Below are 55,108 nucleotides of genomic sequence, written 5' to 3' on the forward strand. Positions count from 1 at the left end.
TGAGGGGCAGTCCGTTCGCGTCCGACAGGACGTGCATCTTGGAGCCCGGCTTGCCCCGGTCCACGGGGCTCGGACCTGTGAGTTCGCCCCTTTTTAGCCCGTACGTGGGCGGAGTCGAGGACCGCTCGGGAGAGGTCGAGCAGGCCAGCGTCGTCGAGTCGATGGAGGATCTCCTCGTGGAGTCGGCCCCACACGCCGGCCCGCGACCAGATCAGGAACCGGCGGTGAGCGGTCGACTTGGAGATCCCGAAACACGGTGGCAGAGCCCGCCAGGCACAACCGGACACCAGCACGTAGATGATCGCGGCGAACAACGTCTCATCAGGCGTGTCCTGCGTCCCACCGCCCTGCCGCCGCACCCGAGACAGCGGGATCAACGGCTTCGCGATCTCCCACAACCCATCCGGAACAATCCAACTCCACGTACCCCGCCCCATAGGCAGCTCAACGACCACCTCACCACGTAGGACACGGTATAAGCCCGCCTCATCCCGATCGCGGACAGCTGCGCGACCCGCTCCGGTGCCAGCGCCGATCTGCGTCCCGGTTCAGGGCCGGTGTCCAGCGCTGGTCGGCCCAGCCAACGGCCCGCGCTCCTGCTCCCGTTCCAGCACCCGGTCCGGCCTCGACCCGAAGGATGTCGCCCTCCAGCTGGACTATCCCTCCGGCACCCACGCGCGATTGCGTTCGTCGAGCGGGAGCGCCGCGTCCGCACAGCCCTACCTGCCCCATTCGTGTTCCCCGTAGCCGTCGCACTGTGAGGCGTACCAGCTCCCCAACCAGCCAAAGGCGTTGCGCGCGCCAGAGCTGCGCCGGACCGGCCGGCCGGGCATCGTGGCGGCCCTCGCCGCCCTCCCACCCCCTGGAAGGACCGGACGAGCGGGGATCCGAGAGGGCTGACCGCGACGGCATCCCGCTCTACGATCATGCTCATGTCGACCTCCATCTCCTCCCTCCCGGTGCTCCGAGGCCGGGGCGGGGCCGTCCTGTCCGCTGAGGACATCGGACTGGTCCTCGACCTCCCGCGCGAGCAGGTCACCTTCACTCCCGACGGGCTGGGCCGGATACGCGCCGAGGGTCGTTCGGTCCTTATCGAACTACGGGCGAGGGCCGGGGCGACGCCGCGCGTCCACCGCATCGACGACGTGGACGAGGAAGCGGCCACCGCCTTCGCCGACGGGGTCAACGCGATCCTGGCGAACCGGACGGACAGCGACGACGTCGACGGGGCCCCGTTCGCCGTGGTCCGCTCGCTCGCCCCCACCTGGAGGGCGAGGTTCCACCGACGGATCCTGCGGGGCACGCTGGGGCACCTGCTGGCGCTCGTCGTCCTCTGCGTGCTGGCCGGCTCGCTGGGCAGGTGGGACCTGGTGATCCTCACGGTTGGGGTCGGCGGCTTCGCCTGGCTGGGCCTGTGGCTGGGCCTGTACGGAGTGATCCGCGCGCGGCGGGAACGCTGGCTGTACCGGTACGGCGTCATGGTGACCGCCACCCGGGCCACGATGACCCGCGGGGGGTACGTCTACCCGGACGCGACCGGGGCGTACCGCGGCTTCCTGCACGGCGAGGCCGGCCACACGATCACTGTGGCCCACCCCCCGGAGGACCCGGCGGATGTGCTGGTGCCGGTGTCGCCGTTCACGCACCTGGTGAACACCTACGCGGGCGCCGTCCTGGTCCTCGGCTGCAGCGCCATGATCGTCCTCCACGCCGTGATGGCGGTGGACTTCCTCCTCGACGGCTGACGAACTCGTGCATGGTTGTCGAGGCTCGACTCGTGCTGTCGTAGGGGCGGACAGCTGCTCGTCCTCTGCCGTACCACTACGGGCGGCGAAACGGTCGGCCCCGGGAGAGACCGGCGGGGCGATCGCCAAGGACCTGCGGGTCAGCGTCCGGACGGCGCACCGATGGCGGACGGCCATCCCGCGCCGACCACGGAGGAGGTTGAAGCACTTGTGCATGGGTTCCGGCGGCAGTTGGTGATCAGCTCACCCTGGATTGTTGATGAGAAATGGGTTCTGGCACAGATCTTGGGGAGCCGTCGCGGAGCGTCATCCAGCGTTCGAACGGAAGGCGGCCGGGTCCGATAGTGATCGATCTTGACGAGCCCGACCTGTGTGATGTCGAGTTGACGGTGAGAAGTGGTATCAGCGCATAGGGGATCGACATGTTCATAGCGGAAGAGGGCGTTTTCGATCCTGTAGAGGTGCTGAAGCTCTACCACTCGGTCGGCTGGGAGGGCTACACCAGCGACGTCGATAAGCTCTGTCGCGGTCTCGTGAACTCTCACCTCGTCATCACGGCACGAGACGGATCGGGATCCCTCCTGGGACTTGCCCGGACCATCTCCGACGACGAGCACATCTGTTACGTCCAGGACGTCGTGGTCAATCCGGCGAACCACAGGCAAGGGGTTGGCCGGGCGCTGGTCGAGCACTTGATGCGGCGCTACTCCCACTGCCGATTCTTCCTCCTGTCCACAGACCACGAGGCGTCACCAGAGGGCAGCCGAAACCACGCGTTCTACCGGAGCCTGGGCTTCCTGTCCTACGAGGAAAAGAAGATGGCAGGCTTCGGACTGCCAAGGAACCGCCCTGACCTGCACGATACGGCTCCATAGGCAAAAGATCTTGAGGAGTTCCAGAATGCTGCTGGAGCAGGATCAACTTGCGGAGTAGATCGAATCCGGCTCGGCCGTAGAGTTGCCGCTTGATCTTCTTGATGCGGTTGACGGCGCCCTCGATGCTGCCGGAGCTCCAGTCGAGAGTGAGGCCGGCGGTCACGGCGTCGAGGTCTCGGTGCAGGTGGAGTGCGAAGCCGGTGAGGCCGGGCAGCTGGCTGTCGTCGACGGCGTCGATCCAGGTGGGAAGTGTGGAGCCGAGGCGGTCGGTGAGCATCTCGCCGAGATTGCGGACGTGTCCGGCTGCCGTGTCCAGTTCGGGGCAGCGGGTCAGGACGTCTTTCAGGCCGGCCCGGTCTTCCTCGGTCAGGGTCGTGGGATGTCGGGTGAGTCAGCCGGTCACCTGCCGTACCGTCGGGGGCCGTAGCGGTGCGGCGGGCGGACGGAGCGTCGCGCAAGGCGGCGATGTGGGCTCGGACCATGCAGTAGGTGACGGGAGCTTGCTCGGCGACCAGCTCGCCGTGCAGTTGGGTGACGCTGGTGCATCCCTCGACGAAGCGTCGTTCCAGATAGGGCTTGTAGGGGTCCAGCCTGCTGGGCCTGGGCCGGTTCTCGCGGATGGTCTCCTGCCAGCGTGAGGCGTTCGCGTACCGGAGCACGGTGTTGAAGGCCCCAGCCCAGGTGCCGGGCGATCGCCCGGCGTGAGTGACCCTGGGCGAGCATCTCGTGGACCAGGGCATGTGCGGCCTTCTTCCGCTCGGCCCGCCGGCCGACGGGCTCCGCGTCGCCCTGAGGCTGACCGGAAGCCCGTCCGGTGGTCTCCTGCTGCATGCCGCTGGGCGACGGGGTGCGCAGGCAGTCGCGGTGGGCGGCGACGCAGGTCTCCACGGCCCGGCTGAGGCCCTGCCACAGATGAAACCGGTCGGCGACCTGCAGAGCATCGGGGGCGCCGCGCCGGGCGCCCTCAGCCCGGCCGCGCGGCCTCTCGCCACCATCTCGACCGTGCCGAACGCGGCCGTAACCGCCTCGACCTTCACACCAGCGAGTCCCAGAACGGTGCATCGGTCTGCATGCCCCGCACCATCACCGTCCACAACCGACCAGAGCAGCGAACGGAATGCACCTGAGGGAGCGTCGTTTCCGGCTGTCAGACACCAAGGCGTACGCCGTCTCGCACGAGCCGGTCCCTCGCAATCGAACATCGAGGTAACGCTCGGCGACGGCTCCCCAAGACTGTGCCAGAACCGAGAAATGACGGCACGGCAGGTTGCCTCGCGCGCCGCGTCGAGCATGCGTGGTGACTGGATGAGGGCCTTCGTAGGGTTCGTGCATGGCCAAGGTGAGCGAGCCGGCCATTCGGGGTGTGACGCCTCACCCGTGCTGACGACGGGAGGACTCACCGACCAAGTCCGGTGAGTCCGTCGCCCAGGAGGCTGGCGCCCAGAAGGAGAAGCACGATCGCGGTGATCACGGTGCTGTTGGTGATCATGAATTGTCTGACACTGTCCAGGAACGACGCCGCGCGCTGTCCGCCGAAGAGATGGATGATGACGGCGCCGAGGACGGTGCAGGATCCGATGAGAACGAAGACAGTGACGGCCGCAGTGAGATCGCCATGGTGAGCCCCAGCTTCGACGATCGACGTGGTGGCCGAGGCCGTCAGGACGAAGTTCTTCGGGTTGGCGCCCGACAGCAGCGCACCGAGGAGCAGCGCCCGCAGGGCCGAGATGTCATCGAGTGACGCCATCCAGCGTGGCGTCTCGGTCTCGTTGCCGGCACCTGGACGCTGCCACCATTTGCGCGCCCCCAGCACGATGAGCGCCACTCCGGCGAGTACCCGTCCCCAGTCTGCGATCGCTGACGAAGGGCTTTCGGGGTCGTCGGCTCCACCGAGCACGACCACGACGAGCGTTGCCACGATACTGAGACCGGCGATCCACCCGGCCGTGAAGAGCAGGCCGTTGCGCCGGCCCTGTCGGCCGGCCAGGATCAGCACGATCCCGATCAGAGGGAAAGGGCTGAGGGCGACCGCGAGCGCCGCCGGCAGCACGGCTCCAATTGCCTGGATCAGCACCGGTTCCCCTTCCAAACTCCATGGCCAGGACGCTGGGCAGTGCCCTCCCGGGACCGTACCGAGCGCACCGTCTGCCGCATGACCAGCACCTTTCGCCAGGAGCATCCCCATGCTGCCCTGGCAAGAGCCACCCTGCCTCCCGAACTCGTCACCATCACCCGACCGTGGATCGGGGCGCCTCCCGAGCCCATCGACAAGTGACGTCACCACTGCTCGACGAAGCCAGCCGGCCCCGCCCGCATGAGCGGGACCAGCGTCGAGCTGCCTGGTCGTCGGAGCGCCCCTGTGTCCCCTTGCACCTCAGTGTGGGGGCGTGCGGAGTCCCGTCGTCCTGGACTGCTGACGGCGGTTCTTTGCCCCGCCGGGTTGTCGCGGCGTTCGCGGCGTCCGCGGACTTCGTGGCTATCCCAGAGGCGCGAGCGGTAGATGCTGGCGCCGGGCGCCAGCCCCCGATACGTGTGCCCGCGTTCTCCTCGGCACACCCAACGGCGCCCCCGACTGGCGACCTGATGGCGCAGAGCGCCCCTCCGGAGGGAGGGGCGCTCTGGTTGTGCTCACCGGTTCGGGCAGGTGCGTCAGCTGCGCTGCACCAGGTGGTCGACCGAGAAGAGGAGGTGGTCCTCGCCGTAGTGGAAACGTCCGGCGAGGGCCTCGTAACGGGTGTACTGCTCCTCGGAGACCGGAAGCCGGAGGACCTCCACGGTGCGCAGGAACAGACGGAACCCGAGGTCGGGATCGACCTGGGTGGCGACCTGTTCGAGGGCTTCCACGACCGTGGTGCCTTGAACGGGGTGGAAGCCGGGGCTGACCGACGTCCTCGCGGCGAGGGGGGACATGCCCCGGATCTCGCGCAGGACCTCGTCAACCTCGACCTCGACCTCGGCCTCGTCGCCGTCGCCGGTGGCCGGCGGCGGGGCCGCCGGGACGTAGGCGGGTGCGACCTCGGCCAGGTGCTCCTCGCATACTTCGGCGACCTGCTCCAGCCACTCCCGGCCGCCGACACCGAACCGGTCGATGCTGTAGCCACGGTCCGTCGCGGCCAGCCACAACACGGTGATCGCGTCATCGGACAGGCCGGCGTCGAGCACCCGACGGGTGTCCTCCAGGAGTACCGCCGCCTCCGAGCCCGGAGGACGCTCGTAGCCGTCACCCCTCGCCGCCGCCGCGACTGCCTCGCGAGGTACGCGGTAGTGCCAGCCCGCCGTGAACTGCCTGGTGAGTCGGGAGAGCCCGAAGTCTCCGTCGATGCCCTGCCGGGAGGCGGCGCTGAACGGCGGCCACGTGATCGCGAGGCCGTCGTGAACAGCGCCCGGTGGGAAGCCGAACTGCCGGCCGAGGGCTACCAGCCGGCGGTACTGCCCGTACGGGACGGGGACGGAGTGCGCCTTGAGCGCACGGAGCAGCAGGCGCATGCCGAGATCGGCGTCGGCGCCGGTCACCACCTGCTCCAGGCAGTCGACAAGCGTCGGCAGCGGAGAAGCGTCCGCCAGGGCCGGGGCCATGACGCGGAGTTCCGCCTGGACGGCCTGGGACAGTCGTGAGTCCCGCACCGGCCGCACCGGCGGCGGGCTGAAGGGTCCTCCCTTGTTCTGCCGGATCCGCGCCGTGGACACCTCTGAGATCCGCTCCAGCCAGGTACGGCAGGTCATGCCGTGGCCGGTCGGGTCGAAGGCGTTCCCGGTGGAGGCCAGCCACACCGTGCGCAGAACTCGATCCGGGAGCTCGGACGCCAGCAGGCGGCGGGCGTCCTCCCCCAGCTCGACGGCCTCTTCGCCGTCCGACCGGTCGGCCAGTTCCTCCGCGAACCCGAGCGCGGTTGCCGGGCCGGTGGCGGAGCCGGGACGGCTGAGGCGTTCGGCCAGGGCGGTCAGACCGAAGTCCTCGCCATAGCCCAGTTCGTCGTACGCAGGACGTTGCCCGGTCACGGAGCCACCCCTGTGGGGAAAGCGGTCATGATGGCGTAGCCGCCACGACCGTTGCCGCTGTGACCTGTGACCTTCATCAGTTTCAGCGTGACCTGGTTACCGGCGTTGGTCACCGTTACACCGTCCGGGTGATACGTCTTCCCCAAGGACTCAAGGGCGGGATAGGGCCGTGAGATCTCCAGGACCACTTCTCCATCCCTCGCTTTGGTGACCCTCTCCTTGAACTTCTTCATCTTCTCCGTGTCCCGGACCCTCTTGCCCTCCTTCATGACGGTGAAGTAGTCCTCAAAGACATGCTCGATGGCCTTCTGGGCGATGTCCTGGCTGGTCCACACCGTCTTCGGCACGCCCTGCTCCCGCGCCAACCTGAAGGCTTCGGCCGGACTCGGCAGCACGTGCTCCCTGAGGGCGTGCATCTCGCCCGAGTCCTTGTACTTCTTGAGGGCCGGCAGGAGTTCGTCGCTGAGCTTGAGGCAGTTGTGCACCAGCACGTCCGACGCCCGTGCGCCTTCGGTGCCGACGTAGAAGGTGTGCGTGCCGCCGACCGTGAGGTCGTAGACCTGCTGGGACGCCGCGTCGGTGGCGTCACGTACCCCTGCCACCGCGATCCGCTGCCCGTCAGGGCGGAGCAGCCGGTCTCCCGGGCGCAGTTCTGCGGCCAGGATCCATCCGCGCTTCTCGGCGAAGATCTTGTGGCCAGGGGTGGTGTCCAGGCTGGTGCCGTCGTCGAGGCGGATGGTGACCAGGCCGTCGGCAGCGTGCTGGTAGGTGTCGGTGACCGGCTCGGGGCGGACCGTTCCGGTGGCCGGGTCGCCGGCCAGTACCGCGTCACCCACCCGGAGGGAGTTGATCGGGCGGTGTGATCCGTCTGCCATGAGCACGGGTGTGGTGGCCGGGAAGCTGTTCGTCTCGCACTTGGTGAAGATCGATTCAGCCAGGCCGGCCTCGTACTCGATGGCTGCCAGGGCCTGCGGGTTGAGCCTCAGTGAACGCAGGGCACGCAGTGCGTCGGCGATGCCGATTCCGGTGCGCATGGCGGCGTCGACGGCCATGATGCCTTCGGCGATGGGCCTGAGGATCTTCCCCGAGAACAGCAGGGCGACGTCCAGGGCCGCCCAGGCGCATCCGCCCCAACTGCCGCCCTCACCACCGGGCCACAGCTGTGCGCACCTGATCCAGTGCCCGAAGAGGATGTCCACCGGGTCGATGCCCGACTGGTACTCGCCGATCGAGATGGTGTGCGTGATCTCGTGGGACAGCTCGTCCGTCGGGTACTCGCCCAGGTACTTGGTCTCGCTGGCGGGGCATCTGCCCGTCGACGGGTCCGGGGCTTCGGCAGAGCACAGGTACAGGTCGAGGAAGGCCTTGTACCGGATCCTGACGGTCATCGTGCAGTCGCCCTTGTAGAAGAGCGCGTCGATCCAGCCTTCGCAGCCGGCCGTCTTCTTCAGGGTCTGCGGAGCACCGATCTGCTCGGTGCGGCTGACCAGATAGAACATGCGGCCGATGGACCCCCCGACGCCGTCGGGGACGGTTCCGGTGTCGATCTGCTTGGCCTGGGCGGCCTTCTCGGCCCTGTCGGCGGCTTCCTGGGCCTCCTTGGCGTACCTGTCGGCGTCCTTGGCAGCCTGCTCGGCCTCGGTCGCGGCGACGGCGGCGCGGTCGGCTGCCTCGCGGGCGGCCTTGGCGTCCTGTTCGGCCCGGGTCGCCGCGGCGCGGGCGGCGGACGCGTCGAGGGCCGCCTGGTCGGCGGAGTCGCGTGCCGCCTTGGCATAGCCCTCGGAGCGGCCCGCGGCCTGGTCCGCGGCCAGGGCGTCCGCCGCGGCCTGACCGGCGAACTCGATACTGCGGGCGAGCGAAGCAGAGGCCATGGAAGCCGACTTCGCGGCGTCGGCCGAGTAGCCGAGGGCCTCGTTGGCGTAGGTACGGGCGTCCGAGGCGTGCTTGGCGGCGTTCGCCGCGTGCTGGTACGCGGCCTTCACGTCGCCTTGTGCCTGATCGGCGATGACCTTGGCCGAGGCCGCCTCCTCCTGCGCGTTCCTGGCGTGCGCGTCGGCGATGGCCTTCTGCTGTTCCGCGATGCTCTTCGACGCCTGCCCGGTCAGCACGACCAGGCCGGCCGCCGAGTCGGTGGTGACGTAAGGCGATCCGAGCTGTATCGCGTCGTTCGCGGGCTTGGCGACCTGCGCGGCCGCCCTTCCCGCGTCCACCGCGGCCTGGGCGGTCACGTAGGCGTAACCCGTCGCCTTCGCCGCAGCGGCCCGGGCCTTGGCGGCGTCCACGTTCGCCTTGTCCGCCAAGGTCTTGGCGGCCTTGGCCTGCGTGTCCGCCTCGTTGGCCTGGGAGACGGCCGCCCGCGCGTCGAACGCGGCGCGTTCGGAAGCGTCGATCGCCTCTGCGGCCGCGCTCGTCGCGGTGCGCACGGCGGCGTCCGCCTTGAGCTTCTCGGCCTGGGCGGCGTCGGCGTCCGAGCGCGAGCGCTTGGCCGCCGCCTCGGCGCGGGTCGCGGCCGCGTCGGCCTCGGAGGCGGCCTTCGTCGCCGCGTCGGCTTCGCCGCGCGCCCTGCCGGCCGCCGTCTCCGCGTCCGTCGCGTGCTTGTCCGCCTGATCGGCGGCCGCACGTGCGGCGGTGGCCTCCGGGGCGGCATCGAGGGAGGCGGCGTAGGCGGCCTTGGCGTCGGCCTTGGCGCGTGCGGCGTCGGCCTTCTGTTCCGCCTGCCAGGCGTCGTCGCGCTTGGCCTTGGCTGTGTCGCGTGCCTTGAAGGCGCCGTTCCTGTGCTCGGTCGCGGTCGCCTCGGCGGCTTCGGCCCTGGTCCTGGCGTTGCCGGCCTTGGTCGCCTCCGCTTCCGCGTTCCTCTTGTGCTGGGCGGCTTCGGTCTGCTTGACGGCCGCCGTTTCCTTCTCCTTCTTCGCCGTGGCCTCCTCGGCCTCGGCCGCGAGCCGCTTGGCGTGGGCGTTGGCGGCCGCCGCCTTCGCGTCGGCCTCCGCCTTCAACGCCTCACCGAGCTTCGCCTTCGCGGTGTCCGCTTCCGCCTTGGCGTTGTCCCGGTGCGTCTTGGCCGAATCCGCGGCGGCCTTCGCCTGGAGCTCGGCCGTGCGTGCGGCCTCCCGGCGGAACTCCGTCTTCGACTGCGCGGCCTGGGCCAGTGCGCGCTGCGCGATGGTGTTGCTGTCCGCGCCAGAGGCACGCGTGGCCGCCTCCGCGGTCTCACCCGCCTTCACCATCGCGTCCAGCGCCGCCACCGAACCCCTGGTGACCTGGGCTTTCTGCAGACCGGCCAACAGACCGCGGCCACGCGGCGCACCGCGTTCGTCCGCGATGGCGTAGGCCGCCTGCATGGCGGCGTCGGAGGCGGTGGCGGCCGCCTTCGCGGCGGTGGCCTGCTGCTTGAGCAGGGCGAGCTGCTTCTTCGCGTTGGCCTGGGCGTCCGCGATGCCCTTGGTCGCCTGGTCGAAGTGCGCCTTGGGCTGAACCTCGCCGGTGTGGCCGGAGGGCTTGATGTTGACCTGCTGCGAGCCTCCGCCGGTGCACGTGGCGAGCAGCGCGTCCCTACTGAGGTCGTACGTAGGGAAGTTCAGGCACTTGCCCGAGTTGACGTGCTTGAGCGCGGTGGTCGCACGGGGCGTGTACGCCCAGACCTGCGCGGGGCCGCTGTTGCACGTGGCGATCTGGAGCTTCGTACCGTCCGCCTTGCCGTTCCCGGCGACTTCGAGGCACTTGAAGGACTTGACGTTACGCAGGTACAGGCCGTGGTCGTCACCCCACACCCGCCACCCCTGCTGGGCGCCGCCGTTGCAGGTGTAGACCTGGACGGGGGTGCCGTCGGCCGTCCCCGCGCCCTGGACGTCCAGGCACTTGCCCTTCGCACCCTGCAGCTCGATGATTCCGTCGGCCTCGCCGATCCAGCCGACGCCGCCCGCGGACCAGTGGTCCTGCCAGCGGGTGAGGTGGTCGGCGACCCATGAGTGGCCGAGCATCTGGCCCAGGGCCTCGGCTCCGGTGGCGAGGGCCTTGGTGGCGTCCTTGCCGGCGTTCACGACCTGGTTGCGCTGGGCTGCCTGGGAGCTGATCTCCTGCTGCCACTCGGTGGCCGCCGTCGCGGAGACATCGCCGAGGACCTTGTTCGGGTCGAGCGCATCGCGCCAGGCGCAGGTCGAGAAGCGGGTCTTCATGTCCTCGACCGCGACCCGGTACTCCGCTGTGCCCGGCGCGGGGCCGGTGCGGGGGAAGCCGCCTGAGGCGAGGAAGAGCCGGGCGTTGTCCGCGCCCGTGGGCTCGAAGGTGGCTTCCTTCAGCCACTCGAATCCGGCGTGCTCGGCGCGGTCACGATCCAGGTTCGTGCTGGTCGCCGAGTCAGGGTCCTTGCCGTAGAGCGGAGTACCCAGGTCGGAGACGGCCTTGATGGTCTTCTGGTCCGCCCTGGGGGTGGGGTCCGCGTAGAAGTCGCTCTCGGTCTTCCAGTACTGGTCCGCGATCCACGAGGTCAGCCCGGTCTGGGTGTGGAAGTCCACGCCCTCGCTGATGCCCGGCGGCCAGTGGAACGTCGTGTTGTTGATGCCGGCCGGAGTCGTCAGCCCGGCGAGGGGCTTCTTCCAGCTGTCCCGGAGGGCGTTGATGTCCGCCAGCTTCTTGCTGGCGGCGGTCCGGTCCTGCGCGTACGCCTGGGAGAGCGGCGTGCCCTGCCAGTGCTGGCGGTTCGCCAGCACGCGCAGCTTGTCCGCGGGCTGGTTGAGGCCGTCCTGAGCGGTGCCGGCCATGGCCGGGCCACCCAGCCGCAGCACGTCGGCCATCAGGCACTGGTCCTGCCGCAGTTGCTCCGCTGCGGTGTCGTCGAACCAGTCGTACGAGTTGCCCGCGAGTTCGGTCCGGCCGAGAGGTCCGGACGGTGGCTGCGGGCTGGCGACGGCGATCACGGCGACGGCGACCGCGGCCGAGATCGCGGGAGTGAGGAAGGCGGGCCTGCGCGATCTGCGGAGGCTCCGGCCTGGTCGTGTGTACAAAGTGGTGTCTTCCCCCTTGTTGCAGGCGAAGGCAGACGGGGATGGCTCGCTTCGAGGTGTTGCGCAGGGGCAAGTTGGCAGCACGAACGTGCAGCCGGTAGCCCTGTTGATGCGGTTCCGTAAACCGGCCCGCGGCGTCCCCCGTAGCGGCGCTGGTCCCCCCGGCCGCCGTGAACGCGTGCAGACAGCGACCAGGTCAGCGGACGCCGTCTCACGCGATGATCACCGTACCCGGCGGTAACAGCATGCGCCATAGGGTGCTCGATCACCTATGCGAAGAATCGGCCCTGTGTGACGACAAGCCGGGTGTCGGCCTCGATGACGACCTGGTGGTTCGTCGAGCACCGGTAGGCCTTGGACTGCTCGGCCACCGTGTGGTCGAGGGCGGGACCGGAGTGGCGTCCACGATGAGCACGACGTCCCGGCGAAACCGCCTACGGGGCCGGAGTGCGAGAAGAGGCCCGAGGCGATCGACGTTGCGGTTGGCTGCGGACTTCGAGAGGCCGAAGAGCGGGGTGAACTGGCGCGGCGTCAGGTCGGTGCGCCAGTTCGTGTCCACCAGGAGCAGCCGGTCTTCCAGCGGAAGCCCCACGGCCGGCCCCGCCGAAAGACGTCGACGCCGTCGCGTCTCAGGACAGGCACCACTCGGTTGGACTGGCGCGGCGCCATGCCAGTGAACGGGACTGTCCAGGACGGCTCTGCGGTCGTGATCACACCCCAGGCATGGCAGAAGTCGACATCTACGCCCGGCACCAGCCGGGCGTGATCTCAGCCGAGGAAGTCCATCCGGAACGGCACGGACGCCTGCGGAGCCCAAGGCGCGTCCTCGTCGACCTCGCGGTCGATGTAGTCGGTCAGATCGTGGCCGTAGCAGATGATGTCGGTTCCCCACACCGACAGGACTGGATGGCCCACGGTGTCGCGACCTGCGGGTATGAAGCGGTAGAGCCTGTGTGACTGCCGAACTGTCGACTTCCGACAGCCTGTCTCGAAATACCCCGGGGCGATGGGGGCTTGACGCCCGACGCGTGGCGCAGTGCCATGGGTACGGATGGAGGGGGTGCGCGGTGAGCGACGAAGACGGGGATGCTGAGAGTGGGGGCGACGATCGCCCACGGGGCTGGGGTCGTCCAGGCTTCGAGGACCGCTTCTGGCTGGTGCTGCTCGCGTTGATCGTGGTGATTCTCTTTGTGGTCGGACTGCTGGGCGGGGATACCGGAGGAGCGCACCCGGACGGATACACCGGCTGGCACTAGAGTCGAAGGCTCTTGCCGCATGGACCGCCGGACACCGCGGGCACATGGCCACGGTTCCCCCCGAGATCACGGCCTTCGTCGCCGTGGCGTCCCGCCTGCCTGAGCGGACGCTCGATGCGAGCAGGCAGGCCACCGCGACGGCGCTGCCCTCGGGTGCGTACGATCCTTCCGGTGCTCCAGCCGCTCTCCGCCGCACAGTTCAGCACACTGAACAGGCGGGTCCGGGATGCTTGTGGCTTTCCTCACGAGAGGCGACAGCCCCCTACGGGGATTCGGGAGGCACCCAGGTCCTGGGCGAGGGCCAGAATGATCAGGAGTTTCGTCCCCGGCCCGACTTCCGAGGCGTGAATCCGGTCAGTTGACGTCCGCTGTGTGCCTTCCCGAAGGAGCCGGCTTCGTTCGATACGCGCTCGGTCGAGGCGGCCGGGGGTGTCGCGCGGTGTGCCATCCGAGGCACCCGGACCGAGTGGATCTAGATTGCTGGCTCATGGGAGAAATCGGGAGAATTCGCCGTCGATCGGTACTCAAGGCCATCTCCGGCGTCGGCCTCGCGGCGGCGCCTGGCAGGCTTCTCGACGGACGCCGTGCGACACCGTCGCCCGCGCCGTTTCCGCAGCCGGCCTTAGCGGTCTCGCGGCCCGGACCCGGCTCGGCCTCGCCGGTTCTCGCCCAGACCCTCGACGTCCGCTTCGCAGACATTTCCCATCCCCGGCTACGGCTCTGTCACCACGCGTGCCTACAACGGGGCGATTCCAGGGCCGACGCTGCGCCTGCGCGGTGGTGACACGCTACGGCTGACGCAGGTCAACGGCCTGCCGCCGAACCCGCCTCACCAGGGTGGACACAACACGCTGCACCACGCCAACAGCTTCAACCTGCACACCCACGGGATGCACGTGTCCCCGTCGGGGCCGCCCGGCAACGTCTGGCGCGAGTTCGCACCCCGCACGGCCGAGGAGGCTGCGGCCGGCGTCGCGGAACCGCAGTACACGACGACCATCCTCCTCCCGGCCGACCACCCCGCCGGCACCTACTGGTACCACCCGCACCTGCACGGAGCCACCACCGAGCAACTCGTCGGCGGCATGACGGGTGTGATCGTCGTCGAAGGCGACGTCGACGAGGTCCCGGAGATCAAGGTGGCTGCCGATGTCGTCGTCTGCATCAACGAACTCAAGCTCAAGGACGGCACGGTCCCCGCGTTCACCTCGGGCAGCTGGGTGAAGGGCATCCCGTCCACCTTCGCCGTGGACGGATCGGTCAACCCCACCATCACCCTGCGCCCGGGCGAGGTCCAGCGGTGGCGGCTGGTGGCCGCGACCGCCTTCACCGGCTTGCGGCTCACGGTCACCGGGAGCGGCGGCACCATGACGGTGCACCAGATCGCACAGGACGGTGTCACCTTCGGCGCACCGGTCGCTCGGCAACTGGTGGACATGGCCATGGGCAACCGCGTCGACCTCCTGATCCGGGGCACGTTGCGCGGCAGGTACGAACTTCGGGCAGAGACAGTCTCCGGACCGCTGATGACGATCGAGGTGACGGGCCCGCCCGTCGAGCCGCCGATGGGGCTTCCCACCCGCCTGCCGGCGGGCAGGCCCTTCCTCGACGAGCGGGTGGCAGCGGCCGTCCGCGCTCAGGTGAAGCCTGGTGGTGAATCCGCCGCGTGAGCGGCCCAGGCCTTCGCCTCCCGCACCACCTCCACCAGGCGGACGTGCAGGCTCTGCCACGCGGTTTCGTCCCGGTGTTCTGGGACTTCGGCCCCTCTTGGGGGGTGCCGACGGCGGGTCGGTTCGGACCCGGTGCAGAATCCCGTCGGTCACCTGCCGATGGTTCCGCCACCGGCCACAACGCCTGTTGCTCACCGCAGGAACGGCCGTAGCCGTTCCCGCTCGGCGTCACTCAGGTCACCCCGCCCCATGCCTGCGTCAACGCCCCGGACACGACGTAGTGAGTGCTGCCTCCAACTCCGCCTCGATCAGATCGCCGACGAGTTCCTGAGCCCAATCGGGGTCACGGAATGCGAGCGATCGAGTTCGGAAGGGGTCAGGCGGGCGTACTCTCCGATCATGCTCATGGCCGGATGCTAGAGGAAGGCACCGACAAGCAGGTGTAGTTGTTCGCCCGACGGGGACTAGTGTGTGCTCGCCCAGTGGACGCTGACCCGATCGGCGTACGCCCTTCGCCGATGCTCTTCCGCACGTGCGCGACGTTGTTCGTCGAGCGTGGCCTGGGCGGTCGATATGAAGTGGGCAGCCACTTCTCCCCGGCTTTCATTACCGTCGGAAGGCAACGATGATGTCGAATTTCTCGGACTGGCAGGACCGGATGCTGCGAGCGGTCTGGCGGCACGGGGAGCAACTCCCCGAGGAGGTGCTGACGTGGATGGCCGAGCTGTACGGCGAGCGTGGAGAGATTCCGGAATCGGAGTTCTGTGAATCCTGGACCGCGCGAACCTTCTCCATGGCGAGATCAGCGTTCGAGACAGTCACCAAGTCGGCGGAGCAGTGCACCGGAAAAGCGACCACCGGCGACGACTTCACCTACATCACATACGTTCGCGACCCGGAACTGGGACCGGTCGGCGTGGTCCACATCAAGTCGGCGGAGGTCTCCACACCCGATTCGGAAGAGGTTCTGTGCGCTGTGGCAGAAGGAGTGCAGGAATTCGTCATGAGCCACCATCGCGTGACCTGGCCCGTCTGCGGCGAGCACGGCCGCGGTCTGCATGTAGGTTACGTCCATGAGGCCCCGGTCTGGACATGCACGGGCGGGACCACGGATGGTCACGTGGTGAGAGCGATTGATCCCGCAGTTCAGCTGTAGATCATCGCGCGACCTTTCTCGGGGTCAGCCACCATCTCACCATGAATTCCCACTGTTCTCCGCGCGATCCGGTGCGCTTGTGGTACTCCCGGCCATGACCGGAGGTCATCCCTGAGCGGCCCCGTCCGCGTACCGTTTCAGGGCCGGTGCCGCAAGCGGTGGCAGCGCCGTCACAACGCCACCCACGCCAAGATCCGCTGTCTCGGTGAGCAGGCCATGGCCTCCCTCAAAGGGTGGCGCCTTCTGCGGAAGCTCCGCTGCAGCACCAACCGAATCACCGAGGTCGTGAATGCCGTCCTCATCCTTCACCTCGCATCGACGTGAGGTTGGAAACGGCTCGGTGTGTCTGCCTGCGCCTGTCCCGCGGCTTCTGCGGCGGCGGCCTGCCGGTGGCCGGCGTTCCTCGTGAACCCACCTGTTGCGATGCTGCCCGCGATGGCCGAAACGGCGGCGATCAGGGCGATCCCCACTCACTCATACTGGGGATCCTGCCACGAAACCACCGAAACGCCCCCGGCCGAACCCTAGGCTTGGGCCATGGAGACCCCTTCCCTCGAAGACCTCGCTGACGACGTCTGGATCGAAGCCGGCCAGACCGTGAACAGCCCTGACGAGCTCCGCGATCGTTGAACCTCTCATGCGCCTTGTCCTCCTGACCCTCACCGTGGCCCTCATCCTCGGAGGACTCGTCCTCCTGGCGACCAGCAGCTCCACGGCAGCGGCGATCTGCGCGGTCTACATCGCGATCGTGACCCCGCTCGCCGTGCTCGTCGGCCGGGCCATCAAACGATCCGACCCTCCATCCTCAGACTGAAGGAGTACCTCGTGCGCACCCCACTGTTCCGCGGCCGGGAACAGGCCGCCCAGGGCGTGCCCGATGGATCGCGTGACGCTTCCGCTTGGCACCCGTTCCGTGGGACATGGGGCGGGAGATGTTTCGGATGAAGAGGGGGCTCGACCGGAGCCGCACGTGCCAGCGAATCGCGGGCGGGGTGGACGCCGGCAATCCCACCGCCGCGTGATCAACGGATTCCGTTCCGGCAGCGGACCGGCCTCCCCTGGCGGGACCTGCCTGTCTGCTTCGATAGCTGGAAGACGGTTCACGATCGTCATCGCAGGTGGTCGGCGGACGGCACGTGGGAGAGGATCCTGCGGGCCGTCCAGGCCGACGCCGATGCCGAGGGCCGGATCGACTGGAGCACGGTCAGCGTCGATTCCACGACGTGCCTGGGCCCAGTAGGCGGCCTCGCCGAAGGACAGCTCGTGCGTGCGCTCATCAGCACGCGGCTGGTGCCTCCGCCCGTGCCCCGAAGATCCCGGCTCGTATCTCTCGACTTCCGATACGGGTGGAGCCCCAAGTCTGTGCGCTCCAGAATGACGAACCGAAACCCAGGTTCATTCCTCTGGCGCGGCAGCCCTGTCGGCTGCCGACGCAGGACACGCCGTAGCTGACAGCGCCTTCGGCAGCACCGCCTGCGACACCCTGCGCCGCGCCCCGGGCGATCCTGCCGCCCACGCCAACAAGCGAGACGCAGGCAGATCGACAGGAATCGGCAGATTGTGCTTCCTCCCTGTCTCAGTTGCCGGCCTTTCAACAGGAGTTCATCGAAAGAGCAGCGAGTTGCACCAGAGTCCCTACGGTCGGCCTTGCGTAGCCAGGCCCCAGGTCGCTGTGCCCCCGGCCCGTGAGAGCGCAGGGGAGGGCTGCCCCAGGCAACCCGACTCGCCACCGAAGCCTGGGGTGCGCCACCAGGGCGCCTCGCCAGCCTGTCATGGACACCCCTTGTGGTGCGTCCGGCGGTCGAACCTGCCATTGAGAAAGGTCAGTCACTGTGTCTCAGACCAGCGGGACATCCGGTCCATCGCCGACCTGCCGCGGCGGAGATCCCGTACTTCCCGATTCCCTGAAACGCGGTCGAGCGGCTACGCGAAGCCTTGCCAGGGCCATGAGCCCGGTAGGGGCGGACACAGCACCCATGCCGACCAGACCCCGCTAGCCATGACTCAGAACACTCCCCGGAGCACAGCACTGCGGGGAGGACGCCCGCCTTGTTGTCAAAGGAAACCGCATGTCGCAGTCGCACGATCCCTGGTACAAGCACCGCCCGCCGCCTTGGCCTGTGCCGGACAATCCGTATGCCCCCGAGGGATACGGCCCGCCACCGCCTCGGCCACCCCGCCGCCGTTGGCCGCTGGTTGCCGCGGTCCTCGCACTGTTGTTGCTCGTGGGCGGCGGCACGTACGTCCTGGGCGAGCGTTCCGGAGCGGACCGCGCTCAGGCGGACCACCCCGGAGGCGAGAGCGGCACGCCGTCGGCCACGGCGGTGCCGAAGAAGACCGCGAGCCCCACCCCGTCACCCTCCCGCATCCCCACCACCGCGGAGATCGCCCGGCAGCGCAGGGCCGGTGAGGCCGCCGCCTGGATCGTCGACGACCGCACCGACCTGCCCCGCCGGAACATCCCGACCGAGGACCTGTGGATCGTCGGCGGCACCGCCGTCCAGGCGATCTACAAGCGGGTCGTCGCCCACCGGCTCAGCGACGGAGCCCAGTTGTGGAGCGTCGACCTCCCCACCCCTGTCTGCGAGACCCCGGTCAACGCGACCCCCGACGGCAAGGTCGTCATCGTCCTGCAGAACGTCGAGGCCTGGACCGGCGCCCGGTGCAACCAGCTCCGAATGATCGACCTGCGCACCGGAAAGGCGGGCTGGCACAAGGAGCTCACCGAAACCGGCGCGGGGGACGGCACGATCATCGTGGACAGCGCGATCAGCGGCGGCACCGTCGCGATCGTCCAGAGCATGAAAGCCGCCGCGTACAAGGTCGCCGACGGGAAGAAGCTGTACGACATCCCCATGGAGAACCCCGGGAAGTGCTACCCCGGCAGAGTGGCCGGCGGCAGCCGGCTCCTGGTGCTCGCCGACTGCGTGATCACCTCGATGGAGAAGGCGTACGACCAGATCCGGGAGATCGACCCGGCCACGGGCAAGGTCCGCTGGCGCCACCGGACGGAGCCGGGCCGGAGAATCGGCCAGGTGCTCTCCGTCTCACCGGCCGTGATCACCACCGCGCACCGGGAGACCCATGCCGACGACTGGCGGGTCGTCGCCCTCGGTCCCGACGGCAAGGTCCGCAGGACCATCGACCCCCGGCCGAAGGGGTTCAAGCACTGCGGAGACACCATCGACACCAGCGACAACGCCCAGGCCTGCCGGGAGGCCGTCGTCGGCGGAGGCCTCGTGCTGCTCGGTGGCACCGACCGCGTCGGCGCCTACGACCTCGGTACCGGGAAGCTGGTCTGGGGTGTGAAGGCCGAGGAGACCTCGCACGGCTACTACCCCTTGCGCGTCGGACCGGGCAGGACCGGGACCGTCTACCAGGTGGGCACACTCCAGGGGCCCGGGCGGGTCTTCCGGATCGGTCCCGGCGGTGTGGACACCATCAAGGACGTGCTGAAGCTCCCCGCCTCCACCGCGAGGGCCGAGTTCGGGATGGGGGCCGTCGGCGAGAACGCCTACGTGGGCGACCGGCTCGTGATCACGCCCGCCGGTCTGAGCGGCAACGACGCCCAGCACGAGCCCCGCATCCTCTCCTTCGCGCCCTGACGAGGACGCGGTCGACTTCGACGTGCGCGCCGACGTCGTTGGCGACCCGCCGGATGCGGTGGATCTCTCCTGGGGTCACTACCCGCGCCGTGCTGGAAGAGGGGAGCCGCCACGTAGGTGGCCTGATTCGCGCCGAGCCATGCAGTCGTGCCCCCTCTGTGCCTGCCGAAGGGTCCAGAGGGCTGGCCGACGACCGATCACGGCTCGCGTTGCGCTTGCTCGTCTCTTGGGACGGTCAGGTCAGCAGTCCGGCCGGTCGGGGCGCGGGACGGTACCGGTGGCTTCCAGTCCCTCACGTGCCATCCCGTACTCGCGGGCATGCTCGCGAGCTCCGGGCAGGGCCAGAGCGGCTCGGAACTCCTGCTGCGCATCGGTGTGACGGCCCATTGCCGCAAAGGTGCTGCCGAGCCGGATACGAACACCCATCTCCAGCCATGTGCTCGTGTGCGGGGTGAGCGCCGACAGCGCCTCGTGGTGGAGATCGACAGCCGAGCGCAGGTCGCCTTGCGTGTGCTCCGCGGCAGCCAGCCGTGACAGGGTCGCCGCACGCAGCGGAAGGTTCTCGACCTCGCCGGCCAGTCCCGCGGCCCGCCTCAGCAGGTTCGTGGCCACCTCGTACCGGCCGAGGGCCAGCTCGATCTCAGCAACGAAGCACAGGGTGCTGCTGATCGTCCTGGGGCGGCCGCTCTTCTCCGCGAGTGTCAGGGCAGTGTTGTAATGCCAGAGCGCCTCTTCGTGCCGTCCCAGCCGGTGATGCATGGAGCCGATGTTGCAGTGGGACACCCCCATCAGCCAGTCGTCGGCAAGGTCGGATGCCAGCCCCACTGCCTCGTCCAGATCACAGAGTGCCTTCTCGATGTCTCCCAGCTGCCCCAGTACGACGCCCGTCCCGGCGATGGCGCGGGCCTCTTCTCGTACATCGCCCTCCGCCCGGCTGTACCGCAGCGCCTCGGCGAACCATGCTCCTGCCTGCCGGAACCGCCCCTGGTAGACATCGAGGAGGCCCATGCAGTTGCGCAGTGCCGCGGGCATCCGCCGATCAGTGGCGGCATCTACGCACGCCAGGGCGAGTTCCAGGGCGGTTCGGCACTCGTGGTGCTGACCGTGTCCCGCCAGGTGGTCTACGAGGGCTTCCGCCAGCAGACATGCGTGGTCGGCGTGGCCGCCGGCGGCTGCGAAAGCCACGACGTCGACGAGCTCGCCACCCATGGAGCCCAGCCACGCAGATGCCTCCCGCCACCCGGCGAAGGGCGAACAGGCAGTGGTCGAGCTCGGGCCGACAGAACCGGTCGTGAGTGCGGGAAAGCTGCCGGGCCCCCAGTCGCTGGCCATGCGGCCCGCCGCCGTGTAGAGGTGCAGAACGGCGTCGAGGTCTGCGGCAGCTTCCTCAGGGGCCTCGCCGGCCAGGCTCCGCGCATGCGCCTTGACGAGATCGTGCAGCCGGTATCGGCCAGGATGCGGCTGCTGCAGCAAGCTGGCATCGACCAGATCCTCCAGGACGTTCTCCGCCTCCTCGTGGGCGCCGCCCAGCATGGCGGCGAGCGTGAGCCGGTCGAAGCGGGCGGTGGGATTCGTACCCAACGCGCGAAAGCCACGCTGCAGTTCCGGTCCGAGCTGGTCGTACGAGACCCGGAAGGCGGCCTCCACACTGCGATCCTCGGCCCGCAGCTCCGAAAGGCCGTGCGCGTCGTCGGACATCCGGCGGGCGAGAAAGGCCAGGGTCCAGGACGGGCGGCTCTGCAGCCGGGCACTCGCGATCCGCAGCGCCAGGGGCAGGCCGCCACACCGACGGGCCAGTTCACGCGCCGCCCCAGGTTCCCCGTCGGCCCGCAACTCCCCGACGAGCTCGCGGAGCAGTCCGACGGCGGCGCTCGTACCCAGCGGCTCCAGCGTGAGCCGCAGGTCGGCGTCGAGGCCGGTCAGACGCTGACGGCCGACGACCAGGACCCGACTGCCCGGCCCGGCCGGCAACAGCGGACGCACCTGCTCGGCGCTGCGTGCGTTGTCCACGACCAGCAGCAGCCGCAGGCCACTGGTGGCGGCGCGCCAGGCTGTGACGAGATCTGACAGGCCGTCCGTGGCATCTCCGGCGTCGCTGGGTCCCTGGAGCCCGTTCGCAAGGTCCGGGAGTGCGTCGTCCTCGCCGCGAACCGCACGCAGCATCCGGCGCAGGGCCCGCTGCGGGGTGACGTCCCCGTGGGCGGCGCCGGGTGCGTGCAGGTCGACGAAGAGACACCCGTCGGGGTGGGCGTCGCCGAGCGTCCAGGCGGCCCGCACCACCAGGGCGGTCTTGCCCACGCCCGCCGTTCCATCGACCGTCATCACGGAGACCGCGTCCGGCGACACGGGGGCGGCGAGGAGGGCGAGTTCCTCGTCGCGCCCGACCAGGCAGGCGATGTCGCCGGGAAGTTCGTTGCGACGGCGCCTTGGACGGGCCTGGCCGGGGAGGCCGGTGCGATCGGACCCGACGGGATCGTGAGGGTGGTCGGTCCCGATGGGGAGGCCGTCTCGGACATCGGGGGCCGAGCGCCCGGGCGCGAGAGCCTGCGGCCCGGTTCGCTCGCGGCCGGAGGCTGCGGCTGGGCGCGGGCGGACGGCCTGGCCGAGCAACGGCAGATCGTCCCGGCGCAGGACGGCCTGGTGCACGCGGCGCAGCTCCTCGCCGGGTTCCACGCCCAGCTCGTCGATGAGCCGGCGGCGCGTCTCGTTGTAGACGGAGAGCGCCTCGGCCTGGCGGCCGCTGCCGTACAGGGCGCGCATCCGCAGGGCAGCGAGCGGCTCATCGTGAGGCTGTGCGAGGGGTGCCGACAGGAGGGTGTCCAAGGCACCCGGGTAGTCACCGAGCAACACCCGCCACTCCGCCCGGTCCTGGAGCAGCGCGCGCCGTTGCCGCACCAGACGCTGCCGTTCGGCACCAGCGAGCGGACCCGGCAGACCGGACAGAGGCTCCCCACGGAACAGGTCGAGTGCACTGCTGCCATGACCGAGTGCGGCATCCAGGTCGCCGGCGGCCTTCGCCCGCTGGGCCCTCCCAGCCTCCCTGGAGAGCTCGGCAGTGTCGGTCCGGACCCCGCTGGGCACGAGGCGATAGCCGCCGCGCTGCCCGCGGATCACTGACCGGCCCCCGTCAGTGCCAGGCTCGTCCAGAGTCTTGCGCAGCGCGTAGACATAGCTCGGCAGGACCCGGTGCCCGGTGCCCGGGGGAGTGGCCCCCCAGACGTCCTCCAGGAGCTGTTGGTAGGTCACGAAGTCGGGTGAGCGCAGGACCAGTGCGGCGAGCACCGCCTGCCGTCGTGCCGGGCCCAGCACCAGCGTCGCGCCGTCGCGCCGGGCCCGGACCGGCCCGAGCAGATCGATCTGCAGATCACCCCCGGTATCGCCGCTACCCGTACCCGATGAATTCACGCTCACGCCGAATCCCCATGCCCCGTGCGTCCATTGCCTGCCTGCCGAAGGAGTCCCATTGCTTCAACAGGACTTCATCAGAAAAGCAGCGTGCCACGACAGAGTCTGTCAGGCCCGTGAGAGCCGGTGCAGACAGGAGCCGCACCTCCGTCGCCCGGCGCGCACGAGAAGCGACCGACCTGACAGATCCGGCGCCAGCGCCGCGCCGAACCGGTGGAGAGACGAGGGGCCTTGGGGCATGGATGAAGACAACCAGGACCAGTGGCGCCGTGCGGGAGCAGGGCCGAACACCCGTGGTCCAGGTGCCCGAGGGGACACACCGGTCGATCCTCTGACGCCCCCTGTGTGCGACGTCATAGCAGGCATCGTCGATGCCGTGCGCGCCGGTGACGATGCCCACACCGACTGCCTTCTGGACCAATTCGTTCAAGTCGCAACCCCTGACTCCCTGTACGAACTGCGTCAACAGCTCGACCACGGTGTGGGATCGCCGTAAGAAGGCGCTTGGCGTGGGCGGAATTTTCGCTCATGTCCGCGTAGACGCCTCGCCGGGTTGGTGCGGTCTCGTCGGATGATGCGGCGACTCTCGAGGCGAGGTGATTCATGTCATCTCGCTCTCTATTGCATTCAAGCAAGCCCCTTTACGAGAGCCGCTTCACAGCGGACCAAGGAGATTCCCATGGCTTTCTCGTTACTCACTCGCAGGGCAGGAGCGGCCCTTGCCGTGGCGGTCGCGCTCACGGTCACGGCTGCCGGGCCGGTTCACGGTGCGCCGACCCGGACTGCCGACCAGGTGATGCAGGAGGGACTCGACGCGGCAGTCGCTGCCGGGTACCCGGGTGCCACGGCACTGCTCCGCAAGGACGGAGCGAGCCGGTACCTGACAGCGGGTGTCGGCGACCGGGCCACCCGGACGCCGACGGATCCGAAGGCGCAGGTGCGCATCGGGAGCAACACCAAGCCGTTCATCGGCGCCGTCACCATGATGTTGGCCGATCAGGGCGCGCTGTCGCTCGATGACACCGTGGACCGCTGGCTGCCGGGCGTGGTGACCGGGAACGGCAACGACGGTAGGAAGATCAAGATCCGCCAGCTGCTGAACCACACCTCAGGCGTGCCCGAATACCTCGACAGGGTCACCGCGGACGCGTACAACAACCCGAACAAGCCCTTTCCGTCTGCACAGTTGGTGCAGCTGGCGATGCAGCGCGCACCGCTGTTCACGCCGGGCTCGAGCGTCAAGTACAGCAACACCAACTTCATCCTGCTCGGAATGATCATCAAGTCGGTGACGGGAAACGAGCCGGCCGTCGAGGTGCAGACCCGACTCATCGACCGGCTGGGCCTCACCGGCACGAGCTACCCCACGTCGGATCCGAAGCTGTACGGCAACCACGTCCGGGGGTACGCCGTTCCCCTCTACTACTGGGGCGAGCGCCCCTACGTCGACGTCACCACCCTGAACGTCCAGTTCTCCGGTGCGGCGGGCGCGATGGTGTCCACCCTGGACGACCTGGCGGCCCTCCACCAAGCGCTGCTCGACGGCACCCTTCTCTCGCCGGCGATGATGGACCAGCTCAAGACCCTCGTCCCCTACCCCGACCAGCCCAACCTGTCCTTCGGGCTCGCCCACGAGGTGCTGAACGGCCCGGGCGACTGCGGCAAGGTCTGGACGAAGGGCGGCGCCATCTACGGCTACTACACCGCCATCCTTACCCGCGAGGACGGCACCCAGGCCGCCGTCGCCACCAACCAGTACAACATGGCCGGCCCAGCGGGAGCCGGAGTGGCGAACCTGACCAACGCTGCCCTCGACGCACTCTGCGCCCTCTGACGATCTGCCGCACGCCTGACCACGCAGGGGTCTCGGTCCCATCGAAACGGCCCGTCGAATGCGCCTCGTTCGACGGGCCGTCTCGCGTCATACGACGGCCACCCGAAACGCCTGGGCGAGTGAGCGCTGCGGACAGGCGGGGTGAGTTCGCGAAGACTGCATCGCCATCATCGTCCTGGCCTGAGACGAGACCGTCCAGTCGGTGAAGGAGGCGACGCCGGCCACGGCCGTGAGGCACGTGGAGGCCGCTGCCACGACGTCGTACCGCCCGCTGCCACGCTGGACGCCTCGGCCCACGCCGTCCGCCAGGCGCTCGACGCCGAGGGCCACCGCGACGCCGGCGTGCACCTCACCTCCCCCGAGCCTGTCGACCATCACGTCGGGTCCCCCGATGGTCGACAGGAGGGGGGCGGCCAGATGCGGGCAGTCCCGCACGTCCTTTAGGTGACCACTGGCAACGCCTCGCCCAATCGAAGGCATTGCCGCGCCCTTGCGTCTTGAGATCGAAGGTAGACGGGGAGTTCCGTCGCGAAATTCCAGGCAGCGATCCTGGTCCCGTTCCCGCTGGGGGAGGCGACGGCGGTCGTGGGGAGTCAGGGGGTGGGGAGACAGCACGCCCACGACGACATGGTCGACGGTTCGGGCGGATCAGGCTGACAGGGAGGTGCGAGAAACCGCCAAGGGTGCTGTCACGCTGACAGCGTCGCTCACCCCTGCCCTCGACCCACCGGGTTCGGCCGGTGGCACCAGGGACTGTGTCGAGCGGGCGGCTTCGACGAACGCCGTACGCAGGGAAGCGAACCGTTCCATGAGTGGATCGCGGACAAGGCCGCCGATCATCCGAGACCAGGCAGCAGGCACACGGTCGACGACTGCAAGAACACCGGCCATCTCGCTCTCGGCCATGCACCGGCTCTCCTGGAGGCAGTGTTCCAGCAGGCCCCGGTCTCTCACCGTGAGCGGCGATCTGGAGTGCCCCGAGGCGGTAGGCCGCGTATGAATCCTGCGAAGGTGGGCGGGTGGCCAGGGGCCCCACCTCTGGAAGCCGCCCACCCGTGTTTCTCGCGGACGCCGCGAGCTGTGCGTTCCCCTGCACTGATTGTCTAAGTCTGGATAGCGAATCTAATGTGGAAGCTCGGTGTCTGCCGGGCCGCGAGACCCGGCGACACGACAGCACGTCGAGCGAAGAGAAGCCGGGACCGCCCATGAACGCCGAACAGCACTCAACCGTCACCGCCCCCTACCTCTACGACCGGTCCGGAAGGCGCTACCGCCTGGACGACCCTCGCTGGCGGGGCGTGGACGGCAGCCCCCTCGCCGTCAGTGCACTGCCGGGCCTGCGTCCCGAGCAGATCGACACAGCCGAACGGTCCCTGTGGCGCTACCACGCAGCCCTGCCTGTCCCAGCCACCGGGCGGGTGAGCCTCGGCGAAGGGTGTACGCCGATGGTTCTGATGGAATGGGGCGGCCGACGCGTCCACTTCAAGCTGGAGTGGTTCAACCCGACCTCCAGCTTCAAGGACCGGGGCGTATCGGTGATGGTGTCCCACCTCGCGGCGCACGGCGTCGACCACGTACTTGAGGACAGTTCGGGCAACGGCGGTTCCGCGGTGGCCGCTTACGCTGCCGCTGCCGCCATCCGCGCCAAGATCATCGTTCCCGCCGCCACCTCGGCGGCCAAGATTCTCCAGGCCCGCGCCTACGGAGCCGAGATCGAGCTTGTGGATGGCACCCGCGAAGAGGTCTCCGACGAGGCGATCCGGCAGTCCGAGCAGATCCCCTACGCCAGCCACAACTGGCACCCCATGTTCATCCAGGGCACCAAGACCATCGCCTACGAGATGTGGGAGTCCCTCAACTTCACCGCGCCCGACAACGTGGTCCTCGTTGCCGGAGCCGGCAGCAACATCATCGGGTGTGACCTCGCGTTCGGCGAACTGCTCGAAGCCGGCCAGATCGACAGGCGCCCGCGCCTGTTCGTCGGGCAGCCCGAGCACTGGGCGACCATCGCCGACACGTTCAACGGCATCGACCCGGCCGGCCGCGGCGAGCGGACGCCGACGATCGCCGAGGGCGCGTCCATCACCCACCCGGTCCGGCTGCCCGAGGCGGTCGAGGCGATCCGCCGCTCCGACGGCGCCGCCTACGCCGTCCCCGAGGCAGAGATCCACACCGCGGTCCGTGCACTGAGCGCGCGGGGCTTGTACGCCGAACCGACCAGCAGCGTCGCCGCGGCGACCCTCGATCACTTCATCGCGACCGGAGAGATCGCCCCGGACGAGACGACGGTGGTTGTGCTCACCGGTGCGGGGCTGAAGTCCGCCGAGAAGATGGCCGCGGTGTTCGCCGGGCACGGTGAAAGCGCTCAGGGATCGAGGAACGCCCGATGACACCCGCCACCGGTCGACGAGATGACGAATGTGCGGACCAGCCCGCTGTACCGGAAGACGAGCGCCACCTATCGGTCGACGATCACCTTGTACGAGAAGTCGAGCGCATCGCTGTCGCCGTCGGGCGCATGTTCCCAGGTCTGTGCGAGGTCGTCCTGCACGATCTGCGCCGACCTGACAGCGCCATCCGTGCGATCGAGAACAACCTGTCCGGACGGCAGGTCGGAGACTCCGCCACCGAGCTGGGACTGCGCCGCATCGCGGACCCCGCCTTTCCCGGCGTCATCCAGAACTACAGCAACCGGTTTCCCGACGGACGCCCGGCCAAGAGCACCTCGATCGGCATCAGGAACGCCGAAGGGCGTTACGTCGCGGCCCTGTGCCTGAACCTGGACGTCAGCACGCTCTCCCCGCTGGCGCTGGCCCTCGCCAGCCTCGTCGCCACCGATGTCGAACACGAAGGTGAAACGCTGGAGACACTGCGCGACCGCACCGGACGCGAACTCCGCTCGGCCATCGACTCCTTCGCGGCGCAGTTCTCCAGCACCCCCCGTGGCCTCAACCGTGACCAGAAGCGCGAGCTGGTACGGCAGCTGCATCGCGAGGGCTTCTTCGAGACCCGGAGCTCCGCACAACTCATCGCCGACCAGCTCGGCGTCTCCCGGGCAACCGTCTACAACTACACGAAGCAGCCAGACTGAGGAAAGCGGGGAGCGGAAGGCAGAAGGACTCGCCGATCGCCGGGCCGGTGAGTCCTTGAGCGCGGGGTGGGTCAGTGGGACGAGACGAAGCCCGCTGACTGGTCGAGGTGGAAGGGTGAGCCCGGGCTCTCCGGCGTCCAGCCGTCAGTGAGAGCGGTGCGGATGCCGTCAGCCACCTGGCCGGGCAGGATCGGTCTGCCTTGTGTTCCGAACCAGTTGCTCGGGTGCGGCTGGTTGGTGGTGACCACCAGTGTGGTGCCGGGAGTGTCGACGTGTGCGACCGCGTAGGTGAGGGGTGACCGGACCAGCCCCTGGTCGTAGGTCGGCCGTCCACGGAGCCGCCACCGGTAGGCGGCGCCGTCCACGTTGATGAGCCGCGATCCCTTTTTGACCAGTGCCATGTCCACATCCTTTTCCACGTGACAGTAGTGAACGGCAACGGATCGTGTCCTGCCGGTTCCCGGTGAACGGTGTCAGCTTCTGTGCGTCGGGATCATGTCCCGACTTGGTGCTGGCATGGCGGGTCGTTCGGCCTCGGGAGTGGCCGGCAGGGCGGCGATGGCCGCGACCGGCCTTGACTCCACACTGGTGGCTTCGGCCGCTTTCCCTCCCGCCGCTTCGGCGTCGACACCGTCCGGCTCGAACTCGGCCTCACGGCGATCGACCTGTTGGCCTGGGCCCGCGTCCTGCTGCTGGACGGCGAACTGGCCGCCGCCGAGCGCTGAAACAGCTCCGCTCCCGGTTGTTGCTTGTCGCCGAACGCCGAACGCCGAACGCCGAACGCCGAACGCCGAACGCCGAACGCCGCACCCGCGGCGGCCGCCACCTGCGCTTGCGTAGAGCACCCAGATCGCGCCGGCCACCCGACAGTGGCCCCTCATCGCCTCAACCGACGGTGAGGCTAGGCGGCGCCCGCCGCTGCCAGGACCGCGACCGGTAGGAGCAGGATCCACTGCGGTAGGCGGAGCAGCGGTCGGGGCCAGCCGACGGACAGCGTGACGACCAGGAAGGCTGCCGCGTACGCGACGAAGTGCGCGGCGACGAACCACGCCACCAGACCGGCACCCGACGTACCGCCCGCCAGGGAGAGGTAGACGAGGGCGAGCCCGGAGAGCACCAGGTCGGCGCTCACCATGTGCCACACGGCGTGCAGGACACGCTTGGGTTCGTCTGCGAGGCCGCAGGACAGCAGCGGGCGCACCACATCTCGGTGCCCGCCGACCATGTGCACGGCGGCCACGCCGAGCGCGGTGATCCCTGCCGCGAGAAGCCAGCCGTTCACCGGACCTCGATTCCTGTGGCCACGATGGCGGCCAGCCGTGCGGCCAGCTGCGGGCCGGGCGGCTCCCCGACCAGCCCCACGTGGAAGAACACGGCTCCTGCCAGCGTGTCCAGCACCAGGTCCACGGGCGTCTCGGCGGTGATCTCCCCACGCAGCACGGCGCGTTCGAAGACGATAAGGAGTCGTTCCTTCGACGGGCCCAGGAAGTCGCCGCGGATGCGTGCCTTCAGTTCCGGATCGGCGGCGAAGTCGGCGAGCAGCCCCGGGAGGGCTGCTGCGGCGGCAGGCGCGCGGAACTCGTCGACCAGGCTCTGGAGCAGCACGGTCAGATCCGCGGCCAGCGTTCCGGTGTCCGGGGGCGGAGCGTCATCGCTGGTCGTGAAGACAGCCTCGAAGACCAACTCCGGCTTGCCGGGCCACCGTCGGTAGATCGTGTCCTTGCCGACACCGGCCCGCGCGGCCACCGCCCCGATCGACGTCGCGGCGTAGCCGACCTCTGCCACCAGCTCTGCCGTCGCGTCGATGATCGCCTCGTGCGATCGGGGATCCCTGGGGCGCCCTCTGGAGGGCGGAGTGGAGCTCATGGCATTTACCTTACGGGTCGACCCGTAAGGTAAACAAGAGTCCAGCCTGCCCCGCAGAACCTGGCAGCGCCGCTTCAGGGCGCCGGACCGCTGACGAGCAGGCTGGAGAACTCCTGAGCCCCGCCGCCGACGACGGCTACCGGGTGACGCGCCCGGTCGCCAGGTGACGGCCTCGACGAGTTCGGTAACGGGCCGGGGTGCCGCCGCGGCCTGTTGCGATCCGGGGTCCCCGAAGACTGTTGGCAGGCCGCCCCATGTCGCACCGGCGATCTGCCCGGGCGGCGTTCACGCCCCCACAGCCGGCTGCGTCGTGAGCGGATCGATGAAGCCGCAGGCCTGCACGGTGCCAGAGCCGCGCTGTCTGCGGACCACGTTCTCGTCGGCCCGCAGGAGCAGGTCCTGGCGGACCTCTGGAACATCGCAGGTCCGCACGTGAGTTGGTGTCCTGCCCAACGCGACGAATGCGCTTGCCGGCCTTGCTGCTCAGCGGCGGCTGTCGTCCCGGCGAGCAAGCGAAGACCATGGACGGCATCAGGCCGGCTGCCGCGCGTTCGACAAGGCGGGGCGGAACGAGGCGCCCCGCAGCCCGCTGGGCGACCAGCACAAGCACCCCCGGAGCAGCGTCACTGAGCCGGGATCGGCTGGGTGAGGTTCACCGGGTTGCCGTCGGGGTCCTGGATGTGGGCGACGCGCTGTCCCCACGGCATGTCGTGGGGGCCGCTGCGGACCGAGCCGCCCAGCGCCGTCACCCGGCCGAGCGTCTCGTCGACGTCGTCGACGCCGATGCTGAGCAGGATCCGCGGTGCCGCCCCGGTCCCCGGGTTCGCCTTGGCCACCAGCCCGAGGTCGGTGTCGCCGATGCGCAGGCCCATGTAGAAGGCCGGGCCCTCCGCCGGTACCCGGAAGGTCTCCTCGGCGCCGAACAGATTCGTATAGAAGCCGACCAGAGCGTCCTGGTCGGCAGTGATGATCACTGGCTGGATGGTGGACATGGCACTCCTGTCGAGAACGGTCGTGTGTCGCTGGGTAGACCGTTCGAGGTCGGTGAACTCATCGGAACAACCACCCCGCCGGACGGTCTACACCCCGGACCGCCGCCCACGACCAGCACGAGCACCCCGAAACGGGGTCACGCCACCCCTGCTGACCGGCCACTTCAACATGGCGCGGCCACCTTGAGCCTTCTCGGTGCCGATGGCGGAGGCGGAAAGGAGCGTCGCGCCGGCGAGGCTGCCCCAGAGGGCGACCGAACCACGGGAGGCGAGAGCGGTCATGACAGCCGGGGAGACGGCGAGGCCGAATCCCGTGGAGAGCTGGAAGCGGGCGAGGGCGCGTCCCAGGACATGGGCCGGGGCGAGGGCGGTGACGAGCGCGGTGGCGCTGCCGGCATAGATGATCTCGCCGAAGGTGCAGACCACGGAGACCGCGGCGACGGCCGGGGCGCCCCAGCCGTGTCCCAGCGAGGTGGCAGCGAGGAAGCCGAGGTAGGACGCGGCGAGTAGCACGCCGGCGAGAGCCAGCACCATCCGCCGGGGGAAGCGGGACATCAGGACGGTGACCGGAACCTGCAGAGTGACCACCAGCACCGTGTTCGCCACGAAGATGGCTGCCGACCACACCGGGGACGCGTGCAACTGTGTCACCAGGACCAGGGGGAGCGCGATTTCAGGGACGTTGAGGCAGAAGACGTAGACCACGTTGGCGGCCAGCAGCGCGCGCATCCGAGGTGCGGGCCCGTCGCCCGCTTCGCCCCCGTCGCCCCTGCCCTTGGCCGGAACAGCGGCCGGATGCGTGTGCAGGTGAACTGACCAGGCCAAGGCTGCCGCAACGAGATAGGCGAGCCCGGTGACGGCTGCCAGCGCCTGCAATGCGGTGGTGCCGCCCGCCAGGCACGCGATGGCGATGAGGGCGCCCACGCCCAGGCCGGCGTTGCGCAGGGCGCGTCCTCCCGCGAGAGCGGCGTCGCGTACGCGGCCGTGGGCGACCGTGGCCACGAGGGCTGCATGGGCGGCCGGCCACGCCTGGTTGCCCATGCCGAGGAAGAGCGCCGCCGCCGCGAACAGCCAGACGTGCCCTGCCGAGGTGGCCAGCAGCAGCGCCACGCCCAGCACCCGTACCAGCATCGAGGCGGCCACGACCGTGCTGCGTGCACCCCGGTCGAGCCAGCGGCCGACCGCGGGCAGGCACACCAGACCCACGACGATGCCGGCCGTCATGGCAACGCCGGTGGCCGATGCGGACAGCCTCAGCACCGTCACCCCGTAGAGCAGCAGAAAGGGCCGCAGCAGGCCGGTGCCGAGCGCGTCCACGGCCAGGGCGACGGCATAGCGGGGGCCTCCGGAGGCTCGGACGAGGGCGCGCAGCTGGATCTTGGTGGTGGTTGCCATGGCGTCAACGGTGCGTTCGGCCGCCGGGCCCGCCATGTCGGTTGACGGACACCGTCAACCGACGCGGTCGGCGACCATCCGGCCATCGATGATGAAGGGATGACGTTGAGGATCGACATCGGCGGCCTGCCGCCCGGGCGACTGCGGTTCGCTGCCTCCCCGCTGGCCGAGCTGACCGCGATGCTGCACGTGCTGGCCGAACCCGCGCATCACCCGCAGCTCGCCGGCTGGGCCGGGGACGTCTGGGCGGGGCTGCGGCCGGAGCTGGCCGAGCGGCTCAGGGAGGCGGAGTTCCTCTGGCGTTCCTCACGAGCCGACTTCCTGGTCCCCGCTCGTCCCCGGCCGACCCTCGCCGAGGAGTTGGACGATGTGGACCGCATCGACGACGAAACCTATGTGACCGCCGCGCTCATCACCACGTGCGGCAGCAACCGGGTCCACTTCGGCTCGCCGTCGCCGCTCACCGACGCGACGGCGCGCGAGCGGGCCCTGGACCTGGCCCAGGCCCGCGGCGCGCTCCAAGAGGCCTTCGCGGAACGGCTGCTCGCGGATCCGGCTGCCGTACGGGCACGGGTGCGTGACACTCTCGAACAGTGCGCCGAGGCCTTCTTCGACGCCGCCTGGACGGGCGTCGCCGTGCAAATCGCCACCGACCTGCGCCTGAAGAACGACCTCCTGAAACACCAGGGCATCGAGGCGGCACTCGCGTCGGTCTCCAGCGCTGTCACCCTGGCGCCGGACGGCAGCCGCATCATCGTGGACAAGCTGCAGGACAATGCGACCGCCGCCCACGGCAGTGGGGTCACCTTCCTCCCCAGCGTCTTCGGCCGCCCGCACCTGGTGGTGGTCCACGCGCCCGGGTGGCCGCCGGTGGTGCAGTACCCCGTGGCCGAGGCGAGTCCATCGGAGCCGGTATCGCTGGAAACGGTCACGCTACGGCTGGAGGCCCTCGCGCATCCGGTGCGGCTGCGGCTGCTGCGCACCCTGGCCCGCGGCCCGCACACCACCGGTGAGCTGGCCCACGCCTGGGCACTTTCACCCCCGGAGGTTTCCCGCCACCTCGCTGTCCTGCGCCGCGCGGGCCTGCTCACAGGTCGACGGGAGGGTCGTTACGTCCGGTACACCCTCAATCTGCCCGATCTGGCGGCGCTGGGTGCCGACCTACTGGCGGCCGTACTGCGCTGAGTAGCTTCGGCCTGCCGGAACGCGGGCGTCCGTCAGAGGCCACCCGCGCCCGCTCACGCCGCCCGCCCGCCGTCGTGGTGCTCCCGGCCCGACCGTCCCCGGTCGCCCGGGGCGACATGGCCGGGTCTAGAGCGAGTCTCTTGGAAGCGCGGTGCGCAGGGTGCTGCATGCCGGATCGAAATCCTGTGGCAGCAGCGCTCGCCCGGCAGCGGCTGACCGAGCGGGTCGTGGGCCTCGACGAGGCGGCAGCGCTGGTGCCTGGCTTCGAGAGGGCGTCCCTCGCCGGGATGACCACGATCGATCCGCTGCACGGCTGAATCCACGGCGGACGCGGCCGGGGCGGCGGGCGTGGCGTCGGGACGTGTACGGGTTGTCGGGTGACGATGGCGCCGTGCGACTTGATCACGTGTCCTACGCGGTGGCCCGCGACAGCTTCGTCTCGACCGTCCAGTGGATGGGATCGGCCCTCGGCGCCGGATTCGTCGACGGGGGCGTGCATCCGCGATTCGGCACCCGCAATTTCATTCTCCCCCTGAGCGGCGGCACCTACGTCGAGGTCGTCACCACACTCGACCACCCCGCCGCCGACCGTGCACCCTTCGGCCAGGCGGTCGCGCGCCGCGCCGCCGAGGGCGGCGGTTGGCTCGGCTGGGTGGTCTCCGTGGACGACATCGCCCCGGTCGAGACCCGCCTCGGCCGCACCTCGGCCGAGGGCCACCGCGTCCGCCCCGACGGGTTCGACCTGAGGTGGAAGCAGATCGGCCTCCTGGAACTGCTGGAGGACCCGCAACTGCCGTACTTCCTTCAATGGCTGGTCCCCATCGAGGAGCGCCCGAGCGCCGACCCGCGCACCTCCACCACCATCCACGGGGTCTCCATCGCCGGCGACGCCGCCCCCATCGCCGAATTCCTCGGCGAACCGGCCGACCACCCCCTCGACCAGATCGACGTCACCTGGGTCGAGGATGAGGAACCGGGCCTGGTCTCGGTCGAGTTCGCCACCGCCCACGGCCCGGTCACGATCTGACCAGACGGCCGGGCTCGGTTGGGTTATGACTCGCACCGTGGCCAAGGCGTTCGGTCGACGGTGACCACCGCGAACGAGTGGAGTCGGCACTTCCGCGCGCCCGCAGGCCGCTGCCCTGTCGGGATGTTGGGCGATGTGTGGTGTGCAGAGAGCGAGTTGAATGCGGACCTTTCCGTACTCAGCTGTAGTAGGCGATCTTGTCGTCGAGGACCTCCATGGCCCGGGACAACGCCGCCACTCGCTGCTCCAGGGTGGCACGACGCTCGCGGAGGAAGGCGACCCGGTCCTGCGCAGAATGCTCGGCGCGCAGGATGGCGACGAATTCCCGCAGGTCCGCGATGCCGAGTCCGGCGTCACGAAAGCACGTGACCAGGCCGATCCAGAAGACGTCGTCCTCGGTGTACTCCCTGCGTCCACCGGGGGAACGCCTGATCGGTCCGATCAGCCCTTCACGCTCGTAGTAGCGCAGTGTGTCGAGGGAGACACCAGTGCGGTCGGCCGCTGCTGCCGGAGTGAGGAGGGTGGCCACGGGGCTCCTTGTCTGATCGCTGCTAGCGCGCTTCGGCGAAGCGGGCCAGGTGCTCGTCGCCGAGCCGTACATGGCGTGCGGCCAGCGCCTCCTCGACCTGATCCACCCGGCTCACGCCGACGATGGGGTCGATCCCCCGGTGCATCAGCCATGCGAGGACGACTTGGTTCCTCGTGACCGCCAACTCACCCGCCACGTCGTCCAGGACCGAGAGCACCCGGGTGGTGCCGGGGTGATCATAGGTCTGCGGAAGCGGCTTGTCCGCGCGCACGTAGGAACCCCACATCAGTGAGCTGTACGACCACACGGCGAGCCCCTCAGACTGCGCGAGGTCCAGGTCCTCGTCGGCGAGCAGGCGATGGCCGCCCTCCGCGAGGGGGGTGAGGGGGCGCGGCTGAACGAGTGAGTGGCGCAGTTGCAGGGCCGTCCACGGTTCCACGCCCTGCTCCCGGGCGAGCGACCGGGCGCGCTCGACACGCCAGGCAGCATGATTCGCCGCACCGACCCGCAGAGCCGTTCCCTTCGTGACCAGCTCGCCGAAAGCACCGACGGTCTCCTCCAGCGGCACGGCGCGGTCCTCGGCGTGAGCCCAGAGGAGATCGACGTGATCGACTCCAAGACGCCCCAGGCTCTCTTCCACACCGACTCGTACGGCTGGGGCGGAAAGTCCTTCAGCGCTCTGTGGCCAGGAGTGCGGGACGAGTGGATTCTGCCGGACCTTCGTCGCGATCCGGACCGCATCGCGTGCGCCGGGGCGGGCTCGGAGCCACGCGCCGATGACGCGCTCGCTGGCCCCGCCGACGCCACTCGAATCGGCCCAGAAGGAGTAGCAGTTCGCGGTGTCGAGCCAGACACCGCCTCCGCCGACGAACGAATCGAGGATCGTGAAAGCTTCGTCCGGACTTACGCGGGTGCCGAAGTCCATCGTCCCGAGGACGAGCTGGGGGCCGGTGATGTCGATATCCATGCCCCCCATCCTCGGATCTGGAGCGCGCTCCAGGTCAAGTGCGCTTGGCGTGACAATTTAGGCCGTCCGATAGCCGGCAAGCTCGCGTACGACGATGAAGGCCGGCCGGTCGAATCCGACGGATACGACGAAGACGCCGCCGCCACCTCGACTGCCACAGTGCTCACCGGAGCCGGTTCGGCACGCCGCCAGGAGAACTGAACCGCCACCATGGGTCGGCGGCCCCCCTGCGGCTGAGCTCGCCACTTCCGCACGCTTCTGTGCGCGAAGCGCCGGCCGGGGAGGGTGCATCCGAGCAGGGCTGGAGGGCAGAAGCTCAGGTGTCCGAATGGCGTGATCGTCGCAGGGAGCCCTGGTGTCCGAAGCGGCCAACCGAACGACTGCACATGGCGGAAGAGCGTGGGCCGCCCTGATCGGCTTTTTGCTGGTGGTGTACGCCGTTGCTGCGGTGGGTGCCCTCGCCTCCGCGGATGCGGCGACGGTCTACACATCACTGGACCTGCCGGCCTGGGCTCCTCCCGCCTGGCTCTTCGGCCCTGTCTGGACCGTCCTCTACGCCACTATCGGTGCTGCCGCATGGTTGGTCTGGCGGCGACAGGCCGCACCGGACAGGAAGTCGGCGATCGCGTGGTGGATCGCGCAACTGGCCCTCAACCTCGGCTGGACCCCTCTCTTCTTCGGACTGGGCGAATACGGCGCCGCCCTCATCGAAATCCTCCTCCTGGTGGCCGCGTTGAGCGTCACGATCCTGTTCTTCAGTCGCGTGTCCAAAGCTGCTGCGCTCCTGCTCGTGCCCTACCTGGGCTGGGTGTGCTTCGCCACGGCCCTCAACGCGGCGATCTGGACTGCGAATAGCTGACGGTCGCCGGCCGCCCCAGCTGAAGGCGCCCGCCGGGGCATCCCGCCCCAGCAGGGCGGGTCGCCCTGAGCTGGAAGCGGCGCCGCGAGCGTGACCATCCGTATCCAGGCAGCTTGGTTCTTGAGATCACGAGCTCCACACCCGACGGGTACCGCCTGCGGCCCCACTGGGGTCGGCCCGCACGAGCGTCGCCGACAGCAGAAGGCCCATCAGGGGTCCTGAGGGGTACGGCCCGGCTCACGCCGACGCCGAGAGCTCGGGAATCCGGAGCACAAGTGAGGAGTGAGCACACAGGAGCAGGGCAGACGGTCGGTGCGCTGTACCCGCCGATCCTGAGAGGCGAGAAGGAGAGTGTCGACCATGGCGAATGACCCGTGGTGCTTCAACCCGTCGTGTGGAGAACTGGGCGACCTTGAACTGACCGGATGGCGGGTCGAAGCAGCTGATGGGCCAGTCGGCGAAGTGGACGCGTACTCCGACGTGACCGGCGAGGCGTTCCTCGTCGTGGAGGCCGACGGATGGATCTTCGGGAAGGTCATGATTCCAGCCGGCGCGGTGACGCGCCTTGACTCTGCCGGACGCACGCTTCAGCTCGACCTGAGCCGGGGGCAGATCGAAGACGCCCCGCAGTACCTGCCCGACCAGCACCGTTCAGACCCGGAATACCGCGAGGAGATCGCCGAGTACTACTGGAAGACCGGGCCCTGTTAGGGAGCCTGTGCGGTCCCCCTGCGGCTCACGGAACTCCGTGACGGCGAAGGAGTTCAGGACCTGGTACGCCACCGTGCTCGCTGCGGTCGCGCCGGCGGTCTCCCAGACCACGTCGGGTGCTTCCCTCGCCCGGCGCGGCAGGGTCGTGGCGCGTGCCGTCCGCGAGGTCAGTGACTACCCGGGGAACACGCCCGCCGTCTGCAGGGCGTCGTGCGTCGACCCTCGCGTCATCGGGTGCATACGAGGGAGGGGGGGAGACCATCGCTGCCTCTCTGGGCGAGCAGGGTGAGGGCGGTCTCTTCGGCAGGCCGGCCACCCACGGTGCGGTGGAGCGGTCGGTCCTGCGCCTGCTGAGGGCGGGCTCCGCATGAGGCAGCCGGCCCGGCCGTTCGCGCGGCACGGCTGCGACCTGAGGTCGACGGCAGCCGCGGTGCTGAACGCCGGCCCCGCGCTTCTGAGGGCCCGGTGGCAGCCGTCGCAGGTCAGCGGGGCAGGTGCGGAAGAAGCCGGTCCGGGGTCAGGGGCAGGTCCCGCAGCCGTACGCCCACCGCGTGGTGGACGGCGTTCGCGATCGCGGCCGCCGTCCCCACGATGCCGATCTCCCCGATCCCCTTGCTGCCCATCGGGTTGAGGTGGGGATCCTCCTCGTCGAGAGCATGGGCTTCGAGCGCCGGCACGTCGGCGCAGACGGGAACGTGGTAGGAGGCCAGGTCCCGTTCGGCGAAGTCGCCGAACGCGGGGTCGAGCGTGCTGCTCTCGGTCAGCGCCATGCCCAGCCCCATGGTCATCCCCCCGATGAACTGGGAGCGCGCGGTGCGTCGGCTGAGCACCCGGCCCGCCGCGAAGACCCCGAGCAGGCGCCGGACCCTCACCTCCCCCGTCACGGTGTCCACCTCGACCTCCGCGAACTGCGCACCGAACGCGTGCCGTGCGTACGGGGACTCCCGGCCCGCCTCCTCGGCGGTGTCCGCCCGCGCGGTGAGGCCCTCGGGCGGGAGCGGGCCAGAGTGCGCGCGCACCATGTCGGCCAGGACCGTGCAGGCTTTGTGGACGGCCCAGCCCCAGGACGAGGTGCCCGACGAGCCGCCCGCCAGCGGGGCCCTCGGCAGCGCGCTGCTCCCGAGTTCCACGCGTACCGAGGCCGGCGGGACGGCGAGTGCCTCGGCGGCGATCTGGGCGAGGACGGTCCGGGCCCCGGTCCCGATGTCGGTGGCGGCGAGTCGTACGAGGTACGTGCCGTCCGGCGCGGCGTGTGCGGAGGCCGAAGAGGGGCTCAGGAGGTACGGGTAGGTCGACGCGGCCACTCCTGTGCCGGTCAGTCGGTCGCCGGTCCTTCGTACCCCTGGCCGGGGGTCGCGGCCCTCCCAGCCGAAGAGCCGAGCGCCCTCCCGCAGGCAATCCGTGAGGCCCCTGCTGCTGAACGGCCTGCCACTGTCGGGTTCGGCGTCGGGCTCGTTGCGCAGCCGGAGTTCGACCGGGTCGACGCCCGTGGCGACGGCGAGTTCGTCCATGGCCGCTTCGAGGGCGTACATGCCGGACGCCTCGCCCGGGGCACGCATCCACGAGGGCGTCGGCACGTCGAGGGCCACCACGTGGTGGCTCGTCCGGCTGTGCGGCGAGGTGTACATGGTGCGCGCGGGGACGGCCGCCTGCTCGACGAACTCCTTGACCGTGGAGGTCTGGGTGACGACCTCGTGGGCGAGGGCGCTGATCACGCCGTCGGGGTCCGCGCCGATCCGGACGCGCTGGACGGTGGGGGCGCGGTGGCCCACGACAGCGGCGAGCTCGCGGCGCGGGAGCGCCAGCTTCACGGGCCGTCCGAGGCTCAGGGCGGCCATGGAGGCGAGGACGGCCTGAGGCCTCGGAGTGCCCTTGGAACCGAAGCCGCCCCCGACGTACGCGGAGACGACCGTGACGCGGTGCCGGGGCGTCTGGAACAGCTGCGCGAGGACGTCTCGTACCTTCGTCGCCCCCTGGCTGGAGTCGTACACGGTCAGCGCGTCGCCCTCCCACCACGCGGTGGCGGCGTGCGGCTCCATCGGATGGTTGTGCTGGGCGGTCATCGTGTAGGTGGCGTCGACGCGCACGGCCGAGGTGGCGAAGGCCGCGTCGAAGTCGCCGCGCTCGCGCAGGGCCGGATGGCCGCCGTTGGCCTCCTCGGGTGCGTAGAGGCCGGGGTGGCCGGCGGGCGGGCCCGGGTCGTGCTCCTCGGCGACGTACTCGATGCGAAGGTCGTCGGCGGCGGCGCGGGCGTTCTCCAGGGTGTCGGCGACCACGAGCGCGACGTACCAGCCCCGGTGCGGAACGCGAGCGGTCTGGAGCAGCGTCAGCGTCGGGTCGTCGGCCTCGCCGAGACGGGGCGCGTTCGTGTGGCTGAGTACGGCGTGGACACCCGGCCGTCGCAGGATCTCGTCGGCGTGGACGGCGGTCACCGTGCCCCGTGCGACGGTGGCGGGCACGGGGACGGCGTGGAGGCAGCCGGGCGGGGTGTGCTCGGCGGCGTAGCGCGCCGTTCCGGTCACCTTCTGCCTGGCGTCACGACGGACGGCGGAGTCGCGGCGGTCGGTGGTCTCACGGCGGTCGGCAGGGTCGCGGCGGTCGGCGGAGAATTCGTCGGGCACGGAGGCGGAGGGGACCTCGGGCGGGGAGTTCGTGGGCATGACGGTGGCCGGCTCCTCAGGGGCGGGACGCGAGATCGGTGAGCACACGGACGGCGAGGCCGCGGGCGAGCGGCACCTTGAAGGCGTTGTCGCGCAAGGGGTCGGCCGCGGCCAGCTCGGCGTCGGCGGCGCGTGCCCATGTCTCCTCCGTGGCGGGCGCCCCCCGGAGGACCGCCTCGGCCGCGCGGGCCCGCCACGGTGCGTGCGCGACCCCGCCGAAGGCGAGGGCGGCGTGGCGGACGACTCCGCCCTCGACGGTGAGGGCCGCGGCGACGGACACGAGCGCGAAGGCGTACGAGGCGCGGTCGCGGGTCTTGCGGTAGCCGCTGTGGGCTCCGGCGGGCGGTGGGAGCGTGACCGCCGTGACGAGTTCGCCGGGTCGGACGACGGTGTCGTGCTCCGGCGTGTCGCCCGGCAGCCGGTGGAACTCCGTGAGGGGTACGGTGCGCTCGCCGTCGAGGCCGAGGAGATGGACCCGGGCGTCGAGGGCGGAGAGCGCGACCGCCATGTCCGAGGGGTGGGTGGCGACGCACCGGGCGGAATGGCCGAGCACCGCAAGGTCGCGGTGGACGCCCTCGCGGGCGGGGCAGCCCGTACCCGGCGCGCGCTTGTTGCAGGGCTTCGAGGTGTCCTGGAAGTACGGGCAGCGGGTGCGCTGGAGCAGGTTGCCGCCAGTGGTGGCGGCGTTGCGCAGTTGGGCGGAGGCTCCTGCGAGGAGTGCCTGCGACAGCGCGGTGTAGCGGGCCCGTACGAGCGGATGGGCGGCCAGGTCGCTGTTGAGGACGGTCGCCCCGATGCGCAGACCGCCCTCCGGGGTCTCGTCGACGCCGTCCAGCGGCAGCCGGCTGATGTCGATGAGGAAAGGCGGGTCGGCCACCCCCAGCTTCATGAGGTCGACGAGGTTGGTTCCGCCGGCGATGTACTGGGCGCCCGGGTGCGCCGCGTACGCGGCGAGCGCCTGCTCCGTGCGGTCGGCGCGGAGGTAGCCGAAGGGCTTCACGAGGAGACCTCCTGGATGGCGTCCACGATGTTCGCGTAGGCGCCGCAGCGGCAGATGTTGCCGCTCATCCGCTCGCGGATCTCCTCCGGGGTGAGGGGCCGGGGTCCGCCGCCGCCCGGGCGGTCCGGCGGTGTGACGTGTGAGGGGTGCCCGGCGGCGGCCTCGTCCAGCATGGCCACGGCTGAGCAGATCTGGCCCGGTGTGCAGTAGCCGCACTGCAGGGCGTCGTGGGAGACGAACGCCTCCTGAAGGGGGTGGAGGCGGTCATCACGAGCGAGGCCCTCGATCGTGGTGACGGGCTCGTCGCAGGTGACGGCGAGGATCAGACAGCTGTTGATCCTCCGGCCGCCCACGAGCACGGTGCAGGCGCCGCACTGGCCGTGGTCGCAGCCCTTCTTCGCACCGGTGAGGTCCAGGTGCTCGCGCAGGGTGTCCAGAAGGGTCGTGCGGTTGTCGAGCCGTAGTTCGTGCGTGGCCCCGTTGACCCGGAGCGAGACGTACGACGTAGGGGCGGGGCGTCCCTCCTCCGTCCCGCCTTCACAGCTGGTCCGCTTCCCGCTGATGGCTCCGGCATCGTCCACGGTGCTCGCTCCTCCGACGGCGATGGGGGTCGCCTGCTGGCCGTCGTCTCCTTACCCGACTTCCCCGGCTTCCCCGCATTCTGCGCCGTGAGTACGGCTCGTCCGCCGAACGGCGTAGAGATCGGCCCGGGCCGAACCGCACGCGAGGATCGGGAGGCCGGGGACCCTTTCGGTCTGTGCGCTATCCGGGAGGCGGCGGGAGACGCCGCTCGCGGGCCGAGCGGCCCGCGTCGCGCATCCGGCGGCCTTCGGCTCGCAGGGAGGGATTCTGCAGAGCTTTGCCGTCGGACTCCTTCATCAGTCCCCGGACCTGCATGTACGCGGCTTTGACGACACCCATCGGTTGCTGCCTCTCGGGTTGGGCTCCTGGTGCGCGCCTGCCTACGGGAGCTTCACCAGTTGGTTGTTTTGTGCGGTTTGCCCACGCCCTGCTGGCGGAAACGTGTTGGTGTCGGTGCGCGTCGTGGGGGTGATGTGAGGCACCCGCGGTGAACGGCTGATGCCGTTCACCGCGGGAACGGCCAGAGGGGCCGGCTGTCGCAGCGTGCGAGGGCGGCGCCGGCGCCCCCTGACGCCTGCGCGCCCCGGCCGGTCGTCGCATGCCGTGGCGCACGGGCGTCGAGCACCGTGGCGAACGCCGAGGGGGCGTGTCGAGAGAGGAGAACAGGGAAGCCGACCTGTAGGCACCATGCGGTGCCACGACGGGAGGAGCGATCATGGCACGGAACAAGCCGCTCACAGCCCGCGACATCATGACAGCGGGCACCCGGTGTGTCGGACAGCACGAGTCCCTGCACGATGCGGCGCGGATGATGCGGGAGATGCAGGTGGGCGCGATGCCCATCTGCGGTGACGACGACAGGCTCATGGGCATGGTCACAGACCGCGACATCGTCATTCAGTGTGTCGCTGTCGGCGACGACCCGGCCCGGGTCGAGTGCGGTTCCCTCGGCGGTGAACTGCACTGGATCGACGCGGACGCATCGGCGTCGGACGCCCTGCACGTCATGGAGGAGAACCGGGTGAAGCGACTCCCGGTGATCGACGTGCGGGACGGACACCGTCTCTGCGGGATGATCTCGGAGGCCAACCTCGCCCAGAACCTCACCGACCAGCAGATCGCCGAATTCGCGAGCAAGGTGTACGCGGGCGCCCGCTGAGGCACCGCTTCGCAGGCCGACGCGCGGCGGACTGCGAGGAGACTCGCGTCCAGCCGCTCGTCGGCCGGCGCTCACGCGCCTGGGGGGTACCCCGGTCCGAGGAGGTTCCCGTGTCACAGGAGGCCGAGTCCCTGTATGCCCGCGTCCGGCAGGAGGTGTCCGCCCGCGAGGAGCGGCTGTGGGACGTGAGCCTCACGCTGCACCGCGAGCCGGAGACCGCCTACGAGGAGAACCGGGCGGCCCGTCTGCTGGCGGGCGAACTCGAACGGGACGGCTTCGAGGTGGAGCTCGGGGTGGCCGACTTGCCGACCGCGTTCCTGGCCCGCACGGGCTCGGGGAACGGGTCGGGAGAAGAACCCTGCGTCGCCCTGCTCATGGAGTACGACGCGCTGCCGCTCCTCGGCCATGCCTGCGGTCACAATCTGATCGCCGCGGCGGGCCTCGGCGCGGCGCTTGCCGCGCGGGCCGCGCTCGGCGAGGTCGAGGGGTCTCTGGTGGCGGTCGGAACGCCCGCAGAGGAACGCGGCGGCGGCAAAGTCACAGAGGTGGCGGCGGGACTGTTCGAAGGCGTGGACGCGGCGCTGATGTTCCACCCGGGAGTCCACGACTGGACCTGGGCGCCGCTGACCGCCAGCGCGCAGGTCCGGGTGGGGTTCCACGGTCGCGCCGCGCACCCCACCGGCAGCCCTACGGAGGGAATCGACGCTCTGGGGGCGCTGATCCAGCTCTTCAACACGCTCGGAGTCCTGAGCAGGCGGCTGCCCGGGGGATCGCACGTCCACGGCATCGTGACGGACGGCGGGCGGGCCACGAACATCGTCCCCGAGTACGCGGAGGGCCTGTTCGGGCTGCGCGGGGCGACCACGTCCGCGCTGGAGGAGCTGGTGGAGGAGCTGCGTTCCTGCGCGCAGGGCGTCGCCTCGGCCACGCGTACCAGGGCGGAGGTCACCGACGTCGGCGGGCGGTACGAGCACTTCCGTGACAACGAGGTGCTCTCGGGTCTGTTCGCCGAGCACCTGGAGCGTGCGGGCATCCGGTTGTCGGAGCCCGAGCCCGGCGTGTACCTGGGATCGTCGGACTTCGGGAACGTCAGCACGCAGGTGCCGGGGATCCATCCGTGGGTCGCCATCATGGGGCCCGACGGATCGGACCACACGCCCGAGTTCGCGGAGGCGGCGGCCGGCCCCCGGGCGCGCCGGGTGATGACGGCCGCGGCGGAGGCGCTCGCCTGCACGGCTGTCGACGTGCTCGTACGTCCGGATGTACGGAGGCGGGCCTGGGAGCGGCTGAGGGCGAAGGAAGCCGCCGGGCTGTGAGCGGAGCGCCCGGTCAGCTGTGCTCGGCGGCCGAGGAGCAGCCCCGGCCCGTCGCGCCCTACTCCTCGATCGTCGGACCCTGTTCCTCGATCGTCACGCGAACGGTTCTGACCTCGGTGTCGGCCGAGTCGGGCACGACCATGCCGGCGTCCACGCTGGCGCTCCCGATCCCACTGGGGATCGGCCCAGATCGGCACGATGCCGGCGAGGACGAGGCCCGACACCACCGACTTGTGTGCGTCCCGCCCCACGAGGAGTTCTCGTAGGGGCCGGCCACGGACAGCATGGCGGCTTTGACCGAGAGGGAGCTGCCGCAGGTGGAGAAGAACGTGTGCTGTGCGCCGACTGCGTCCGCCATCAGCTCCTGGGCCTCGGCGATCACGCCCTTGGACGAGGTCCGATCGTCGAGACCGCTGACGGCGAGGACGTCGGATCGGAACACGCCGTCGCCGAGGACCGACCGCACGCGGGCGTCCGCGCCGGTCCCTGCTTGTGGCCTGGTGGGGTGAAGGGTCTGGTCCTCCGCGTGGCAGGCAGCCAGGGCGTCGAGCACGGGTGCCTTCGAGTGGTCCAACGAGAGGTCCACAGGACTGCGGTTTCCCCTGAAAGGGGCGAAGACACCCGCATCGACCCCATGCGCTCGGCGTCGGCGGTCCACACCCCTGGGAAGGGGGAGCGGTCTCGGCGGGTCAACCGAGCAGCCACCGCTGCATCCACTCCGCGGCGGCGCGCCGGAACAGACGCCGGTTGCCGGCCCGCCGGAAGTCGTGGCCCTCGTCGCGCAGCGTCAGGAGTTCCGCCACCAGCCCCCGTGCGCGTGCGGCACTGACGATCTGCTCGGACTCGCCGGGCGGGACGTTCGTGTCGTGTTCGCCGTGCACCGCGAGCAAGGGCACGCGCAGCTCGTCGACGCGACTCATGGGCGACAGCGCACGCAGCAGCGCGCCGTCCCGTTCGGGATGGCCGTACTTGTGAGCGGCGGACTCCGCGAGCCAGGGCTCGGTTCCGGCGAAGAACGTGGCGAAGTCCGACATCCCGCACACCGTGATGCCCGTACGGAAGAGGTGCGGATGCCACACGAGTGAGGCCAGGGTGAGGTAGCCGCCGTACGAGTGCCCCATCACGGCCAGCCGCTGCGGATCGGCGAGTCCCGACGCGACCGCGTGGGTCGCGCAGTCGGCGACGTCGTCGATCGCGGCGAAACGCCCTTCGCCCAGGTCGGCGTCGACGAAGGAGCGGCCCCAGCCGGAGGACCCGCGGACGTCGGGGGCGAAGACGTCCATGCCCCGGCCGAGCAGTTCCTGGTAGAGCGGGTCGAAGACCGGACGTTCCTGGTCCTCCGGGCCGCCGTGCAGATGGACGACGCACGGTGCCGGCTCGCCGGGGGACCTGCCGGGGGCGCGGTGGTACCAGCCCCCGAGGAGCAGTCCGTCGCGCGCCGTGGCCCGCAGAGGTACGGGTGGTACGGGCGGAAGTCCCCGGGGCACGGAGGCGGCGTCGCTCGCCGACCACGGCGTACGCGCGGGCGGCGCCGAAGCCGGTACGGACCACACACCGGGCCGTCGCCGTGAGCCCGAGAGGGCCACCACCATGCCGTCCGGCCCCGCCGCCGTCACCCGGGTGACCACCTCGTGCGCCAACGGCACCTCGCGGGGTGCGGGCGGCACGCCCCCCTCAGCCGTCAGGGGGAGGGTCTCGAGCACGCTCGTCCCTCCGTCGTTCCAGGCCAGGGCCGCGCGCCGGTCGCCCTCCACGAACGTGAGGAGGTCAAGGTCGCACCCGTCGCGTGCGACCACCACGGAGAGGTCCTCGCACTCGCCGGCGTCGTCGAGACGGAGCGCGAGCAGCGCCGCGAACTCCCGCTCGTGGTTGCTGCGCAGCCACACCGTGCGGGCGTCGGACGAGAAGCGGCCGATCCACGGATCGCCGTCGGCGACCGGCAGCGCGCACGTCGGGGCCTGGTCCGCCGTGCGGACGACGACGGCTTCGCGCCTCGCCCGGGGCCCGCGGCGCAGCAGGGCCAGACGCCCGTCCTGGCTGATGTCGCACACGCGCAGCGTCGCCGCCCCGGTCTCGTCGGCGAGGAGCCTGGGTGCCGTCGTCCCCGAAAAGTCGACGAGGTACGCCGTGAGCCGGTCACGGACCGGCGCGGGCGTCCCGTCGCCCGCCCCGCCCTGGCGTGCGACGTCGAGGAGCGTTGCGTGCCCGTCACGTTCCGTCCAGCCGGCGGGACGCCCCGCGGCGCTCAGCGGACCGGCCCCCTCGCCGACCGGCTCGGCGACCGTCACCGCGAGAGCCGAGCCGTCCCGGGCCCAGCACCCCAGATAGGCCGAACTCCCCGGTTCGGCGCCCGCCAGGACCCTGCGGTCCGAGCCGTCGGGGCGGACGCAGAGCACACGCGTGTGACCGCTCCCGCCGGGGGCCACGGTGTACGCGATCCATTCGCCGCCCGGGGACCAGGAGACCTCCGTGACGTGGTCAGGACCGGTGTCGAGGAGATGCGCGTCGTCGCTTCCCACCGGCCCGGCCCAGAGCTGCGGCGCGCCGTCGCGGTCGCAGATGAACGCCACCTGCTCGCCCCGGGGGTCGGGGGAGGGATACCAGCAGCCGTGGGCCACCCTCAGCCGCGGAGTGTCCCGCGGGCCGGCGGCGTCGGCGACCGGCGTCGCCAGGGGAGCCGTCGCGGCGCGGGCCGTCGCCGCGGACTCGTCCGTCAGTTGATTCCGTGCGTCTGCAGCCATGTCTCCAACAACGCTACTTGCCACAGCGCGTTCGCCCCCCGCTTCGTGCGGCGGTCGTCGGGTGCGGCCAGCAGCGAGGCCACGTACTCCTCGCGGAAGATGCCGCGTGACCGGGCCTCCGGCGCGGACAGGGACTCCCGTACGCGTTCGAGTACGGGACCCGCCATGTGGCGGATGGCCGGCACGGGGAAGTAGCCCTTGGGACGGTCGACGATGGTGTGCGGGAGCACGGTGCGCCCGGCCTGCTTGAGCACGCCCTTGCCACCTTCCGCGAGTTTCAGCTCGGGCGGGCAGGCGGCCGCCAGTTCGACCAGCTCGTGGTCGAGGAAGGGCACCCGCGCTTCCAGGCCCCAGTCCATGGTCATGTTGTCGACCCGCTTGACCGGGTCGTCCACCAGCATGACGTGGATGTCGAGGCGGAGTGCCGCGTCGAGTGCGGTCTCGGCCCCCGGCGCGGCCATGTGTCTGTGGACGAACTCGGCGGACGCGTCGTGGTCGGGCAGCGTGTGCGGTTGCAGGATCTTCGCGAGGTCGGCGTGCGAGCGGTCGAAGTAGACCTCTTCGTACCTGCGGGGCTCTCCCGCGCGCTCGACGTCCGCCAGCGCGGGGTACCAGTGGTAGCCGGCGAACACCTCGTCTGCCCCCTGGCCGCTCTGTACGACGCTGATCTCCTTGGAGACCAGTTCCGAGAGCAGGTGGAAGGCGACGACGTCGTGGCTCGTCATCGGCTCGCTCATGGCGGCGATCGCACCGCCCAGGGCGGTGGAGACCCGGTCCGACGGCACCATCAGCTGGTGGTGGTCCGTGTCGAAGAGCCGGGACACCTCGTCGGAGTAGGTGAACTCGTCACCGTCCTCGCCCGCCTCCGACTCGAAGCCCACGCTGAACGTCGCCAGGTCGTGCTGCCCCTCCTCGGCCAGCAGGGCCACGATGAGGCTGGAGTCGAGGCCGCCCGACAGCAGGACGCCCACGGGCACGTCGGCCACCGTCCGTCGGCGGACGGCCGTCCGGAGCGCGGCGAGGACGGCGTCCCGCCAGTCGGCGGGCCCCATCCCGGCGAACTCGCCGCGACGTGTGTACGAGGGTTGCCAGTAGCGGTGGTCGCGATGCGTTCCGTCCCGTTCCACGACGCGGACGGTCGCCGGCGGGAGCTTGCGCACTCCCGCCAGGACGGTGCGCGGTGCGGCGACCGTGGCGTGCCAGCTCATGTACTGGTGTATCGCCACCGGGTCGAGCGAGGTGTCCACCCCGCCGCCCGCGAGCAGGGCCGGGAGCGTGGAGGCGAAGCGCAGTCGACCGGGGAGTTCGGCCAGGTAGACGGGCTTGATGCCCAGCCGGTCGCGTGCGAGCACGAGCCTGCCCGTGTCGTGTTCCACCAGCGCCACCGCGAACATGCCGATGAGGTGCTGGACGAAGTCGGTGCCCCACTGCCGGTAGGCCTTGATCACCACCTCGGTGTCGGACGTGGTGACGAAGTGGTGGCCCAGCCGCCTCAGTTCCTCGCGCAGTTGCCGGTAGTTGTAGATGCAGCCGTTGAAGGCGCAGGTGATCAGCGCCTCACTGTCCGTCATCGGCTGAGCCCCGCGCTCCGAAAGGTCGATGATCTTCAGGCGCCGATGGCCCAGCGCGACGGCTCCCTGCGACCACATGCCTCGGCCGTCCGGGCCGCGGGCCGCCATGCGGTCGGTCATGCGCTCGACCGCCGCGAGGTCGGGCCGTCCCTCGTCGAAGCGGATCTCACCGCTCAAGCCGCACACCCGGCACCTCCCTGCCAGGCGGACATCGCCGCGTGTCCCGGAGACACCCGGGGCGGTAGGGGGCGTTCGCGTGTCCGCATGGATCCTGTTCTCCTCGACACGTTGTCCGGCATCAGCATGGTGTCGCTCTCCTCGACGCGCCGTCCGGGGGCAGGGGCCGCTGCACGACAGGCGAGGCCGGCGGTCCAGGCGCCCTGTGGGTGGTTGCGTGCGTGAGTGGTTCGCTTGGGTCTGTCCGCGTTGTCGTCCGTGCCGGCGGGTCACCTCCCGTAGGCCTTCGCCGTCATGCCCTCCGCTGGGGAGCGGGGCCCCCCGCGGCGCGGGCGGAGCGGCTTGCGCGCGCCGTCCTCGCCCCGGGTCTCGGCCAGGAGCAGGTCCACGGCGGCGAGCAGGTCGTCCTCGGACGCCGCTCGGCGGAGGCGGTGGGCGGCGCTGCCGCGGGCCAGGGCCTCGTCGGCCAGGGCGTGCACCAGGTCCCAGTCCCCGTGCGCCTCCAGGGTCGGGCGCAGTCGCCGGAGCACCCCGCGTACGACTTCGGCAGCGGGTACGGGTCTGCGGGAGGCGGGATCGATCAGATCGCCTTCCAGGCCGGACCGCGCGGCCCGCCAGGTCGCGGTGCGGAGCCATTCGTGCCGGTCCTCACAGCCGGCGTCGCCGCCCGCCTCGGCCTGGGCGCAGGCGTCGACGACGAGTGCCCGGAACAGGGCCGCGATCAGAACCACGGTCTCGACGCGTGGGCAGGCGTCGCAGATGCGCAGTTCGAGGGTCTGCAGATGGGCGGAGGGGCGAATGTCGTAGTAGATCATTCCGGGGTCGCTGATGACGCCTGTGACGATCAGTTCCTCGACCGCGGCGTCGTACTCCTCGGCGCTGGTGAAGCATCCTGCCGGTCCCGAGGTGGGCCAGCGCTGCCAGATCATGGTGCGCCAGCTCGCGAAGCCGGTGTCCGCTCCGAGCCAGTAGGGGGAGCTCGCGGACAGTGCGAGAAGGGGCGGAAGCCATGGGTTGATCGCGCAGAGCGCCCGTACGGCGGTGTCCCGGTCGGGGACGTCCACGTGGACCTGGGCGCCGCAGATCAGCTGCTCGTCCGCGACGCGCCGGTACTCCTCCCGCATGGCACGGTACCGGGGGTCATCGGTCGCCGGTACGACCCCGAGTCGCGCGATGGGTGCCGCCCCCGCCGCCATGACCGCAAGGCCCTGAGCGGAGGCGGCCGCGTTCAGGCGCCTCCGCGACGCGGTCAGGTCCGCGTAGAGCTCGTCGAGGCGGGCGTGCACGCCGCTGTTCGACTCGACGACCGACTGCGGGAGCTCCTGGGTGTACGCGCTCCTGTGCTGTGAGAGCCGGCCCAGTACCGCGTCGGCCCGGGGCGTCAGCCCGCCGCTCTCGACGTCGATCACATGGAACTCTTCTTCGACACCTATTCGGACGACCACTGCGTCTCCTGTGCGAGTTCGACGATCTCCGGGCCTGCTGATCGATCCGACCGGCGTCCCTCCGCCCTCCGTGGGTCTGGTGTGCGACTGCCCCCGCGGGGCGAATCCACGCATAGGCCGCTCATCTGTTACGCAATACGCTCGTTCGAGCGGATGGAGTCATGGGGGCGCCCGCTATGTCGCTCAGACGCGCTGGGCACCGTGGAGCAGGACGTGCGGTCCGAACCGAGGCAGCGCGGCGCGGGCTGCGTTCCCGCCCGGCGCGCCGTCCGCGCAGCCTCGGCAGCACCCTGCGCGAACCCGTCCTGCTCACCCGCGGACCAACTGCCGGTGATGCCGTCGGGGCCCGCGTCGGCGGTGATGCGCTGCGGCACATGGGTGTAGGCCCACGCCGACTCCGTACCGGTGGGCGAACGGCGCTGGGTCCGCGGTCGTCATCTGTCCGAAGCGGGCGAACGGCGATTCGGGCACGCAGCCCATGGCGAGCTGGGCCGCGAACCGGGTCAGCGCGTCCACGCCGTCGGCGACGTGGACCGTCCCCGCACCGCTGGCCTGCCGCGCCGTCCACGGAACGGGACCGGTCAGCGCCCAGTCGACCGTGAAGGTCGCGAAGTCCCAGTGGAACCGCTCCAGGTCGCGCACGAGGCGGACGGGAAGGTGCTCCTCACCGACCAGGTCGCGGTACAGGGACGGGGCGGAGGTATCGGCCAGAACGGCCCGGCGCGCGTCCACCGTCTCACCGTGCGCCGTCGTGACCCCGACCGCTGCCCCTCCGCGCACCACGACCGACGCGACCCGCTCCCCGCAGCGCCCCGTCACGGCGCCGCAAGCGGCTCACCAGCGCGGCGGTCAGCGCACCGGCGCCTCCGACGGGGACGGGAAACCGTGACTCTGGCCCAGCATCGACATCAGCCGGCCGGAACGCCCCCTCCTGCCGCCCCTCGTCACCCACGTCGCCCGCACCGAGCTGCCGCGCCTGGAACGATCAGAGCCGTTCGCACCGACTGGTCTCCTGGGGCCCGGAGGCCGTGCCGCCGACGACGGAACGGGGCACGGCCGGTGAAACCGGGGGACCGGCGAGGCAGCACCGGCTCCGTACTCTGGGGGGCATGCGTATGCGCCCCACTCTGAGCTGGACCCCCACCGAGGACCTGCTGCCGGGCACCACCGATCCGGCGCCGGTCGCCGACGCACTGAGCACTGGTGGGGTACTGGTGCTCAGCGGGGCGGGCATCTCCACGGAGTCGGGCATCCCCGACTACCGGGGCGAGGGCGGAAGCCTGAGCCGGCACACCCCGATGACCTACCAGGAGTTCACCGCCGACGCCCGGGCGCAGCGCCGGTACTGGGCGCGTAGCCACCTCGGGTGGCGTACGTTCGGCCGTGCCCGGCCCAACACCGGCCACCGGGCCGTGGCAGCCTTCGGGCGGCACGGCCTGCTGGCGGGGGTGATCACCCAGAACGTCGACGGGCTGCACCAGTCCGCCGGCAGCGAGGGCGTCGTGGAACTGCACGGAAGCCTGGAACGGGTCGTCTGCCTCTCCTGCGGTGCCTTCAGTGCGCGCCGCGAGCTCGCCGGGCGGCTGGAGGAGGCCAACGCGGGCTTCGAGCCGGTGGCGGCGGGAATCAACCCGGACGGTGACGCCGACCTCAACGACGATCAGGTCGGGGACTTCCGCGTGGTGCCCTGCACCGTCTGCGGGGGCGTCCTCAAGCCCGATGTGGTGTTCTTCGGCGAAGCCGTTCCGCCACGGCGGGTCGAGCACTGCCGTGAGCTGGTCCACCAGGCAGCCTCGCTGCTGGTTCTGGGATCCTCCCTGACCGTGATGAGCGGACTCCGGTTCGTCCGCCAGGCGGCCCAGGCCGGCAAGCCGGTGCTGATCGTCAACCGGGACCCGACCCGGGGCGACCGGCACGCGGTGACGCGGGTGGCGCTGCCCTTGGGGGAGGCCCTCACCACCGTGGCCGGCCGGCTGGGCGTCCCCGTCGACGGCCAGGTGGCGGGGTGAGATCGGGAGGAAGGCGGGGCGGTCAGGCCGCCCTGCGATCGCGGCAGGTCTTGGCAGCCGTCGTACGTTGCGCAGCGATCTGAGCGGCGCGGTGGGGCCCGGGGTGAACGTGTCCGTCGGAGAAACAACACCTGCGCTTTCGCCCCCCCGCGATTCGGTGGTGAGGCACTGCGGTTCGAGATCGTTGCCCGGTGAAGCCGGCTCGTCTGGGGCCGCGCTGCGCCGACCGGGTCCCGCAGGGGTGGAAGGAGACCTCGCCGAAGAGGCGGATCAAGAGTCGGCTCGCGCTGCGGAGCTGTGCGGGAGACCGCAGTGCTTCGTGCTTCCCGCCGCCGCTATCCGTAGGGGGACGGGGTCTCAGCGTCCGCCGGCGCATCCCGGGTCCGTTCCGCGGTCCTTTCCCCAACCCGTTCCCCGGTCCGTGCGAGCACCGCGTTGAACTGGGCGCCGGCGAGCAGGGCCAGGTTGCTGAACCACAGCCATACGAGGAAGACGACGACTCCCGCCAGTGAACCGTAGAGGCGGCTGTAGGTCCCGAACTGTGTGTAGACGGTGAAGAGCGCCGAGGCACTGAGCCACAGGAAGGCCGCCAGGGCCCCGCCCGGAAACCCCCGGCGTGCGCCGCGGCCTTGGACGGGTCCGGTGCGGTAGAGGATGAGGATGAGTGCCGTGACGATCACCAGGAGCACGGGCCACCGGAGGACGGCCATGGCGGTTGTACTGGAGTGGCCGGTGGCCGGCGGCCGCGGCAAGCTGACGGGCCAGGGGGCCGCTCGCGACGAGGCTCGCGGCGCCCGCGACCAGCAGCGCCAGAAGTGCGCCCGCGGTGAGGACGAGGACGTGCGCCGCGCGCAGCGGCGGACGCGTGTCGGGAAGCCGGTGCATCGCGTGCAGGGCGCGACGGAAGTCCGCCAGGTAGCTGGAAGCCGACCACAGTGCGCTCAGGACGCCGCCGACGAGCAGTGCCCACAGGGAGGAGGGCGTGGAGGTGAGGCCTTCCAGGGCCTCTCGAAGCACCTGCCCCGACTGGGGAGGGACATAAGAGGTGAGGTCCCGGATCAGATGCTCGCGGGTGTCGGATCCGGCCAGTCCCACCAGGGAGACCGAGACCAGCAGGGCGGGTACCAAGGCCAGCACCGCGTAGTAGGTGAGTGCTGCCGCGTAGTCCGCGATGTTGTCGTCCCACAGGCGTACGGCGGTGACCCGGAGGTTCGAGCGAGCCCGTCCCGGCAGCTCGACGACCCGGTGCCCCGGAGTTCCTCGACGCGTGTGGCGAGTGTTTGGTGTCACGGTGCGTTCCTGCCCTGCGTCACCGATCTCATCCTCCGTCTCCTCCCCACCACCAGACCGATGAGGTCCGGTCAGGTCGGTCCTGGTCCCTCACGGCAGGGGCGGCGCCGAGGTGCGTGGCCGATTCTACGAACGTCGATGGGCAACGATCACGGCGGTCGGACACCGAATGGCCGGCCTTCGGCACCAGCCTCCACCGAACGCGAACTGCGTGGGGCGGGGTGATCTGAGTGATGCCGAGGGGAACAGCCGTGCCACCTCTCCCGAGCGCGGCGCGCCACGCCCCGTACCGGCCAGGTTCGTGTCCGATCGCCGGCTCGCCGGCTCGCGCCTCCAGGCTGGCCGGCGCCGTCGCCTACGCCGCGTACAACCCGCACTGCACCTTCGACGTCTTCCTGGAGTACGTGAACTTCGGCATGAGCGACGTCCCGGCTGGCGACGCCCCCGAGGAGGTGGTCACCCCGGGGGAGTGGATCGACGAGCTGTGCCTGGCGATGCTCCGGGACAAGGCGAAGTGGCACGGCGAGGAATTCACCTTCGCCCGGCAGGAGTTCGCCGAGCAGGCGAAGGGAACGCCCGTCGGCGAGCTCGCCGAGGGCCCCCTCGTCATGGAACGGCCGGCCTGCGAGCGGGACGGGATCCAGCGGATCGAGGCCATGGACGGGGAAGACCTCCAGGAGGCGTTCCACCCCGCCGACGGCCGGCCTCTTGCCGTTCCGCGTCCGGGCGGCGCCCCGGAGCAGGGTCGATCGGGGCGCGGGCGATCAGGCGTGATGAACTGCCGCACCGACTCCCGGCCGTATCACTGCAGTGGGCCCGCGATCGCCCTGAGGGCGGCAAGGTGGCGCCGGAAGGCGGTTGCTCCGTCCTCGGTCAGGCGCAGCCAGGTCCGCGGTCGGCGTCCGACCTGTCCCTTTTCGACGGTCACCCAGCCCGCTTCTTCCAGGCGTGAGACCTGTTTCGACAACGCGGAGTCGGTGATCTCCACCAGATCCCGCACGTAGGCGAACTCCGCCTTCTCCACGGCAGCGAGGGCAGCGACGATCGAAAGACGCACAGCCGAGGCCAGAAGGGGGGCGAGTGCGTGTCGCGGGTGAGGTCCCCGCTCTGCTGCGTCCGATGCTTCCGGCGTCATACGGCACGTGCCTCCCGCCAGGCTGCGGCAGAGGCCGGTAGCGCGCACGCGAGGGCGGCGAAGGCCGCGAAGGTGCCGCTGTCAAGGAAGAGTGTGAAACCGAGCGCCAGGGCCACGGCGTAAGCCACTGCCCAGGCACCGATCACTCTGAGGTGCCGGCCGCCGTAGCCGTGTGGAAGCACAGGCTGCCGCACGGCGAACAGCGACAGCCCCACGACCACGAGGGCGTTCGCCAGCGCGCTGACCGTCGTCGCCATCGGCCCGTGCCACAGCAGCACGGCGGGAACCAGGACAAGCTGCCAGACGGCGAAGAGCCACAGGTAGCCGACGTACCAACCGCTTCGCCTCCGCGCGGACGACTCGATCTGCGCAATCCCTTTCAACGCTGCGGCCGCATCCGCCTGTTCATGCATGGCAAGTCCCTCCCGTCGTTGCCAGGACATCCCATTGTCCTACGCGGCATCTATTTTCCAGAGTAGCAAGTACTTGCCGAAGTGGCTCCCTTGGCTCCGCCGAAACGAAGCCTCGGGGCTCGCCGACGAGCACCGATTCGCGACGGCTGCCCGGCCTTCCAGGTCACCTCGTTGGGACCCGCGACGAACCTGCCCCCCCGGGAGGACCCTCGTGCGGAAGCCTGCCTGCGGGCGACGCCGGGCCCCTCCCGCCAGGTCGGTTCCCTGGTCGGCGGTAGCCACTGTCGGCCTCTGATCGACAGGGCGACGGCCAGGTGCTGGGAGCTCTAGCGGAATGCACGGCCTAGATGTATTGACCCGCAGCGTTGTTCACACGGCTGATGGGCGGGTGTCCGTTGAGTGCGGTGTGGCAGCGGTGGTGGTTGTAGGTGTGGAGGAAGTCT

The 55,108-nt window shown here is 70.2% G+C and carries 43 protein-coding genes and 10 pseudogenes; 22 read left to right on the forward strand and 31 right to left on the reverse strand.

Features of this window, described 5'->3' with window-relative positions:
- Positions 1-437: pseudogene (locus ACZ4XX_RS32445) on the reverse strand (transposase); the annotation flags it as partial.
- A gap of 495 nt (positions 438-932) precedes the next feature.
- Here ACZ4XX_RS32445 and ACZ4XX_RS32450 point away from each other — a divergent pair.
- Both ACZ4XX_RS32450 and ACZ4XX_RS32455 read left to right on the forward strand, forming a co-directional pair.
- Complete coding sequence (locus ACZ4XX_RS32450; RefSeq protein WP_468511439.1) at positions 933-1,745, forward strand: hypothetical protein; 813 nt, start codon at positions 933-935, stop codon at positions 1,743-1,745.
- 422 nt (positions 1,746-2,167) lie between these two features.
- A complete protein-coding gene (locus tag ACZ4XX_RS32455; RefSeq protein ID WP_468511440.1) occupies positions 2,168-2,620 on the forward strand; it encodes a GNAT family N-acetyltransferase in 453 nt (150 codons plus the stop codon).
- 106 nt (positions 2,621-2,726) lie between these two features.
- On the opposite strand, the pseudogene ACZ4XX_RS32460 reads toward ACZ4XX_RS32455, so the two are convergent.
- Positions 2,727-2,990, reverse strand: a pseudogene (locus ACZ4XX_RS32460) (ISL3 family transposase); the annotation flags it as partial.
- A 1,026-nt stretch (positions 2,991-4,016) separates the two neighbouring features.
- Positions 4,017-4,694 carry a GAP family protein gene (locus ACZ4XX_RS32465; RefSeq protein WP_468511441.1) on the reverse strand — a complete coding sequence of 226 codons (678 nt, stop codon included), beginning with the start codon at positions 4,692-4,694 and terminating at the stop codon, positions 4,017-4,019.
- Between the two features lie 78 nt (positions 4,695-4,772).
- On the opposite strand from ACZ4XX_RS32465, the gene ACZ4XX_RS32470 reads away from it, so the two are divergent.
- Positions 4,773-4,895: a hypothetical protein gene (locus ACZ4XX_RS32470; protein WP_468511442.1), complete on the forward strand. Its 123-nt coding sequence runs from the start codon at positions 4,773-4,775 to the stop codon at positions 4,893-4,895.
- 374 nt (positions 4,896-5,269) lie between these two features.
- Here the strand turns inward: ACZ4XX_RS32470 and ACZ4XX_RS32475 are convergent, their stop codons facing one another.
- The 4 genes and pseudogenes from ACZ4XX_RS32475 to ACZ4XX_RS32490 all read right to left on the reverse strand — a co-directional run bounded on the left by ACZ4XX_RS32475 (position 5,270) and on the right by ACZ4XX_RS32490 (position 12,534).
- Positions 5,270-6,619, reverse strand: a complete 1,350-nt coding sequence (locus tag ACZ4XX_RS32475; RefSeq protein ID WP_468511443.1) for a hypothetical protein — start codon at positions 6,617-6,619, stop codon at positions 5,270-5,272.
- On the reverse strand, positions 6,616-11,409 hold the full coding sequence (locus ACZ4XX_RS32480; protein WP_468511477.1) for a ricin-type beta-trefoil lectin domain protein: 4,794 nt from the start codon (positions 11,407-11,409) through the stop codon (positions 6,616-6,618). The genes ACZ4XX_RS32475 and ACZ4XX_RS32480 overlap by 4 nt, the downstream gene beginning before the upstream one ends.
- Before the next feature lie 491 nt (positions 11,410-11,900).
- Positions 11,901-12,288, reverse strand: a pseudogene (locus ACZ4XX_RS32485) (transposase family protein); the annotation flags it as partial.
- Between the two features lie 99 nt (positions 12,289-12,387).
- The gene (locus ACZ4XX_RS32490) at positions 12,388-12,534 is read right to left on the reverse strand and encodes a hypothetical protein (RefSeq protein WP_468511444.1); all 147 of its coding nucleotides are present in this window, start codon (positions 12,532-12,534) and stop codon (positions 12,388-12,390) included.
- A gap of 152 nt (positions 12,535-12,686) precedes the next feature.
- Here ACZ4XX_RS32490 and ACZ4XX_RS32495 point away from each other — a divergent pair, with 152 nt between their 5' ends.
- The 7 genes and pseudogenes from ACZ4XX_RS32495 (at position 12,687) to ACZ4XX_RS32525 (ending at position 19,306) form a co-directional block, all read left to right on the forward strand.
- Positions 12,687-12,875 (forward strand): hypothetical protein, encoded by a 189-nt coding sequence (locus ACZ4XX_RS32495; RefSeq protein WP_468511445.1) that lies wholly within the window; start codon positions 12,687-12,689, stop codon positions 12,873-12,875.
- An 851-nt stretch (positions 12,876-13,726) separates the two neighbouring features.
- The gene (locus ACZ4XX_RS32500; RefSeq protein WP_468511478.1) at positions 13,727-14,545 is read left to right on the forward strand and encodes a multicopper oxidase family protein; all 819 of its coding nucleotides are present in this window, start codon (positions 13,727-13,729) and stop codon (positions 14,543-14,545) included.
- 628 nt (positions 14,546-15,173) lie between these two features.
- Positions 15,174-15,701: a hypothetical protein gene (locus ACZ4XX_RS32505; RefSeq protein WP_468511446.1), complete on the forward strand. Its 528-nt coding sequence runs from the start codon at positions 15,174-15,176 to the stop codon at positions 15,699-15,701.
- Positions 15,702-15,818: 117 nt separating this feature from the next.
- A pseudogene (locus tag ACZ4XX_RS32510) lies at positions 15,819-16,025 on the forward strand (transposase family protein); the annotation flags it as partial.
- 313 nt (positions 16,026-16,338) lie between these two features.
- Entirely contained in the window at positions 16,339-16,515 is a 177-nt protein-coding gene (locus tag ACZ4XX_RS32515) for a hypothetical protein (protein ID WP_468511447.1), read from the forward strand.
- Between the two features lie 63 nt (positions 16,516-16,578).
- Positions 16,579-17,026, forward strand: a pseudogene (locus ACZ4XX_RS32520) (transposase); the annotation flags it as partial.
- Positions 17,027-17,926: 900 nt separating this feature from the next.
- Positions 17,927-19,306 (forward strand): outer membrane protein assembly factor BamB family protein, encoded by a 1,380-nt coding sequence (locus ACZ4XX_RS32525; RefSeq protein ID WP_468511479.1) that lies wholly within the window; start codon positions 17,927-17,929, stop codon positions 19,304-19,306.
- 240 nt (positions 19,307-19,546) lie between these two features.
- Here the strand turns inward: ACZ4XX_RS32525 and ACZ4XX_RS32530 are convergent, their stop codons facing one another.
- Positions 19,547-22,717, reverse strand: a complete 3,171-nt coding sequence (locus ACZ4XX_RS32530) for an AfsR/SARP family transcriptional regulator (protein WP_468511448.1) — start codon at positions 22,715-22,717, stop codon at positions 19,547-19,549.
- 673 nt (positions 22,718-23,390) lie between these two features.
- Between ACZ4XX_RS32530 and ACZ4XX_RS32535 the strand changes: the two genes are divergently transcribed.
- Positions 23,391-24,545, forward strand: coding sequence for a serine hydrolase domain-containing protein (locus tag ACZ4XX_RS32535; protein ID WP_468511449.1), 1,155 nt, complete (start codon positions 23,391-23,393; stop codon positions 24,543-24,545).
- An 87-nt stretch (positions 24,546-24,632) separates the two neighbouring features.
- Here ACZ4XX_RS32535 and ACZ4XX_RS32540 read toward each other — a convergent pair whose 3' ends face one another.
- Positions 24,633-24,980: a hypothetical protein gene (locus ACZ4XX_RS32540; protein ID WP_468511450.1), complete on the reverse strand. Its 348-nt coding sequence runs from the start codon at positions 24,978-24,980 to the stop codon at positions 24,633-24,635.
- A gap of 770 nt (positions 24,981-25,750) precedes the next feature.
- On the opposite strand from ACZ4XX_RS32540, the gene ACZ4XX_RS32545 reads away from it, so the two are divergent.
- Positions 25,751-26,935, forward strand: coding sequence for a threonine synthase (locus tag ACZ4XX_RS32545; RefSeq protein WP_468511480.1), 1,185 nt, complete (start codon positions 25,751-25,753; stop codon positions 26,933-26,935).
- A complete protein-coding gene (locus ACZ4XX_RS32550) occupies positions 26,932-27,636 on the forward strand; it encodes a helix-turn-helix transcriptional regulator (protein ID WP_468511451.1) in 705 nt (234 codons plus the stop codon). The genes ACZ4XX_RS32545 and ACZ4XX_RS32550 overlap by 4 nt, the downstream gene beginning before the upstream one ends.
- Positions 27,637-27,707: 71 nt before the next feature.
- On the opposite strand, the gene ACZ4XX_RS32555 is transcribed toward ACZ4XX_RS32550, so the two are convergent.
- Positions 27,708-28,037 (reverse strand): hypothetical protein, encoded by a 330-nt coding sequence (locus ACZ4XX_RS32555; RefSeq protein ID WP_468511452.1) that lies wholly within the window; start codon positions 28,035-28,037, stop codon positions 27,708-27,710.
- A gap of 189 nt (positions 28,038-28,226) precedes the next feature.
- Between ACZ4XX_RS32555 and ACZ4XX_RS32560 the strand changes: the two are divergent.
- Positions 28,227-28,576 (forward strand): annotated as a pseudogene (locus ACZ4XX_RS32560) (hypothetical protein); the annotation flags it as partial.
- Here ACZ4XX_RS32560 and ACZ4XX_RS32565 read toward each other — a convergent pair.
- The 5 genes from ACZ4XX_RS32565 to ACZ4XX_RS32585 all read right to left on the reverse strand — a co-directional run bounded on the left by ACZ4XX_RS32565 (position 28,538) and on the right by ACZ4XX_RS32585 (position 31,889).
- Positions 28,538-28,918: a hypothetical protein gene (locus ACZ4XX_RS32565; protein ID WP_468511453.1), complete on the reverse strand. Its 381-nt coding sequence runs from the start codon at positions 28,916-28,918 to the stop codon at positions 28,538-28,540. The pseudogene ACZ4XX_RS32560 and the gene ACZ4XX_RS32565 sit on opposite strands and share 39 nt — an antisense overlap.
- Complete coding sequence (locus ACZ4XX_RS32570; protein ID WP_468511454.1) at positions 28,915-29,502, reverse strand: TetR/AcrR family transcriptional regulator; 588 nt, start codon at positions 29,500-29,502, stop codon at positions 28,915-28,917. The genes ACZ4XX_RS32565 and ACZ4XX_RS32570 overlap by 4 nt, the downstream gene beginning before the upstream one ends.
- 285 nt (positions 29,503-29,787) lie before the next feature.
- Positions 29,788-29,934 (reverse strand): hypothetical protein, encoded by a 147-nt coding sequence (locus tag ACZ4XX_RS32575; protein ID WP_468511455.1) that lies wholly within the window; start codon positions 29,932-29,934, stop codon positions 29,788-29,790.
- A 191-nt stretch (positions 29,935-30,125) separates the two neighbouring features.
- Positions 30,126-30,494 (reverse strand): VOC family protein, encoded by a 369-nt coding sequence (locus tag ACZ4XX_RS32580; RefSeq protein WP_468511456.1) that lies wholly within the window; start codon positions 30,492-30,494, stop codon positions 30,126-30,128.
- A gap of 87 nt (positions 30,495-30,581) precedes the next feature.
- The gene (locus tag ACZ4XX_RS32585) at positions 30,582-31,889 is read right to left on the reverse strand and encodes an MFS transporter (RefSeq protein ID WP_468511457.1); all 1,308 of its coding nucleotides are present in this window, start codon (positions 31,887-31,889) and stop codon (positions 30,582-30,584) included.
- A gap of 99 nt (positions 31,890-31,988) precedes the next feature.
- On the opposite strand from ACZ4XX_RS32585, the gene ACZ4XX_RS32590 reads away from it, so the two are divergent.
- The 3 genes from ACZ4XX_RS32590 to ACZ4XX_RS32600 all read left to right on the forward strand — a co-directional run bounded on the left by ACZ4XX_RS32590 (position 31,989) and on the right by ACZ4XX_RS32600 (position 34,101).
- Entirely contained in the window at positions 31,989-33,074 is a 1,086-nt protein-coding gene (locus tag ACZ4XX_RS32590) for a DUF5937 family protein (RefSeq protein WP_468511458.1), read from the forward strand.
- Between the two features lie 185 nt (positions 33,075-33,259).
- Positions 33,260-33,391 (forward strand): hypothetical protein, encoded by a 132-nt coding sequence (locus tag ACZ4XX_RS32595; protein ID WP_468511459.1) that lies wholly within the window; start codon positions 33,260-33,262, stop codon positions 33,389-33,391.
- A 74-nt stretch (positions 33,392-33,465) separates the two neighbouring features.
- On the forward strand, positions 33,466-34,101 hold the full coding sequence (locus tag ACZ4XX_RS32600; RefSeq protein WP_468511460.1) for a VOC family protein: 636 nt from the start codon (positions 33,466-33,468) through the stop codon (positions 34,099-34,101).
- 178 nt (positions 34,102-34,279) lie between these two features.
- On the opposite strand, the gene ACZ4XX_RS32605 is transcribed toward ACZ4XX_RS32600, so the two are convergent.
- Both ACZ4XX_RS32605 and ACZ4XX_RS32610 read right to left on the reverse strand, forming a co-directional pair.
- Positions 34,280-34,630: a MerR family transcriptional regulator gene (locus ACZ4XX_RS32605; protein ID WP_468511461.1), complete on the reverse strand. Its 351-nt coding sequence runs from the start codon at positions 34,628-34,630 to the stop codon at positions 34,280-34,282.
- Positions 34,631-34,652: 22 nt separating this feature from the next.
- On the reverse strand, positions 34,653-35,606 hold the full coding sequence (locus tag ACZ4XX_RS32610) for an aldo/keto reductase (protein WP_468511462.1): 954 nt from the start codon (positions 35,604-35,606) through the stop codon (positions 34,653-34,655).
- Between the two features lie 346 nt (positions 35,607-35,952).
- Here ACZ4XX_RS32610 and ACZ4XX_RS32615 point away from each other — a divergent pair, with 346 nt between their 5' ends.
- Both ACZ4XX_RS32615 and ACZ4XX_RS32620 read left to right on the forward strand, forming a co-directional pair.
- Positions 35,953-36,456, forward strand: coding sequence for a TspO/MBR family protein (locus tag ACZ4XX_RS32615; protein ID WP_468511463.1), 504 nt, complete (start codon positions 35,953-35,955; stop codon positions 36,454-36,456).
- 360 nt (positions 36,457-36,816) lie between these two features.
- Positions 36,817-37,167, forward strand: coding sequence for a PRC-barrel domain containing protein (locus tag ACZ4XX_RS32620; RefSeq protein WP_468511464.1), 351 nt, complete (start codon positions 36,817-36,819; stop codon positions 37,165-37,167).
- A 482-nt stretch (positions 37,168-37,649) separates the two neighbouring features.
- On the opposite strand, the gene ACZ4XX_RS32625 is transcribed toward ACZ4XX_RS32620, so the two are convergent.
- The 4 genes from ACZ4XX_RS32625 to ACZ4XX_RS32640 all read right to left on the reverse strand — a co-directional run bounded on the left by ACZ4XX_RS32625 (position 37,650) and on the right by ACZ4XX_RS32640 (position 41,748).
- Positions 37,650-39,827 (reverse strand): xanthine dehydrogenase family protein molybdopterin-binding subunit, encoded by a 2,178-nt coding sequence (locus tag ACZ4XX_RS32625; RefSeq protein WP_468511465.1) that lies wholly within the window; start codon positions 39,825-39,827, stop codon positions 37,650-37,652.
- A 16-nt stretch (positions 39,828-39,843) separates the two neighbouring features.
- Positions 39,844-40,827: an FAD binding domain-containing protein gene (locus ACZ4XX_RS32630; RefSeq protein WP_468511466.1), complete on the reverse strand. Its 984-nt coding sequence runs from the start codon at positions 40,825-40,827 to the stop codon at positions 39,844-39,846.
- Complete coding sequence (locus ACZ4XX_RS32635) at positions 40,824-41,390, reverse strand: 2Fe-2S iron-sulfur cluster-binding protein (protein WP_468511481.1); 567 nt, start codon at positions 41,388-41,390, stop codon at positions 40,824-40,826. Before ACZ4XX_RS32635 ends, ACZ4XX_RS32630 begins: the two co-directional genes overlap by 4 nt.
- 199 nt (positions 41,391-41,589) lie before the next feature.
- A complete protein-coding gene (locus ACZ4XX_RS32640) occupies positions 41,590-41,748 on the reverse strand; it encodes a hypothetical protein (RefSeq protein ID WP_468511467.1) in 159 nt (52 codons plus the stop codon).
- Positions 41,749-42,124: 376 nt separating this feature from the next.
- Between ACZ4XX_RS32640 and ACZ4XX_RS32645 the strand changes: the two genes are divergently transcribed.
- Positions 42,125-42,568: a CBS domain-containing protein gene (locus ACZ4XX_RS32645; RefSeq protein ID WP_468511468.1), complete on the forward strand. Its 444-nt coding sequence runs from the start codon at positions 42,125-42,127 to the stop codon at positions 42,566-42,568.
- Between the two features lie 110 nt (positions 42,569-42,678).
- Entirely contained in the window at positions 42,679-43,884 is a 1,206-nt protein-coding gene (locus ACZ4XX_RS32650) for an amidohydrolase (protein WP_468511469.1), read from the forward strand.
- A gap of 158 nt (positions 43,885-44,042) precedes the next feature.
- Here ACZ4XX_RS32650 and ACZ4XX_RS32655 read toward each other — a convergent pair.
- The 5 genes and pseudogenes from ACZ4XX_RS32655 to ACZ4XX_RS32675 form a co-directional block, all read right to left on the reverse strand.
- Positions 44,043-44,458, reverse strand: a pseudogene (locus ACZ4XX_RS32655) (ornithine decarboxylase); the annotation flags it as partial.
- 115 nt (positions 44,459-44,573) lie between these two features.
- Positions 44,574-46,625, reverse strand: coding sequence for a S9 family peptidase (locus tag ACZ4XX_RS32660; RefSeq protein WP_468511470.1), 2,052 nt, complete (start codon positions 46,623-46,625; stop codon positions 44,574-44,576).
- Entirely contained in the window at positions 46,598-48,382 is a 1,785-nt protein-coding gene (locus ACZ4XX_RS32665) for an N-acetylglutaminylglutamine amidotransferase (RefSeq protein WP_468511471.1), read from the reverse strand. Before ACZ4XX_RS32665 ends, ACZ4XX_RS32660 begins: the two co-directional genes overlap by 28 nt.
- A gap of 260 nt (positions 48,383-48,642) precedes the next feature.
- On the reverse strand, positions 48,643-49,818 hold the full coding sequence (locus ACZ4XX_RS32670; RefSeq protein ID WP_468511472.1) for a carboxylate-amine ligase: 1,176 nt from the start codon (positions 49,816-49,818) through the stop codon (positions 48,643-48,645).
- A 293-nt stretch (positions 49,819-50,111) separates the two neighbouring features.
- Positions 50,112-50,739 (reverse strand): annotated as a pseudogene (locus tag ACZ4XX_RS32675) (phytoene desaturase family protein); the annotation flags it as partial.
- 188 nt (positions 50,740-50,927) lie between these two features.
- Here ACZ4XX_RS32675 and ACZ4XX_RS32680 point away from each other — a divergent pair.
- On the forward strand, positions 50,928-51,827 hold the full coding sequence (locus tag ACZ4XX_RS32680; RefSeq protein ID WP_468511473.1) for an NAD-dependent protein deacetylase: 900 nt from the start codon (positions 50,928-50,930) through the stop codon (positions 51,825-51,827).
- Between the two features lie 335 nt (positions 51,828-52,162).
- Here the strand turns inward: ACZ4XX_RS32680 and ACZ4XX_RS32685 are convergent, their stop codons facing one another.
- The 5 genes and pseudogenes from ACZ4XX_RS32685 to ACZ4XX_RS32705 form a co-directional block, all read right to left on the reverse strand.
- Positions 52,163-52,537, reverse strand: a complete 375-nt coding sequence (locus ACZ4XX_RS32685) for a YihY/virulence factor BrkB family protein (RefSeq protein WP_468511474.1) — start codon at positions 52,535-52,537, stop codon at positions 52,163-52,165.
- 118 nt (positions 52,538-52,655) lie between these two features.
- Positions 52,656-53,117: pseudogene (locus ACZ4XX_RS32690) on the reverse strand (YihY/virulence factor BrkB family protein); the annotation flags it as partial.
- An 802-nt stretch (positions 53,118-53,919) separates the two neighbouring features.
- A complete protein-coding gene (locus ACZ4XX_RS32695) occupies positions 53,920-54,252 on the reverse strand; it encodes a winged helix-turn-helix domain-containing protein (protein WP_468511475.1) in 333 nt (110 codons plus the stop codon).
- On the reverse strand, positions 54,249-54,665 hold the full coding sequence (locus ACZ4XX_RS32700; RefSeq protein WP_468511476.1) for a hypothetical protein: 417 nt from the start codon (positions 54,663-54,665) through the stop codon (positions 54,249-54,251). Before ACZ4XX_RS32700 ends, ACZ4XX_RS32695 begins: the two co-directional genes overlap by 4 nt.
- A 343-nt stretch (positions 54,666-55,008) precedes the next feature.
- Positions 55,009-55,108 (reverse strand): annotated as a pseudogene (locus tag ACZ4XX_RS32705) (IS481 family transposase); the annotation flags it as partial.

The organism is Streptomyces sp. NPDC029956 (genome assembly GCF_055574655.1).

Excerpts from the sequence above, each read along its gene's own strand:
- ACZ4XX_RS32450 (WP_468511439.1), top strand. The coding sequence starts at position 933 with ATGTCGACCTCCATCTCCTCCCTCCCGGTGCTCCGAGGCCGGGGCGGG.
- ACZ4XX_RS32455 (WP_468511440.1), top strand. The coding sequence starts at position 2,168 with ATGTTCATAGCGGAAGAGGGCGTTTTCGATCCTGTAGAGGTGCTGAAG.
- ACZ4XX_RS32470 (WP_468511442.1), top strand. The coding sequence starts at position 4,773 with ATGACCAGCACCTTTCGCCAGGAGCATCCCCATGCTGCCCTGGCAAGA.
- ACZ4XX_RS32480 (WP_468511477.1), bottom strand. The coding sequence starts at position 11,409 with ATGGCCGACGTGCTGCGGCTGGGTGGCCCGGCCATGGCCGGCACCGCT.
- ACZ4XX_RS32505 (WP_468511446.1), top strand. The coding sequence starts at position 15,174 with ATGTCGAATTTCTCGGACTGGCAGGACCGGATGCTGCGAGCGGTCTGG.
- ACZ4XX_RS32515 (WP_468511447.1), top strand. The coding sequence starts at position 16,339 with ATGCGCCTTGTCCTCCTGACCCTCACCGTGGCCCTCATCCTCGGAGGA.
- ACZ4XX_RS32535 (WP_468511449.1), top strand. The coding sequence starts at position 23,391 with ATGGCTTTCTCGTTACTCACTCGCAGGGCAGGAGCGGCCCTTGCCGTG.
- ACZ4XX_RS32545 (WP_468511480.1), top strand. The coding sequence starts at position 25,751 with ATGAACGCCGAACAGCACTCAACCGTCACCGCCCCCTACCTCTACGAC.
- ACZ4XX_RS32550 (WP_468511451.1), top strand. The coding sequence starts at position 26,932 with ATGACACCCGCCACCGGTCGACGAGATGACGAATGTGCGGACCAGCCC.
- ACZ4XX_RS32555 (WP_468511452.1), bottom strand. The coding sequence starts at position 28,037 with ATGGCACTGGTCAAAAAGGGATCGCGGCTCATCAACGTGGACGGCGCC.
- ACZ4XX_RS32570 (WP_468511454.1), bottom strand. The coding sequence starts at position 29,502 with ATGAGCTCCACTCCGCCCTCCAGAGGGCGCCCCAGGGATCCCCGATCG.
- ACZ4XX_RS32580 (WP_468511456.1), bottom strand. The coding sequence starts at position 30,494 with ATGTCCACCATCCAGCCAGTGATCATCACTGCCGACCAGGACGCTCTG.
- ACZ4XX_RS32585 (WP_468511457.1), bottom strand. The coding sequence starts at position 31,889 with ATGGCAACCACCACCAAGATCCAGCTGCGCGCCCTCGTCCGAGCCTCC.
- ACZ4XX_RS32590 (WP_468511458.1), top strand. The coding sequence starts at position 31,989 with ATGACGTTGAGGATCGACATCGGCGGCCTGCCGCCCGGGCGACTGCGG.
- ACZ4XX_RS32610 (WP_468511462.1), bottom strand. The coding sequence starts at position 35,606 with ATGGGGGGCATGGATATCGACATCACCGGCCCCCAGCTCGTCCTCGGG.
- ACZ4XX_RS32620 (WP_468511464.1), top strand. The coding sequence starts at position 36,817 with ATGGCGAATGACCCGTGGTGCTTCAACCCGTCGTGTGGAGAACTGGGC.
- ACZ4XX_RS32625 (WP_468511465.1), bottom strand. The coding sequence starts at position 39,827 with ATGCCCACGAACTCCCCGCCCGAGGTCCCCTCCGCCTCCGTGCCCGAC.
- ACZ4XX_RS32640 (WP_468511467.1), bottom strand. The coding sequence starts at position 41,748 with ATGGGTGTCGTCAAAGCCGCGTACATGCAGGTCCGGGGACTGATGAAG.
- ACZ4XX_RS32645 (WP_468511468.1), top strand. The coding sequence starts at position 42,125 with ATGGCACGGAACAAGCCGCTCACAGCCCGCGACATCATGACAGCGGGC.
- ACZ4XX_RS32660 (WP_468511470.1), bottom strand. The coding sequence starts at position 46,625 with ATGGCTGCAGACGCACGGAATCAACTGACGGACGAGTCCGCGGCGACG.
- ACZ4XX_RS32680 (WP_468511473.1), top strand. The coding sequence starts at position 50,928 with ATGCGTATGCGCCCCACTCTGAGCTGGACCCCCACCGAGGACCTGCTG.
- ACZ4XX_RS32685 (WP_468511474.1), bottom strand. The coding sequence starts at position 52,537 with ATGGCCGTCCTCCGGTGGCCCGTGCTCCTGGTGATCGTCACGGCACTC.
- ACZ4XX_RS32695 (WP_468511475.1), bottom strand. The coding sequence starts at position 54,252 with ATGACGCCGGAAGCATCGGACGCAGCAGAGCGGGGACCTCACCCGCGA.
- ACZ4XX_RS32700 (WP_468511476.1), bottom strand. The coding sequence starts at position 54,665 with ATGCATGAACAGGCGGATGCGGCCGCAGCGTTGAAAGGGATTGCGCAG.